At 40.0% G+C, this 57,671-nt stretch carries 56 protein-coding genes and 2 pseudogenes (2 of these 58 cut by a window edge); 13 read left to right on the top strand and 45 right to left on the bottom strand.

What is annotated here, in order from left to right:
* From KKC46_08565 to KKC46_08460, 22 genes are all read right to left on the bottom strand, one after another.
* Positions 1-94, bottom strand: the beginning of a protein-coding gene (locus KKC46_08565) for an AAA family ATPase (GenBank protein ID MBU1053868.1). 1,049 nt of this gene lie to the left of the window's left edge; the window shows 94 of its 1,143 coding nt (coding positions 1-94); it begins with the start codon at positions 92-94; its stop codon lies off the left edge, out of view.
* A 30-nt stretch (positions 95-124) separates the two neighbouring features.
* The gene (locus KKC46_08560) at positions 125-364 is read right to left on the bottom strand and encodes a 4Fe-4S binding protein (GenBank protein MBU1053867.1); all 240 of its coding nucleotides are present in this window, start codon (positions 362-364) and stop codon (positions 125-127) included.
* 14 nt (positions 365-378) lie between these two features.
* Positions 379-2,682, bottom strand: a complete 2,304-nt coding sequence (locus tag KKC46_08555; GenBank protein ID MBU1053866.1) for a molybdopterin-dependent oxidoreductase — start codon at positions 2,680-2,682, stop codon at positions 379-381.
* Between the two features lie 589 nt (positions 2,683-3,271).
* Positions 3,272-5,692, bottom strand: coding sequence for a hydrogenase iron-sulfur subunit (locus KKC46_08550; protein ID MBU1053865.1), 2,421 nt, complete (start codon positions 5,690-5,692; stop codon positions 3,272-3,274).
* A 48-nt stretch (positions 5,693-5,740) separates the two neighbouring features.
* Positions 5,741-6,061 (bottom strand): IscA/HesB family protein, encoded by a 321-nt coding sequence (locus KKC46_08545; GenBank protein ID MBU1053864.1) that lies wholly within the window; start codon positions 6,059-6,061, stop codon positions 5,741-5,743.
* A 10-nt stretch (positions 6,062-6,071) separates the two neighbouring features.
* Positions 6,072-6,530, bottom strand: coding sequence for a hydrogenase iron-sulfur subunit (locus KKC46_08540; GenBank protein ID MBU1053863.1), 459 nt, complete (start codon positions 6,528-6,530; stop codon positions 6,072-6,074).
* A gap of 69 nt (positions 6,531-6,599) precedes the next feature.
* A complete protein-coding gene (locus KKC46_08535; GenBank protein ID MBU1053862.1) occupies positions 6,600-6,989 on the bottom strand; it encodes an FAD-dependent oxidoreductase in 390 nt (129 codons plus the stop codon).
* Between the two features lie 17 nt (positions 6,990-7,006).
* Positions 7,007-7,933, bottom strand: coding sequence for a methylenetetrahydrofolate reductase (locus KKC46_08530; protein ID MBU1053861.1), 927 nt, complete (start codon positions 7,931-7,933; stop codon positions 7,007-7,009).
* Positions 7,930-8,598: a methylenetetrahydrofolate reductase C-terminal domain-containing protein gene (locus KKC46_08525; GenBank protein MBU1053860.1), complete on the bottom strand. Its 669-nt coding sequence runs from the start codon at positions 8,596-8,598 to the stop codon at positions 7,930-7,932. The genes KKC46_08530 and KKC46_08525 overlap by 4 nt, the downstream gene beginning before the upstream one ends.
* Positions 8,599-8,610: 12 nt before the next feature.
* The gene (locus KKC46_08520) at positions 8,611-9,036 is read right to left on the bottom strand and encodes a hydrogenase iron-sulfur subunit (protein ID MBU1053859.1); all 426 of its coding nucleotides are present in this window, start codon (positions 9,034-9,036) and stop codon (positions 8,611-8,613) included.
* 144 nt (positions 9,037-9,180) lie between these two features.
* Positions 9,181-12,225: a CoB--CoM heterodisulfide reductase iron-sulfur subunit A family protein gene (locus KKC46_08515; GenBank protein MBU1053858.1), complete on the bottom strand. Its 3,045-nt coding sequence runs from the start codon at positions 12,223-12,225 to the stop codon at positions 9,181-9,183.
* A gap of 82 nt (positions 12,226-12,307) precedes the next feature.
* A complete protein-coding gene (locus tag KKC46_08510) occupies positions 12,308-13,063 on the bottom strand; it encodes a hydrogenase iron-sulfur subunit (protein ID MBU1053857.1) in 756 nt (251 codons plus the stop codon).
* Positions 13,064-13,089: 26 nt separating this feature from the next.
* Entirely contained in the window at positions 13,090-17,541 is a 4,452-nt protein-coding gene (locus KKC46_08505; GenBank protein MBU1053856.1) for an FAD-dependent oxidoreductase, read from the bottom strand.
* 4 nt (positions 17,542-17,545) lie between these two features.
* On the bottom strand, positions 17,546-18,865 hold the full coding sequence (locus tag KKC46_08500; protein ID MBU1053855.1) for a 4Fe-4S dicluster domain-containing protein: 1,320 nt from the start codon (positions 18,863-18,865) through the stop codon (positions 17,546-17,548).
* A gap of 79 nt (positions 18,866-18,944) precedes the next feature.
* Positions 18,945-19,418, bottom strand: a complete 474-nt coding sequence (locus tag KKC46_08495; GenBank protein MBU1053854.1) for a hypothetical protein — start codon at positions 19,416-19,418, stop codon at positions 18,945-18,947.
* A 602-nt stretch (positions 19,419-20,020) separates the two neighbouring features.
* On the bottom strand, positions 20,021-20,800 hold the full coding sequence (locus KKC46_08490; protein MBU1053853.1) for an ABC transporter ATP-binding protein: 780 nt from the start codon (positions 20,798-20,800) through the stop codon (positions 20,021-20,023).
* Entirely contained in the window at positions 20,797-21,816 is a 1,020-nt protein-coding gene (locus tag KKC46_08485) for an iron ABC transporter permease (protein ID MBU1053852.1), read from the bottom strand. Before KKC46_08485 ends, KKC46_08490 begins: the two co-directional genes overlap by 4 nt.
* A 21-nt stretch (positions 21,817-21,837) precedes the next feature.
* Positions 21,838-22,995: an ABC transporter substrate-binding protein gene (locus KKC46_08480; protein MBU1053851.1), complete on the bottom strand. Its 1,158-nt coding sequence runs from the start codon at positions 22,993-22,995 to the stop codon at positions 21,838-21,840.
* Entirely contained in the window at positions 22,982-24,178 is a 1,197-nt protein-coding gene (locus tag KKC46_08475; GenBank protein ID MBU1053850.1) for an oxidoreductase, read from the bottom strand. Before KKC46_08475 ends, KKC46_08480 begins: the two co-directional genes overlap by 14 nt.
* Before the next feature lie 12 nt (positions 24,179-24,190).
* Positions 24,191-25,501 carry a nitrogenase component 1 gene (locus tag KKC46_08470; protein MBU1053849.1) on the bottom strand — a complete coding sequence of 437 codons (1,311 nt, stop codon included), beginning with the start codon at positions 25,499-25,501 and terminating at the stop codon, positions 24,191-24,193.
* On the bottom strand, positions 25,498-26,256 hold the full coding sequence (locus KKC46_08465; protein MBU1053848.1) for an AAA family ATPase: 759 nt from the start codon (positions 26,254-26,256) through the stop codon (positions 25,498-25,500). The genes KKC46_08470 and KKC46_08465 overlap by 4 nt, the downstream gene beginning before the upstream one ends.
* 94 nt (positions 26,257-26,350) lie before the next feature.
* Positions 26,351-28,486: a TonB-dependent receptor gene (locus tag KKC46_08460; GenBank protein ID MBU1053847.1), complete on the bottom strand. Its 2,136-nt coding sequence runs from the start codon at positions 28,484-28,486 to the stop codon at positions 26,351-26,353.
* A 796-nt stretch (positions 28,487-29,282) separates the two neighbouring features.
* Here KKC46_08460 and KKC46_08455 point away from each other — a divergent pair.
* The 5 genes and pseudogenes from KKC46_08455 (at position 29,283) to KKC46_08435 (ending at position 32,972) form a co-directional block, all read left to right on the top strand.
* Positions 29,283-29,471: a hypothetical protein gene (locus KKC46_08455; GenBank protein ID MBU1053846.1), complete on the top strand. Its 189-nt coding sequence runs from the start codon at positions 29,283-29,285 to the stop codon at positions 29,469-29,471.
* A gap of 49 nt (positions 29,472-29,520) precedes the next feature.
* Positions 29,521-30,036 (top strand): hypothetical protein, encoded by a 516-nt coding sequence (locus tag KKC46_08450; protein MBU1053845.1) that lies wholly within the window; start codon positions 29,521-29,523, stop codon positions 30,034-30,036.
* Positions 30,037-30,545: 509 nt separating this feature from the next.
* Complete coding sequence (locus KKC46_08445) at positions 30,546-31,508, top strand: hypothetical protein (GenBank protein ID MBU1053844.1); 963 nt, start codon at positions 30,546-30,548, stop codon at positions 31,506-31,508.
* Positions 31,509-31,565: 57 nt separating this feature from the next.
* Positions 31,566-32,381, top strand: a complete 816-nt coding sequence (locus tag KKC46_08440) for a hypothetical protein (protein MBU1053843.1) — start codon at positions 31,566-31,568, stop codon at positions 32,379-32,381.
* A gap of 441 nt (positions 32,382-32,822) precedes the next feature.
* Positions 32,823-32,972, top strand: a pseudogene (locus tag KKC46_08435) (IS110 family transposase).
* Positions 32,973-33,229: 257 nt separating this feature from the next.
* Here KKC46_08435 and KKC46_08430 read toward each other — a convergent pair.
* The 10 genes and pseudogenes from KKC46_08430 to purN form a co-directional block, all read right to left on the bottom strand.
* Positions 33,230-33,712, bottom strand: a complete 483-nt coding sequence (locus KKC46_08430) for a hypothetical protein (protein ID MBU1053842.1) — start codon at positions 33,710-33,712, stop codon at positions 33,230-33,232.
* Between the two features lie 17 nt (positions 33,713-33,729).
* A complete protein-coding gene (locus KKC46_08425; protein ID MBU1053841.1) occupies positions 33,730-33,819 on the bottom strand; it encodes a Fic family protein in 90 nt (29 codons plus the stop codon).
* Between the two features lie 365 nt (positions 33,820-34,184).
* A pseudogene (locus KKC46_08420) lies at positions 34,185-34,397 on the bottom strand (CHASE2 domain-containing protein).
* A 19-nt stretch (positions 34,398-34,416) separates the two neighbouring features.
* On the bottom strand, positions 34,417-34,761 hold the full coding sequence (locus KKC46_08415; GenBank protein ID MBU1053840.1) for a hypothetical protein: 345 nt from the start codon (positions 34,759-34,761) through the stop codon (positions 34,417-34,419).
* 47 nt (positions 34,762-34,808) lie between these two features.
* Positions 34,809-35,360, bottom strand: coding sequence for an NAD(P)H-dependent oxidoreductase (locus KKC46_08410; protein ID MBU1053839.1), 552 nt, complete (start codon positions 35,358-35,360; stop codon positions 34,809-34,811).
* Positions 35,361-35,620: 260 nt separating this feature from the next.
* On the bottom strand, positions 35,621-37,354 hold the full coding sequence (locus tag KKC46_08405; protein ID MBU1053838.1) for a glutaconyl-CoA decarboxylase subunit alpha: 1,734 nt from the start codon (positions 37,352-37,354) through the stop codon (positions 35,621-35,623).
* A gap of 135 nt (positions 37,355-37,489) precedes the next feature.
* Positions 37,490-37,882, bottom strand: coding sequence for a carboxymuconolactone decarboxylase family protein (locus tag KKC46_08400; protein MBU1053837.1), 393 nt, complete (start codon positions 37,880-37,882; stop codon positions 37,490-37,492).
* 21 nt (positions 37,883-37,903) lie between these two features.
* Positions 37,904-39,067 carry an acyl-CoA dehydrogenase family protein gene (locus KKC46_08395; GenBank protein MBU1053836.1) on the bottom strand — a complete coding sequence of 388 codons (1,164 nt, stop codon included), beginning with the start codon at positions 39,065-39,067 and terminating at the stop codon, positions 37,904-37,906.
* Between the two features lie 212 nt (positions 39,068-39,279).
* Complete coding sequence (locus tag KKC46_08390) at positions 39,280-39,681, bottom strand: pyridoxamine 5'-phosphate oxidase family protein (protein ID MBU1053835.1); 402 nt, start codon at positions 39,679-39,681, stop codon at positions 39,280-39,282.
* Between the two features lie 50 nt (positions 39,682-39,731).
* The gene (gene purN, locus KKC46_08385) at positions 39,732-40,529 is read right to left on the bottom strand and encodes a phosphoribosylglycinamide formyltransferase (GenBank protein ID MBU1053834.1); all 798 of its coding nucleotides are present in this window, start codon (positions 40,527-40,529) and stop codon (positions 39,732-39,734) included.
* A 141-nt stretch (positions 40,530-40,670) separates the two neighbouring features.
* On the opposite strand from purN, the gene trxA reads away from it, so the two are divergent.
* The 4 genes from trxA (at position 40,671) to rpmB (ending at position 42,895) form a co-directional block, all read left to right on the top strand.
* Positions 40,671-40,997 (top strand): thioredoxin, encoded by a 327-nt coding sequence (gene trxA / locus KKC46_08380; GenBank protein ID MBU1053833.1) that lies wholly within the window; start codon positions 40,671-40,673, stop codon positions 40,995-40,997.
* 15 nt (positions 40,998-41,012) lie between these two features.
* The gene (gene trxB, locus KKC46_08375) at positions 41,013-41,939 is read left to right on the top strand and encodes a thioredoxin-disulfide reductase (protein ID MBU1053832.1); all 927 of its coding nucleotides are present in this window, start codon (positions 41,013-41,015) and stop codon (positions 41,937-41,939) included.
* On the top strand, positions 41,939-42,598 hold the full coding sequence (locus KKC46_08370) for an outer membrane protein assembly factor BamD (GenBank protein MBU1053831.1): 660 nt from the start codon (positions 41,939-41,941) through the stop codon (positions 42,596-42,598). The genes trxB and KKC46_08370 overlap by 1 nt, the downstream gene beginning before the upstream one ends.
* Before the next feature lie 105 nt (positions 42,599-42,703).
* Positions 42,704-42,895, top strand: a complete 192-nt coding sequence (gene rpmB / locus KKC46_08365) for a 50S ribosomal protein L28 (GenBank protein MBU1053830.1) — start codon at positions 42,704-42,706, stop codon at positions 42,893-42,895.
* Positions 42,896-42,902: 7 nt separating this feature from the next.
* Here rpmB and KKC46_08360 read toward each other — a convergent pair whose 3' ends face one another.
* The 7 genes from KKC46_08360 to KKC46_08330 form a co-directional block, all read right to left on the bottom strand.
* Positions 42,903-45,044, bottom strand: a complete 2,142-nt coding sequence (locus KKC46_08360; protein MBU1053829.1) for a bifunctional (p)ppGpp synthetase/guanosine-3',5'-bis(diphosphate) 3'-pyrophosphohydrolase — start codon at positions 45,042-45,044, stop codon at positions 42,903-42,905.
* Positions 45,045-45,055: 11 nt separating this feature from the next.
* Positions 45,056-46,576: a proline--tRNA ligase gene (gene proS, locus KKC46_08355; protein ID MBU1053828.1), complete on the bottom strand. Its 1,521-nt coding sequence runs from the start codon at positions 46,574-46,576 to the stop codon at positions 45,056-45,058.
* A gap of 63 nt (positions 46,577-46,639) precedes the next feature.
* Positions 46,640-47,701, bottom strand: a complete 1,062-nt coding sequence (ispG, locus tag KKC46_08350) for a flavodoxin-dependent (E)-4-hydroxy-3-methylbut-2-enyl-diphosphate synthase (protein MBU1053827.1) — start codon at positions 47,699-47,701, stop codon at positions 46,640-46,642.
* Positions 47,702-47,749: 48 nt separating this feature from the next.
* Positions 47,750-48,385 carry a histidinol phosphate phosphatase domain-containing protein gene (locus KKC46_08345; protein ID MBU1053826.1) on the bottom strand — a complete coding sequence of 212 codons (636 nt, stop codon included), beginning with the start codon at positions 48,383-48,385 and terminating at the stop codon, positions 47,750-47,752.
* A gap of 57 nt (positions 48,386-48,442) precedes the next feature.
* Positions 48,443-48,940 (bottom strand): bifunctional nuclease family protein, encoded by a 498-nt coding sequence (locus KKC46_08340; protein MBU1053825.1) that lies wholly within the window; start codon positions 48,938-48,940, stop codon positions 48,443-48,445.
* The gene (miaB, locus tag KKC46_08335; GenBank protein ID MBU1053824.1) at positions 48,930-50,342 is read right to left on the bottom strand and encodes a tRNA (N6-isopentenyl adenosine(37)-C2)-methylthiotransferase MiaB; all 1,413 of its coding nucleotides are present in this window, start codon (positions 50,340-50,342) and stop codon (positions 48,930-48,932) included. Before miaB ends, KKC46_08340 begins: the two co-directional genes overlap by 11 nt.
* Before the next feature lie 12 nt (positions 50,343-50,354).
* Complete coding sequence (locus KKC46_08330) at positions 50,355-50,579, bottom strand: DUF4911 domain-containing protein (protein MBU1053823.1); 225 nt, start codon at positions 50,577-50,579, stop codon at positions 50,355-50,357.
* A 153-nt stretch (positions 50,580-50,732) separates the two neighbouring features.
* On the opposite strand from KKC46_08330, the gene recJ reads away from it, so the two are divergent.
* From recJ to KKC46_08315, 3 genes are all read left to right on the top strand, one after another.
* Positions 50,733-52,445: a single-stranded-DNA-specific exonuclease RecJ gene (gene recJ, locus KKC46_08325; GenBank protein MBU1053822.1), complete on the top strand. Its 1,713-nt coding sequence runs from the start codon at positions 50,733-50,735 to the stop codon at positions 52,443-52,445.
* Positions 52,446-52,593: 148 nt separating this feature from the next.
* Positions 52,594-53,016 (top strand): hypothetical protein, encoded by a 423-nt coding sequence (locus KKC46_08320; protein MBU1053821.1) that lies wholly within the window; start codon positions 52,594-52,596, stop codon positions 53,014-53,016.
* Positions 53,016-54,017, top strand: coding sequence for a ribonuclease Z (locus KKC46_08315; GenBank protein ID MBU1053820.1), 1,002 nt, complete (start codon positions 53,016-53,018; stop codon positions 54,015-54,017). Before KKC46_08320 ends, KKC46_08315 begins: the two co-directional genes overlap by 1 nt.
* 193 nt (positions 54,018-54,210) lie before the next feature.
* On the opposite strand, the gene rpsI is transcribed toward KKC46_08315, so the two are convergent.
* Together rpsI and rplM are read right to left on the bottom strand one after the other, a co-directional pair.
* The gene (gene rpsI, locus KKC46_08310; protein MBU1053819.1) at positions 54,211-54,606 is read right to left on the bottom strand and encodes a 30S ribosomal protein S9; all 396 of its coding nucleotides are present in this window, start codon (positions 54,604-54,606) and stop codon (positions 54,211-54,213) included.
* Positions 54,607-54,632: 26 nt separating this feature from the next.
* Positions 54,633-55,067, bottom strand: coding sequence for a 50S ribosomal protein L13 (gene rplM / locus KKC46_08305; GenBank protein ID MBU1053818.1), 435 nt, complete (start codon positions 55,065-55,067; stop codon positions 54,633-54,635).
* 310 nt (positions 55,068-55,377) lie between these two features.
* Between rplM and KKC46_08300 the strand changes: the two genes are divergently transcribed.
* A complete protein-coding gene (locus tag KKC46_08300; GenBank protein MBU1053817.1) occupies positions 55,378-56,160 on the top strand; it encodes a YkgJ family cysteine cluster protein in 783 nt (260 codons plus the stop codon).
* Positions 56,161-56,163: 3 nt separating this feature from the next.
* On the opposite strand, the gene KKC46_08295 is transcribed toward KKC46_08300, so the two are convergent.
* The 4 genes in view from KKC46_08295 to KKC46_08280 are tightly spaced (at most 39 nt apart) and all read right to left on the bottom strand, a layout consistent with a single transcriptional unit that may run on beyond the window.
* Entirely contained in the window at positions 56,164-56,496 is a 333-nt protein-coding gene (locus KKC46_08295) for a ferredoxin:thioredoxin reductase (protein ID MBU1053816.1), read from the bottom strand.
* Complete coding sequence (locus KKC46_08290) at positions 56,497-56,745, bottom strand: glutaredoxin family protein (GenBank protein MBU1053815.1); 249 nt, start codon at positions 56,743-56,745, stop codon at positions 56,497-56,499.
* Positions 56,746-56,784: 39 nt separating this feature from the next.
* Positions 56,785-57,591, bottom strand: a complete 807-nt coding sequence (locus KKC46_08285) for a universal stress protein (protein ID MBU1053814.1) — start codon at positions 57,589-57,591, stop codon at positions 56,785-56,787.
* A gap of 37 nt (positions 57,592-57,628) precedes the next feature.
* Positions 57,629-57,671: the end of a cytidylate kinase-like family protein gene (locus KKC46_08280; protein ID MBU1053813.1), read on the bottom strand. It continues 767 nt past the right edge of the window; only the last 43 of its 810 coding nucleotides appear in the window; its start codon lies beyond the right edge, outside the window; it ends in the stop codon at positions 57,629-57,631.

Raw genomic sequence — 57,671 nt, 5'->3', positions numbered from 1 at the left:
TAGAATTTAAGCCGGTCAGTACATTGAACTTCGCAAACTCAAGATCAATATTCTTAAGCGCCTTAAAGTTTTCCAAATGAATCTTCTTCAACATATGTAAATCCCCTTATTAACTTCATTAATACTATCGCATGGGTATATGCCAATTTCCATCTATTACAGGATCAATCACAATAGCTTTATAGGCGCATACTGCCCTACATTTTTTACATCCAACGCAGACGGAACCCCGCTTAAGTCTTGTTTTATTCAATTCCTCATCAAAGATAATATACTGCTTCGGACAAACCTCAATACACTTTCCGCAATTTTGACACTTATCAGATTTGATCTGTATTCTATAGGCTAAAAGTTTTTTTGCCAACGGTTCCCCCCAAATCACTTCGTCCAGGTGTTAAACGGAGGCTCACCGGCCCTGTAAACCTTAACCAGAGAGCCCTTGATATTGCAACCACCCTGATATGGGTCGTTGTGGTCGGGATGATTGCTCAAGGCAACATTCGGGTTGGACATGAACCAACCTACGGTCCAAGGCTCCTCGTGAGGAAGTTCAGGATAGTACCAGCCATGCTGGGCAAAGATTGTCTTGGGAAGAATATCCGAGCACAGCTTGGCGCGCTGCATGAAGCGACCTCTACGGCTTTCGATCCAGCACCAGTGGCCGTCGCCTATACCGAGTTCTGCCGCTGTTTCGTTATGAATCTGAAAATACGGATCGGGATAACGGTTACGAAAGCCTTTAACGCCGCGATGGTCGGAAAGATAATAAGGCATAAACCGAGCGCCGGCACACATGATCAGCGGATATTCCTCAAAGACATCGGGAGTCCTTACCGGTGATTCAAACGGCTCCTCGAAGAACGGCACAGCAGACTCGTCGTCAAAAAACTTTGCAACGGTGTTCGAGAAACACTCCACCTTGCCGCTTGGTGTGGCAAAACCTAAGACCTCGCCGGTTTCCGGATCGTTTTCTTCATGCCACATCGGAACCGGCGACGGGATATACGGCTTGTCCAGACATTCCTGGTATGTTTTGTAGCCGAGAGGACTCATAATGTGGACATAGGTATCCTCGGTAGTTTCCCACGGATAGTACTTCTCCCATTTTTCTTTCGGATGCAGTAGCTTTGCAAGTTCTCTCCAGAACGTGTAGCAATCGCGGCGTTCGTACTGAGGCTCTATAGCCTTTTCACCAAACCAGAACATGTCGTTGCAAAGACCCCACAGCGGGTAAGGCCATGCAAGAGCCTTCTCCAGAAAGTCGGCGGAAGGAAGCACGTAATCCGCCATACAAGCGCTGGCAGACCAGACATATTCGTGAATTACGATCAGCTCGCACTGGTGCAAAGCTTTATGAAGCGTCTTGGATTCGGGTTGGTTGGTGTAGGCGTGGCTTCCCTGTTCGAAGAAAGCTTTCACAGGATAAGGCTGTCCGGTCAGCATTGCAATATTTTGATAGGATGAGCTGTAGCTGCAGCAAGCGCCCTGAATATTGATATAATCCTTCTTGAAAATTCTTTTCTGAACGCGTGCAGCTTCATCGTAGCCGATGCGGCCGCCTAACTTGTAACGGTTCATGCCCAATGTTTTGTCTTTTTGTCTCTGCGATACGATCTCAGGGTGTGAAAGCTCTGCTGTGTTGTGAAACTTCGCATTGTGCGGAGGGGTCAGATATGTGCCGCCCGGGTTATTCAGACTCCCTACGATCGCGCGGATAAGTCCCTTAGCGCGGTTGGTCTGAAAACTGTTGTATCCGGAAGCATCGGTGGCAAGACCGAAGAGGAAGGCGGCCTCCGGCGCGCACTCTGCATAACAGCGCGCAGCAGCAGCGATCTTTTCCGCCGACACCCATGTAATCTCGGCGGCTTTTTCGGGCGTCATGTCTTTTACTGCTTCCTTGAGTTTATCGAAGTCGGCGACCCATTTGGCAACAAAGTCCTTATCGTAGAGCTCTTCAGTGATGATAACATTAAGCCACGCAAGCGCCATGGCACCGTCAGTTCCGTTTCGCAAAGGAAGCCAGTGATCGGCCCTGCGGGCGTAGTCAGTGCATCGCGGGTCAACGACGATCATCTTGGGATGTGTAATCGGCAAAAGATCGCAGAAACCCCAATGCTCCGGGAAATCTCCCGACTCAGCGCTGTCCTTGCCCCACCATACTATGCAGTTTGTCCTCGGCATAACCTGGGAAACAGCGAACTGGCCGTAGGTTATGGTATCGGCGCACAGCGAGGGCGAATAGCAAATCTGGGAGCCCCCGGAGCTTGAGTTAGGAGCATCAAGCATATTGAAAAACAGATCGCGCTCCCAAATATCGGTTCTGCCGGTGCCTGCGTTGTTGCATATGCACTCCGGTCCGTACTTGGCAATGAGTTCTTTCAACTTGCCGGCAATCTCCTGATTTGCCTGATCCCAGCTAATCCGCTCAAACTGACCGGAACCGCGCGGCCCCACCCGTTTCATCGGATAATTGACTCGATTCGGGCTATTGTGAAAATCAAGGGCGTATTTAGAGCGCTCGCAAAGCTTGCCCTGGTTTACTGGAGTGGCAGGATTACCCTCAATATGGGTAACAACTCCGTCTTCAACCGTTGCCAGCATACCACAGCGAGTGTGACTCATGTGGCAAAAGGGTTTTTTTATTTCTCTCTTTATTTCTTTTTTTACCATTTCTACCGGCATTTTTTAATCCTCCATAAATTAAATTTATTATGATGCGCGCAGGTAAAAAAGAAAGGGAAACATCAAAGAAAAATACATTATACAATTAAAAAGTTAGACATGATCTTTCGGTCTTACCTTGCGCCTACCAAACCCGGGTAGCAATTTATTGTACTTTCTCAGATAAATCGGAAAAATAGAAACACGATGTTACATCCGTTATAATTAAGTTATTACAGTATCAGCAGGATAAGTTAATATTATCTGTATTATTTAAAATTTATATCGATTCAAGTGTATACTACATACTGTTTTTGTAATAGTAATTGATATGCTTAAATCGTGCCAATATATAAAATAATCAATATTTCAATATGATATAATTATAAAGCTAAATAATAATCAAAAACACAGTACTATTATTCTGTATTTAGAATAATAGTATCAATATTTAGAATATCGGTTATTTATTTTCGTAATACCGAATTATATATAAAATAATTATTGCTCCTCGCTAAAATGCATGAGTAATTTAACAAGACATGATAGATTCGCTTAAATGCCAAAATAAATAATCGATTTTCCCTATTTGCTATTCATTACAGGTCTTCTACTGCAGGATTTCCTGTGTTTTGGCAATTTCTTCGGCGGTAACGGATCTTCGTATTTGTTCCATTTTTTCCATTGTGTTCCTAAAGCGAATTCCCTCGGTGGCACTGATCCACTCAAGCTGAAGCCGATCCCGGCTTATGCCCAGCTTATCCATTTTACGCCACATCCTGTTTATTCGCTTTTCTGTCCAGTGGTTGGCATTAATGTAGTGACAGTCGCCTAAGTGGCAACCTGATATAAGAACTGCCGGGGCGCCCTTTGCAAACGCCCGGAGAATGAAATTTTCGCCAACTCTTCCGGAACACATTGTCCGGATCAATCGTGTATTTGCAGGATATTGAAGTCTTGATACCCCGGCAAAGTCAGCGCCCGCATAGGAGCACCAGTTGCAGGCAAAAACCGGGATGATTTCCCCCGGATCTTTCTCAAGAAGAGCATCAATCTGCGCCTCTATCTGTTGATCGGTGAAATGATGCATCTGTATGGCGGCCTCGGGACATTCCGCCGCACATGTGCCGCAACCCGAACATGAGGCGGTTGTAACTTTAGCAGGAGTCTTTCGCCGTTCATCCATACTAATAGCGTTATATGGGCAGATCTTTTGGCATAATCCGCAGGAAGTGCATTTTCCCGGATCTATCTCTGCGGTTATCGCTTCGAGTTTCAGAGTGCCCGGATTCATCAGCCGGATGGCGCGCGCTGCAGCTGCCGATGCTTGTGTGACGCTGTCTTTAATATCTTTTGGACCTTCGGCACAACCGGCAAAGAAAACACCTCTTATTGCAGAATCAACAGGCATAAGCTTGGGATGCGCATCCAGATAAAAACCATCCGAATTTTTTTGCAGAGCAAGCATCTCCTGTATTTTGTGCATATCATCGGGAGGCTTTACACCCACGGCAAGTACTACCATATCCACACGATGTTTTTTTATATCAAAACTTTCGGAACCTTCCACCGATAGTATAAGATCACCATTTGTCGGATCTTCTTCTATCGCTCCCGGAAGTCTGCGGATATATTTTACTCCCATACGCCGTGTGCGGCGGTACAGTTCTTCAAAGCCGTTGCCGAAAGCACGGATATCGATATAAAATACTTTTACTTCAATATCTTCGAAATGTTCCTTGAGCATAAAAGCGCATTTGATGGTGTTCATACAGCAAACATTGGAACAATACGCTTCTCCTTTCTGAAGAGACCTGGACCCCACACACTGGATAAAGGCAACTGATTTAGGCCGCTTTCTGTCGGTAATTCGGAAAACCTCTCCCTTTGTGGGGCCACCGGCATTTATGATTCGTTCAAATTCCATGCTGGTCAAAACATTTTCAAACCGCGTGTAGCCGTATTCATCAAGCACGGTAGGGTCATAAACATCCATACCCGTTGCTACGATAATCGTACCTACCTCAAAATCGAGTTCCTCATCGCTCATGTGAAAATCGATACATTTTTTCTCGCATCGTTCAACGCACTTTCCGCAGACAACAGGATTATATCCGAGGCAATTTTCGATATCAATCAGATAGGCGGACGGTACTGCCTGTGGGAAAGGGGAATAAACAGCTCTTCTGTAACTCAGACCAACATCAAAAGCATCAGGAACAACTACAGGACATACATCGGCACAATCGCCGCAGGCAGTGCACATATCTTCCTTAACATACCTTGCATGCTTGAGCACACGGACGTGAAAATTGCCGACAAACCCTGTTACCGCCTTGACCTCGGAAAAAGTCAGCAGCGTAATATTGGGATGTCGTCCAACATCTGTCATCTTGGGGCCTAGAATACAGATGGAACAATCCATGGTAGGAAAAGTCTTGTCAAGGCTGGCCATAATGCCACCAATGCTCGGCTTTTTTTCAACCAGGATAACCCGGTAACCAGCATCGGCCAGATCCAGAGCAGCCTGAATGCCGGCAACCCCGCCGCCGATAATCAGCGTGGAAGGGTTGACGGGAATTTCAGCCTCCGTATGCGAAGTAAGATGCTTTGCACGGGCTACGGCAGCACGAACAAGATCACAGGCCTTTTTTGTGGCACCCTCCTTGTCATTTCCATGAACCCATGAACAATGTTCACGAATGTTAGCCATCTCCAAAAGATAAGGATTTAACCCGGCTTCTGAAATACATTGCCGGAACGTAGGTTCATGAAGTCGCGGCGAACAGGAAGCAACCACCAGTCTGTTTAGATTATGATCAACAATATCCTTTTTGATCTGTTTTTGCCCGGGTTCCGAACAGGTATAACCGTTATGGCGCGAAAGTACTACATGTGGAAGTTCTTTTGCATAAGTCGCAACCTTGTCACAATCCACCACACCTGCTATATTTAAACCGCAATGACAGATATAAACGCCGATTCGTATTTCTTCAGATTCTCTACTTTCTTGATGCAACACGGTTTCCAACAAAATATCCTTTTTCTACTTTTTTATGTTATCAATCTAAACCGCTCACTAACCGCAGGAACCACCACCGGAGCCACAACTTGAACATCCGCTTTCAAATTTAAGATCGGATGTAACAATAAACCCGTTTGAGCCATAATCTACGCTGATGGGCTGGGCCTTCTTCAGAAGATCTCTGTCGATCAGGTATTGGATTCCGTCAACTCTAAAGGTTGAATCATTATCTCTTTTTTCATCAAGAGCCAACGCCATCTGCGGGCCGCTGCATCCGCCCTGGTTGATAAAGATCCGAACAGGCTGTAGTTGCATCTCCTTAACCTTAAAAAAGGATTTGAGCTCCATTTGAGCTGCTTCTGTGACAGTAAACATGACTCCTCCTTTAAACAATATTCTGTGATATCCGGTTTTGTGACATATGAGCTCGTTGCTTGTTCATTTTTATAGAGGGCCCAAGGGCTTCCACACTTTTACATACATCCCATGCCACATCGGCAAATTTGGTTGCTTCGGCTGATGATATCCATGAAAAATGCAGTCTTCCAGGCTCGATGCCGGTGTGTTCCAGAAGGCTTTTCATCAGCGCAAACTTGCGTCGACCATAGTAATTTCCTTCTATAAAATGGCAGTCTCCTGGATGACATCCTGAGACCCATACGCCGTCGGCACCCTCTCTGAAAGCGGCAAGTATGAATTTGGGACTGATACGTCCACTGCACGGAACCCTTATAATCCGGATATAGGGCGGATATTCAAGACGGCTCACTCCCGCCATATCAGCTGCTCCGTATGTACACCAGTTGCACAAAAACGTTATTATATTTGGTTGCCAATTTGACATGATATTTCTCCTTATCATGATATTTGTTTAATCAATATTGATTTAAATCCTCTTTTAAATTCCCACGGATTATGCATCCGTGTCTACCATGCATGTCACAGGACAAGCATCAACACAGGCGCGGCAGCCAGTACAGCGTTCTGCGATTATACTGCGCGCTTTTTTCCTGACCCTGACTTTAAAATTTCCGGGCTTTCCGGAAACACTTTCGACTTCCGCATTTGTGACAAGCTCTATATTCGGATGCCTGCCGGCAGTTACCAGATAGGGTGCTAAAATACACATTGAGCAGTCAATCGTGGGAAATGTTTTATCAAGCTGAGCCATTGCTCCTCCCACAGCAGGAGTTTTTTCAACCAGATACACAAAATAACCGGAATCCGCCAGATCAAGAGCAGTCTGGATGCCTGCCACACCACCTCCGACTACAAGTATTGCGCCAACAGGATTTTCACTCATATATCTCTCCTCTCTTTTTAAGGTCTTGGCAGCATGCCTGCTTTTTCGGCAATCTCGGCAACTCTGTGTTCCCATTCGATAGCCATCAGATGAACGCCTGCAACACCTTCCATTTGCTTGAATTCTTCAATTTGTTCTATGGCGATCTTTATGCCTTCTTCGGCATATTTTCCTTTTCCGGCGCCTCTTAATCTCTCAATCAGCTCAGGCGGGACATCCATGCCAGGAACCTGCTTTGCCATATACTGGGCCATACCTACACTTTTCAAAGGAGTTACTCCTGCAAGAATATAGCATTTTTCACATAAACCCATATCCACAGCCATTTTCATAAACTTTCTGAATTTGTCCATATTGTAGATACACTGAGTCTGTACAAAATCGGCTCCTGCATTAATCTTCTTGGCCAGGCGGTAAACACGGAATTCAAAAGGATCTGCAAACGGATTACTGGCTGCACCAATAAACATTTTCGGAGAAACGTCTATTGGTTCTCCATTTAAAAACTTTCCTTCATCTCTCATGGTTTTAACCAGATTGATAAGCTGCATGGAATCTATGTCATAAACGTTTTTAGCTTCCGGATGATTCCCGAATATCTGATGATCTCCTGACAGACACAGCATGTTTCTGATGCCCATGGAATAAGCGCCGAGAACATCGCTCATCATAGATAGACGGTTTCTATCGCGGCAAACCATCTGAAAATTCGGCTCAACACCTTCTGAAACCGCAATAGCTGAAGCCGCCCAGCTGGACATTCTTACAACTGCCGTTTGATTATCGGTAATATTGACTGCATCGACATTACCTTTCAGGAAAGCAAGTTTTTCTTTAAGATGTTCTACATTAGCTCCTTTGGGAGGCCCGCATTCACCGGTAAAGGCAAAATTTCCCGATTTCAAGACTCTTTCAAGATTACTGCCGGATTTTATATCATTCATATGGCAAGCTCCTCCCTTACTGATTTTCGCGGGCCGCCATCTCTTGATGTCCGCCAGTTTTTGGCAGGAGTAAAACAAAGTAAATCATCAAGTCTTCCCTGCTCCATCTTCTTTTTTACGATCATATCCCAGACACATTGTACTTCCTTGCTGATTTCGCAATAACCGCTGGAACTGCCGCCGCAGGGTCCGTTCATAAGACTCTTGGAACATCTCGCTACAGGGCATAAACCATCGAAATTATGTATTACGCATGTCCCGCACCCCGCACAGCGTTCTTCCCAGACACCGTGTGACGTTGCGCCTCCGAAAAATTTGGTGTTTACAGCCGGAAAGAATTTTTGCTGCGGATAGGCTTCGGACAGAAATTGCGGGCCCACACCACAGGCCATTGAAATAACCGCATCATAATCATTTATCGTAGATTTTACCTGTTCTATATATTCGGGGTCACACTGTCTTTCTATGGTTATTTGATCAACTTCAAGGGGATGCCCTTCTTTTTTCCTGACAATATTCAGTGATGCCGCAAGTATCTGCACTTCTTTGGCCCCACCGACATTACAGACAGTTACACAGCCCTTGCATCCTATAATTAGTATTTTATTCCTGTCCGCGATCATATCCAGTATTTCAGACAGGGGTTTTCTATCAGCAACAATCATGTTTCACCTCTTCTATGCTACCTGCTTGATATTCAACGGGCTTGGACCAAGCTCGAATATTTTTTCCGCCATTTGGTTTGCGATTTCTGCAAAACGGGGGCCCATAGCCGATGAAAGATTAAACATCTCAACACGTTCCGGTTCGATTCCAAGTTCGGAAAGAGTTCTTTTTACATATTCTACTTTTTTTCTGGTTTTTATATTTCCGCAGACAAAATGGCAGTCTCCTTCCATGCATCCCGCTACGTATACACCGTCCGCACCGTCTTCGATTGCGCGAAGAAGATGAATGATATCCACCCGTCCGGTACACGGGACCTGGATGATCTTTATATTGGAAGGGTAGTTAAGCCTCATGGAACCCGCCAGATCAGCGGCAGCATAAGCACAATATTTACAGCAGAATGCTATGATCTGAGGTTCGAAATCTTTATCCATATATCTTACTCCTGTTTTCGTAACTACTCAGGTTGTGAAGTTCACAGTTCAAAGTTCACGGTTGGTTGCCTTGTACTTTAACCTTGAACCTTTAACCCTGAACCCTGAACTATGAACCATGGAACCCGTATAGTTACCTGTTATCTAACATGATGCCTCTATATAAAATAGTGCATCAGTCTTCGCATTTATCTGATCATCGGTAAAATGCTTCAGTGTGATCGCCTTTCCCGGACATTCGGATACACAGCAACCGCATCCATGGCAGTCGCTTGGTTCAATAACTGCATATCCTTCCTCTTTAACCGTTGGCACATTATAAGGGCAGGTTCTTACGCAAGTAAGACATGCTGCACAGCGATCCGGATTGACCGAAGCCACTACGCTGTCAACCGCGATCGTGTTCTTTGATACTATTTTCATTGCTCTTGATACTGCGGCTTTTGCCTGCGCAATGCTTTCATCAACACTTTTGGGATAATGGGCAATGCCGGCCAGAAAAAGTCCTTCAGATGCAAAATCGACAGGTCTTAATTTGGCGTGAGCTTCCACGAGAAAACCGTCGCTGTTTGTCGGAACCTTGAAATGTTCAAACAATTCCTTGTTTTCATTCGGAAGAATAGCTGCAGCAAGTACTACCAGATCAGGATTCATCTCAATCGGTCTTTGCAGAATATGATCCTTTACAGTCAGCTTAAGTTCTTGTCCGTTATCAGAATCAAGCACTGGCGGATTATCCTTATTATAGCGTATAAAACGGATACCCTGCTCCCTGGCCTCCTTGTATAAATCCTCACGGAATCCATATGTGCGGATATCCCTGTAAATGATAAATATCTGCATGTCAGGATTTATCTTCTTTAATATCAATGCACTTTTTATGCTGTGTGTGCAGCATACCCGGCTGCAATAAGGTCTTTCTTCGGTACGTGAACCTACACACTGAATAAATACTGCCATTTTGCTGTTTTTTAATTTTTCGTCATTATCTCTAACCGCTGCATCCAGATCCAGATGAGTCAATATCTGCGGATATTTTCCGTAAAGGTATTCTTCCGGTCTGTATTCCTTTCCGCCTGTGGCAAGTATTGCCGCACCATGATTTATAACTTTTATATCCAGCGGATTAATTTCTGATTTCAATGTGGTTGTAAAACTTCCTATCGTGCCGGTAACATGACCAACTTTAGTTTCAAGAAAAATCTTTATCCGCTTATTATTCTGCACATCTTCAATTAAGTTCTTAACATACGGAAGAACTTGTTCACCCTGCCATGTTGCATTTAGACCAAGCGCCATTCCTCCAAGCTGATTGCTTCTTTCCACAAGGAAAGCATCAAAGCCCTGCCTGGCAATGCCTAAAGCAGCTTCAAGGCCGGCAATTCCACCACCTACTACAAGAACAGCCTGTGTTACATCCAGGGTAACCTGTGGAAGGGATTCTAAAAGAGCTGCTTTGGCAACAGCCATTCGCACAAGATCTTTCGCCTTTTCCGTGGCTCTTTCAGGAGTTTTCATATGAACCCAGGTATTCTGATCCCGGATATTGGCCATTTCAAAAAGATAGGGGTTAAGTCCTATCTCACGAATGGTCTCCTGGAAAAGAGGCTCATGAGTACGAGGTGAACATGATGCAACAACCACACGGTTGATGCCTTTTTCCAGTATAACTTTTTTTATGTTTTCCTGAGTATCCTGGGAACAGGTAAAAAGATTATCTTCCGTATGTATGACATTCGGAAGCGTTTTGGCATATTCCCTTATGGCAGGAACATCCGCAACCCCGCCTATATTGATGCCGCAGTTGCATACAAATACTCCTATACGTGGCTCTTCTTTACTAAAGTCCTTTTCGGACGGTAATTCTTTCGTAAGCGTAAGACTCCATCTTTTTTCCGATAAATCCTGTGTAGCACTTGCCGCGGCAGCGGATGCCTCCATCACGGACTGCGGAATATCTTTCGGGCTTTGAAAAGTTCCGCATACATAAATACCGTCTTTGCTTGTACAAACAGGTGTAAGATCGCTTGTTTTTGCATAACTATGGTCATTTAAATCTATACCAAGTCTTTGAGCCAAAGCTTTTGCATCCTGTGAGGGTGAAAAGCCTGTGGCAAGCACAACCATATCAAATACTTCTTCCTGTACTTCACCGGATTCGGGAATATATTTGAGTTTCAGTCCGCCATCATCAAGTGGTTCAACAGTATGAACTCTGGAACGTATAAATCTGACTCCGCTTCCTTGTTCAGCTCTTTCCCTGTATCTCTCAAATTCCTTCCCGTGTGTACGCATATCCATGTAAAAGATGGCTGCATCAAGCGGATTATCGGCATGTTCTTTAGCAATTATGGTCTGTTTTATGCTGTACATGCAGCAAACCGAAGAACAGTAACTGTGATCCGCATGATTAATGTCGCGTGATCCGATGCACTGGAGCCAGGCGATTTTTTGGGGGATTTCCCTGTCGTATGGCCGCATGAGATGCCCCTTATAAGGCCCTGAAGCGCTCAATATACGTTCGAATTCCAGGCTTGTAACTACATTAGGATGACGGGAATATGCGTAAGTATCTATCAAAGATGGATCAAAAAGCTCATTTCCCATGGCAAGTACTACAGCCCCAACCTCAATCTCGGAAAATTTCGGCTGATCCGAGTAAGATATTGCGCCTGCAAGACAGGCTTTTTCACACATGCCGCATCCTATACAGATATTTCTATCTATAGTATATGAAAGAGGCACTGCCTGGGGAAACTTGATAAATGTCGCTTTTCTAAGATCCAGCCTGCAATCAAACTCATTTACTGCCGTTACCGGGCATACCTGGCGGCACTGACCGCAGGCGGTACATTTTACCGAATCAATATAACGCGGATTATTTTTAAGTTTTGCCAGAAATGCTCCGGCCTCACCTTCCAGGGATTCCAGTTCACTGTTTGGAATTATGTTTATGTTAAGATGCCTTCCCACTTCTACAAGAAAGGGCGATATTACGCACATGGCGCAGTCATTGGTTGGAAAGGTTTTGTCCAGCTGTGCCATGAGTCCGCCCACACTGGACGTACTGTCCACCAGATGGACATAATATCCGGCATTGGCCATATCTAAAGAGGCCTGTATGCCTGCGACACCGGCGCCTACCACCATTACGCTGCCGACTTTATTGTTTGTACCTTTGGTTGACATTATATTATTATTTCACCTCTTATTTATACTGTAGCAAAACCGGCGGGGTGTAAAACCCCGCCCTACGTCTCAACACTATCATTTATACCGGGCTTGCAAATCTGGGAGTATTTCCTTCACAGCCTTTAAGGTCGGCCAAGCCGCTCAATTCCAGTTCATTGAGCCTTCTTGAAACAGTGTAAATTCCAATACCGGTTTTATCCGCCATTTCCTTCACTGTGGCAGGACCTTTGTCCAGTACTTCCTGAAGCAGGGCTTTTTGGAATTCAGCAATTATTGCATCATTTTTCACCTTTTCAAAAAGTATCGGATCAGTCTTTTCGTGATATACATTTTCATTTTCCGTCAGATGACGATCAATTCCCACAAGCCAGCGCAACCGTGTGGTAGTTAATGCTCTTGTTAATGCGTTTAAAGCCATTTCATGATCTTTTGCATTAAACGGGCCTGCATCCCTGATAATATTGGTAACTTCAACAACATTATCTGCAAAGGGCTGAGCTTCTGCGGCACTTGCCCAGCGCAGGTGTGCCCGCTTTCTGCCTATGCCTGAAAGGTCAAGTAATTGTGCGAGCATCTCCATACGTTTAACCGCATACTTGTTGCCGTCCAGATAATGGCAGTCGCCTATGTGGCAACCGCTTACCATTACACCATCAAAGCCTTCTTTTAAGGCATCAACTATAAACAAGGGATCGATACGCCCCGAACACATGACTCTTACAATTCGAATAAATGGTGGATATTGAATTCTTGATACTCCTGCCAGATCGGCGCCCGCATAAGAACACCAGTTGCACAGGAATGCCAGGATTTTGGGTTTAAATGAATCGTTCATTATTTTTCTCCGTATACAAAATGCAATCAAGCATTGGTACCGCCGGCACAAACGGCCGCCAGTATCTGGCTGTCGCGAAAATGTTTCATATCAATGGCTTTTTGCGGACAACCCGCAGCACAAACTCCGCAACCTTTGCAAAGCGCTGAATAATTTTCAGCTCGATACCCCTTGCCAAGCACCTGTTTCAGCCTTATGGCGCCAAAGGCGCAGGACTGTTCGCATAAACCGCAGCCTATGCATTTATCCTCATCCACCACGGAAACAATAGGTTCTATTTGTATAGTGGATTTGTTCAGAATAATAGCTGCGCGTCCGGCGGCCGCCTGGGCCTGGGCAATGGATTCTTCAATAGGTTTGGGATAATGAGCAAGCCCTGCCACAAAGACGCCATCTGTTGAAAAATCAACCGGTCTTAGTTTTATGTGGGCTTCCATATAAAAGCCTTCTTCGGTTAGCGGTACTTTCAACATCTGAGCCAAAGATTTCCGGTCATCCGGAGGTACAATGGCAGTTGCAAGATTAACGTAATCGACAGAAATTTTAAGAGGTGTATTAAGGATATGGTCTTTTATGGTAATAATCAGCCCTTCATCCCCATCTCTTTTAACAACAGGCTTTTCATCCACATTGTAGCGGATAAATATAACACCCATTTCCCTTGCCTTCTTATACAGCTCTTCCCGCAAACCAAAGGTGCGCATATCCCGATAGATGATGTAAATATTCATATCCGGCTTTTTTCCCTTGATTGCTATAGCGCTTCGTACTGATGCGGTGCAGCAGATCTTTGAGCAGTAAGGTCTGGCCGGCTCACGGGAACCTACACACTGGATGAATGCTATCGAGCGGGTTTCTTTAAAAATTTCAGGATGGCTTTCAAACATTGAATCAAGTTCATGCCATTTCATCACACGGTCACTTTGGCCATAAAGGTATTCATCGGTTTCAAGGGGGGCTGCTCCTGTTGCAAGAATAACCACACCATGATTAATTTCGCGTTCTTTTTGAGCCGAGTTAACACTTGTTGTGAAATTACCTACAAATCCGTCAATGCTTTGTATGTCTGATTCCAGCAAAACCTCTATGTTTTTATGGTTTGTAACCTGGTCATTTATTTTGGATAAAAAGGCGGGCACATTATCTCCCTGCCAGGTGTTTACGGCATGAACAAGCGCCTGTCCGCCCAGCTCCGAAGATTTTTCTATCAGATAGGTTTTAAAACCCTGATCGGCCAGGTTCAGAGCTGCGCTCATTCCTGCTATACCTCCGCCGATAACAAGAGCATCGTGATTGACTTCGATCTGAATGGGGGTAATAGGCTCTAATAACGCCGACCTCGCTACTGCCATGCGTACAAGATCTTTTGCTTTTTGAGTGGCGCTTTCCGGATCTTTCTGATGTACCCAGGCATTCTGATCCCTGATGTTGGCAAATTCAAAAAGATAGGGATTTAGCCCTGCTTCCTGAATAGTCTGCTGGAAAAGCGCTTCATGGGTTCTGGGTGTACATGCTGCTACTATCACCCGGTTCAGATTTTGTTCGGAAACAGCCTTTCTTATGTTCTCCTGAGAATCCTGAGAGCAGGTAAAAAGCGTGTCCGATGAAAAGACCACGCCCGGCAACTGTTGGGCGTATTTTACAACTTCTGGTACGTTTACAACACTGCCGATATTAATGCCGCAGTGGCAGACAAATACTCCGATACGGGGAGCCTTATCAGCCACATTGATTTCAGGCGTAACCTGTTTGACCTTTGTAAGAGTATCTCTTGCAGAACTTAAATCTTTTCCGGCCATTGCCGCAGCAGCGCTGGCATCGATAACCGACTGCGGAATATCTTTTGGACCCTGAAAAGCACCGCACACATAAACACCTTCTTTTGAAGAACTTACCGGTTCAAGCGCACTGGTCTTGCAGAAATTGCCTTCGGTTGTTTCAACACCCAGCCGTTTCGCCAGATCCATTGTTTCTTTTGAAATTTCAAGACCAACTGACAACACAATTTGGTCAAATGTTTCTATTATTGTCTCGCCGCATCCTGTAACGTAGCGAATGCTTAAATCTCCGATTTCGGGAACCGATTCAATGGAATGCATCCTGCTGTTTATAAAACGTACTCCGTGTTTGTCTTTGGCATTGTTGTAGAAACGCTCAAATTCCTTGCCGTTTGTTCGCATATCCATATAAAAAATGGCACAATCAAGATTACCGCCGGAATGTTCCTTGGCGACTACAGCTTCCTTGACCGCATACATGCAGCATACGGAAGAGCAATACCCGTTTCCGCAGTGGTTGTTATCTCTCGACCCGACACATTGCAGCCAGGCTATTTTTTTTGGTTCTTTATGATCCGACATTCTTACAAGATGACCCATTGTAGGACCTGATGCGCTTAAGATTCTCTCAAATTCAAGACTGGTAAGCACATCCGGATTGGTATTATAATGATAGAATTCATCAAGAGTCGAAGGATCAAAAGTATCGGTTCCTGCACAAAGTATAACGGAACCAATATTAATTTGTTTTTCTTCAGCTTTCTGACTGTGATCAACAGCATTTGCAAGACAGGCGTCTACGCACTGATTACACTCGCAGCAATAACCGCAGTTAAGACATCTACCGGCTTCAGCGGCTCCATCCTCTTCACAGTAACCAAGCTCAACTTCCTTGAAATTACCCGCCCGTTTTTCAGCAGCAAGCTCAGGCATTTCAATTCTTGATTTTTTGGGCTCGCCTTTTGGTATGGGCCTGTAAACAGGATTTTCATTTATTATAGCTTCACGGCCTTCGGCCATGTCTATTCCATCCAGATACCTTACAATGGATTCGGCTGCTTCTCTTCCGGCTGCAATTGCTCCTATGGCAACCCATGGGCCTGTCTGAACATCGCCGCCTGCAAAAACACCTTTGCGGCCGGTGACATATGTTACAGAATCTGTTTCAACTGTTCCCCATTTCGAAAAATCTATTCCGGGAATATTCTCAAGCACAGATGAATCCGGTTTCTGGCCTATCGCCGGAATGAGCTGGTCTATTTCAATGTCATACTCACTTCCGACAACCGGAACAGGTCTTCTTCTTCCTGATGAATCCGGTTCTCCGAGTTCCATGCGGATACAGCGCAACCCGACAACCTTGCCGTCTGAAGTCAATATTTCCTGAGGGGCTGCAAGATATGTTATTTCGGCTCCTTCGGTCTCAGCAGCATGAATTTCTTCTTCCCATGCAGGCATTTCAGCACGGGTTCTTCTGTAGATTATATTAACCTTTTCGGCCCCAAGTCTTACAGCGCATCGGGCAACATCTATCGCCACATTACCGCCGCCTATGATAGCAATATTTTTAGCGACCTGTGTTTTTCCGGTAAGATTTACTTCTTTTAAGAAATCAACACCCTGACGGACACCTTCGGCTTTTTCTCCGGGAACGCCAAGATCAAACCCCTTGTGCGCTCCTATTGCTATATAAACGGATTTATAGCCCTGTGTAAAAAGATCATCTATGGTTAGATCGGAACCAAGAGGAGTATTGGTTTTAATTTCAACACCAAGGTTTGTTATTAGTTCTATTTCATTGTCTAAAATATATCTTGGAAGTCTGTGTTCCGGTATACCGACTCTTAGCATACCTCCTGCTTTGGGCAGAGCTTCGTAAATTGTGGAAAGCACACCTTTTTTCGCAAGATGATATGCAGCAGAAAGCCCAGCCGGACCTGACCCTATGATAGCAACCTTTTCTTCTCTTTTGGGAAGAGTTTTGATCTCGATTTGTCTTGGATCGAATTTATCAGCAGCAAGACGTTTGAGACTTCGTATCGCAACAGGATTATCGACATCGCACCTGCGGCAGGCGTCTTCACATCCGTGAGGACATATTCTTCCCAAAACACCGGGCAAAGGCAGATCTTCCATAATGATCTGAAGGGCCTCTTTATATTTGCCCTGGCCAACCATCTGGACATAACCCTGGACATTAAGCCCTGCCGGACATGCAAGCCTGCACGGGGCCTTATCGGTTTTCTGTATGGCGTATGCTCCGGGGATGGCCTGTGCGTATTGCTTATAAGCAGCTTTTCTTTCGGAAAGATTTTGTTCATATCCATTGGGTAATATTACCGGACATACTTTGGCGCATTCTCCGCAGCTCGTACATTTTAAAAGGTCTATATAACGCGGATTAGTTCTTACCAATGCAGAAAAGTTTCCTTTTTCTCCTGTAAGCTCAAGAAGTTCCGAATTAGTTAATAATTCAATATTCGGATGTCTGCCGGCCGTTACAAGATAGGGCGCTAAAATACACATGGAACAGTCGTTGGTAGGAAAGGTTTTGTCCAGTGCGCTCATAGCACCGCCGATTGCCTGGCTTTTTTCAACCAGATGGACTAAATAACCTGAGTTGGCCAAATCCAGTGATGCCTGAATCCCGGCAATACCGCCGCCTACAACAAGAACAGCGCCGATTACATCGCTTGACATGGTCTTATTCTCCTGTATCGTTTGTAGGAAGATTTACATCAACCAGATCATCACCTAAATAGGTACGCTCATTTTCAGCAAGAATGCCCAGCGAGAGAGCAATGATAGTCCAAAGGTGCAAAGTCCTGTACTTCCCTTTTCCAAAGTGCTTTCCCAGCTCGTCAATCTGCGCATGGCAATTATGACATGGAGTAACTACATATGGAGCGCCGGTGCGCATAATCTGTTCGTGCTTGAGAAGACCGTAAGTAAGTCTTGATTCTCTGTATCCCGACTGAAGAGATCCGCCTCCGCCTCCGCAGCAGTAATTGTTGGATTTGTTGGGATAGGTATCGATGAAATTTTCTTCTCCGACACAAGAAGTTAAGACAAAACGCAGATCATCGGCAAGTTCATCTCCAAAACTTTTTCTAACCTGATTGCAAGGATCCTGTACCGTAAATTTGACCTTAAGATCTTTATTCCAATCAGAATTGACTTTAAGCTTTCCTTCGCGAATCCATTTGGCGTAGTATCTTACCATTGGTTCGATTTCCAGCTCAGTTTCTATTTTATGTCTTTGCTGTCCTTTCCAGACAGAAAATGTGGAATGCCCGCATTCGGTGTTGAGATAAACTTTGCATCCAAGCTTCATGGCTGTTTGCAGTGTCAGGTTGGTGATTTTTTTCCACCCTTCATCGTCTGCAAGAAACATGCAATAATTTTCTCCGCCCCATCCTGTGCAACTATAGGTCCAGTCAGCTCCAACTATATTAAGAATTTTCCACAGGGGAACCATTTCATCCGGTTCCGTTACCGGTTCGCGTGAATTCTGGCTCAAAAAGAAATGAGATCCCTCTTTATCAATAGGTGCCGTAAGATTTTCCCATCCGGGCTGTGTTTCCCGAACTTCTTCCAGTACGTCTTCTACAACAAAGCGGAAATCCTCTTCCGGAGTTCCCATTGCACTGCAACTGTCGTTACGAAGAGCCATATCGCATGATCCTAATATTCCTTTGGGTCTTTTTTCACGCGGCCAAAGCTTTCTGGCTTCAAATATCATGGCGGCAATATCTATTTTCATGGGACATGCATATGTACAGCGATAGCACATGGTGCACATCCACACCCAGGGATGTTCCGTAATTTCTTCATCTAAGCCCAGAGTTACCATGCGAAGGAATTTTCTGGGGTCCATGTTTTCAAGACCTGTTGCAGGACATCCTGAAGCGCATGCCCCGCAGGTTAAACAAAGACTTAAGTTGGCGGTTGGAATGAGATGTTGTACTTTGTCTAAAAAATTGGTTTGTTTTTCTTTTCCGATTTTTATTGCTGCTTCGCCCATAATTATTCCTTTTAAATATATTTTAGTTGTTTTCCGGTTCATTGAATCGGAATGTGTTTAAATTAAACGCTTTGGTTTACTACCGGTTTGCCAATCCGCTAAAAATCAAACGCAGATATTTCTCATCTATGTCAGTCAAATAAGTCTCTTCGCATTCTTCCAAAACATTCATATTTTCTTTTGAACTGTCTTCTGATTCGGATTTGCTCCCGGCAATTTCCTGACTTAGACTTTTTGTTAACAACATCGGTGGGTTTTTATTATTTTCAAGCCACCGCTTGCACATATCGTATTTACCGATAAACGATATTATAAGATGTTCACCATCTATTATAGTCATCAGATTATAGCCTCTGCCCAGATCATACTTGACGCAGTTTCGTATTTTTATTTTTCCGTATTTAACTGCAATTTCCTCTTCAGAAACCTCGCCATGACTTTCCATTAATTTTTCTATAATCGTATCAGCTCTTTTAGCTGCTTTTTTATCTGCTTTACGAAGCGACTCCAGTTGCTTTTCAAACTGAGGGCTACGATTAACAAAACGAATCATTTTATCTTCCTTTCTCAGCGTATCAAAAAAAGATCTTCTCCGGTTTTATAGGTAAGTAATAAATACCTATAAAATAAAAGGAGAAAAGTATACTTCCGGACAAAGGTTTCAGTTAAAGTCAAATCTGACAGAAAAAGCTATTTTATTGTATAAAATCTTTAACTTATAAAGATTGCTATGCCGATATAGTGCGCAGAGGTAAAAATGGAATGAAAAACGTCATAGATAATTATATAAGATAATTAATAAAGCAGACATGATCTTTCGGCTTTACCTTGCGCATACCAACCCGGGCAGCGTTTTCTTATACTCTCTCAAGTAAAGCCAAAAAATTTATACATGATATTGTTTCCGTTAAACTAAATTACATAAAACTGTTTAAAGAAGTTAAAATAAGACTTATATCTTTTTACGTCATCAAATAATTATATATTACACATTAAGATGGGCTATATCAAATTAATATTATCTGTCAAGATTTTTTATACGTACAACAAGTTTTGTTTGATGGAATTCATTCTGTGAAAATTTCAAGTAGCCTTTATTTCCTATTGATTAATAATTGCAGATAATAAAATATGAAATATAATCGGTATAACCTATCACAGTGGAACAACAGTTTTGAGATTATTATTTTCTACTTCAAAAGAGATGATTCTCACATCTATTTCAAACAAATCCTTCAGATTATTTTCTGTAATCACATCTTGAGCATTGCCCACAACACCGTATTTTCCATTGCCCATCAGAAGTGCTTTGTCGGAAATTGACAGGGCATGGTCAGGAAAATGGGTAGTCATTACAACTGTGATATTCTTATCCTTGGATAGTTTGTTTAATACATTTAAAATTACCTTTTGATTTTTAAAATCCAAATGAGAAGTCGGCTCATCAAGTAAAAGCGCAACCGGTTCTGATGTCAAAGCTCTTGCTATCATAACAAGCTGTGCTTCCCCACCGCTGATGTTTGGATAGAGCCTGTTTGCCAAATAAGATATGCCCAAATTATCAATTGCTTCCTCTGCTATCTTAATATCTTTGGATGAAGGCGAATAAAACACATTAATATGCGGGGCTCTTCCCATGAGAACCATTTCCATTACCGTATAAGGAAAAGTCCAGTCTTGTTTCTGAGGCACATAGCCTATTTTCTTGCCGATTTCGTTTCTTTTTAGCGAGTTAATATTCTTTCCCTCAATATTTATTTCTCCTCTTTTGATTTGAAATAAGCCGTTTAAGCATTTAAGCAGCGTCGTTTTCCCGCAACCGTTTGGCCCAAGGATACTCAATATTTCACCTTTTTCTACTGAAAAGTATTTATCCTCAAATACATTCTTTTTTGCATCATAGCCAAATGCCACGTTTTTTACTTCAATTATCATACCCATCTACCTCCTGTCTTCTTCAGAAAAAAGGCAAAAAACGGCGCTCCGATAATAGCTGTAAGTATGCTTAAAGGAATTTCTACAGCCGTTGCTGATCTGGCTATGTCATCAATAATAAGAAGAGAAAGAGCCCCTATAGAAACACAGGCCGGCAATAAATTCTTGTGGTTGGGACCTACCAGCATTCTCGCTATATGCGGAATGACCAGTCCGATCCATCCGACTATTCCGCATAAAGATACCGAAGTGGCAGTTATAACCGTAGCTGACAAAATGACAACACGTTTCAACCACTTTGTATTAATACCCAATGCCTGGGCTTCTTCTTCACCCAATGACAATATATTTATTCTCCACCTCAGCAAAAGAAGCGTCAAGGTGCCAATTACAATTGGCGGAGCTGCAAGTAAAAGATCATCGTAGGAGGCCCCTGCCATGCTTCCCATGAGCCAGTAAACAATGGTAGGCAATTGGTCCTCCGGGTCCGCAACATATTTTACAAGTCCTATCAGGGCCGAAAAAAATGAGCTGATTATCACACCGATCAGTACAAGCATTAATAGCGAACTACCTGTTTTACTTTTGCTGATCAGATATGCTCCTGTCACTGCAACTATTCCAAAGCCAAAAGCAAACGATTGAACAACCAGTATTTTCCCTGATATCAGAATTCCCAGACAAGCACCAAATCCGGCTCCGGCTGAAACACCGAGTATATCAGGACTCACCAACGGATTACGGAAAAGCCCCTGGAATGAAGCTCCGGCAACAGACAAACCCGATCCCACAAGCATCGCCAATAACACGCGAGGGAGTCTTATATTAAGAATCACTGATTCCTCAATCAGGCTCCAGGTTGGTTTGATGGATAAAATCCGCGAGAGAAGAATGTTAAATCCGGTCTCAGGTGATATTGCATATCTTCCCATGCAAATAGAAATAAGCAGGGTTGTAATTGCCAGTGCTATCATAACAAATGGTGTTATCTTTATTTGGTTTCCTGTGATTCTCATAAATTTACTCTTTAGTAACAGTTATGTCCATGGGCCTCTTTCAGTCGAATGAACAGGGTGAAGAATTTTTACAATCTGTTTTTGAGATAAACTATAGTTATAGAATCTCAAGTAGTGATGCTTGATTTCTTCTTCTATTGTATAGTCATTAAATAGTTTCGGATAATGTTTCTGGGCCAGCCACTTTAACATGAGCGATGCATCTGCACTTGGAGGTACCCATCGGTATATTCCTGAAGGGATTTTATAAACTCTTTTTTCCTTTACTGCCCTAACTTTGCTCCAGTCCTGTCCTTTAACTGTATTATTCAGGATATCCTCCGGTAATGTATTGGAAAAGTTACTTATGTATATTATATCGGGATTCCATTTGTATATTTGCTCCATATTAAGAGCGGATATACCAGGTATGCTTTCTGCTACGTTTATGGCTCCTGTTGATTCCAGCCAAAACTGACTATAGTTGCCCTTGCCGGAACATATTTGTTTGTCACTATGATAGAATAAAAGAAGGGCTCTTGGTTTTTTATCCAGAGCTATATCTCTGATTCTGGAAGATATCATCTTCATGGTCTCGCGGTTATAATCAACCAGTTGCAACGTCCTTTCTTTTTCATCGAAAGTCTCTCCCAAAATATTTATCCATAAATGGAGAGTTTCCAAAGCATTTCCGCCTTTGACAGTGTGAACCGCTACCGCAGGTATATCAATTGATTCAAATTGTTCAGCCTGCTTAGGAAATAATCCCCAAAAGAAAATAATATCAGGCCTTAATTTTAGAAGCTCTTCTATGTTAAGATCTTTCCCTTTAACAAATCCTGTAGCTACATTCATCAACTCAGGGGCAAACACACCCAGCATTGAGACCTTCGCATTGCTTTTAGACTCGGGATGGATACCTGCAATTTTCCTGCATGAGCCGGTAACAACATAGTATAACGCCGGAAGCGGAAGGGGAACCATAATCACTCTATTGATATCTTTGGGTATTATTATCTCTTTTCCGTTTTGATCAATTATTGTATCAACTTTCGCATTTGAATTTGCTTTTAGCGCTGAAGATGATGTTGCGTGTTCTTGAGTTTTCTCCTTGTCGACACATCCAACGGCCAATGCCAGCGTCAGAAGCATAAGCAATACTATATTGATTGACACTTTTTGTACTTTATTGATTTTCATCTTTTATTTCTTTTAATTTTCTACTAAAATAGTTCGACCCATCATCGCCTATATAATCCAAGCTGCTGTCCCAGTGAAGACGACTGGAAACCGCAAGATGAGGAAACGTAATAAAGTAGCTTTTTTTTGCCGACACCGACAAATCATAGTATAACGGGTCGGCCACAATAACATCGAAATGATTCTCTATAGTCAGGTCAGTGAGGTCGTCTTCGCATTCAAAATGCAAGTCGCCCTTTTCCATAAGCGCCTGGTCCATACCAAAAAACGAACCCACAGTTACCTTTGCAATCTTCAAATCTATTCGCAGACAATCGCGAATGGCATTGCACATCACCTGTTCTCCTATTACTAGAACATTGCGAATACCTGCTACCGGATCATTACTAACCTGCTGCGTATCCGATTCAAACGCAAGACCAAGCATAGAATGGATAGTACTGATAAACTTAAGGGTTGATTTACGTCCTATGGGAATGCCTGCAAAATAAGGCACCCCATATTCGCGCTCCATATAACGAGCTGCTTCAAGACCGGAACGGGACACCACAATATTCAGACGAGCTTGGGCTGAGCACGCAATCTCATCGAGATTGGAGCCCATTGACCAGCAAGAAATTACCTTAAACCCGGAATCAGCCAATAGTGAAGTAAGCTTTTTCACTTGTCGGCCATTTCCCATATCAAGCGGAGTTGCCCCTATAATATTGATTCCAGCCTCAACAATAGTTGGGCCTGATTTTACAAAACGTCGGGCTATTTCCAAAAAAGCTAAAGATGCCCCATAATCATAATAATTCATTCCGGTTGTGTCGAACATGAGTGCCGGTATGCCTGTCCTTTGCGTAAGAATATGAGAAAGCGCTGCATAGTCGGTACCGATAACCATTGTGGTCGGGGTGCCGACAATGGCAACAAACTGTCGTTCAAGGCTGCAAACAGCATCTTCAAGCTTTTTTAGTACCTTCTCATCATCTCCTATAACAGTATCAATTTCTCTAAGTCCTGAACTGAACACAGCACTTGTACTGCCATACCAACGCGGTTCATCAAATCCGGTAAAGTTTCCGGTACAACCACCTGCATCATGGATTACTACTATTCCACCCAGTTCAAACAGCACTGAACAGACTCCTGAATAGTCAGGTGCAAATGGAGGTAATACTTTATATAGACCTTTCATTTAACTCTCCCTTTATATTACCATACCGGAAGCATACATCTGTTCTTTGTGATTCCGAGGGTTTTCAAGCGCCTTTACCATCTCTCGGAAAAGATATATTATTCCTTGGTACCCATATGGCTGTTTCTCAAGACCAAGTGGCACTGTTTTAGCCCCTGAGCAGAAGTAACCGGCGTCAAACCCTACTGTAAGATCCACTGTCAATTTATCCTTGATCAGGTTCGCCATGGTTGGATGGTTATTTGTAAATATTTTGACGTTCGGGTTATAAATCTTTAACCAATCTATATGTTCATCGTCGGAAACAAGAAGCAGGTCGGCAAAAATGTAAGGCACATGAAAACCATATTCAGTCAAAGCACGGGCAAGTTCAAATGGACTGGCATTCGCTGTTGAGCCCACCGCAACAGTTAGAGCCCCTAAAGTTTTTTTATAGGATTTGACAGTATCCCATGCTTCTTCACAATACCAATCAGTACTGAGCTTGACACCAAGAAACTTCTCCAGAGCGCTATATGTTTGCGCAATCGAATTAAAACTGTATGTAACCGGTGTAATACAATATGGGATTTGAAGTTTTTCCTTCATTAGTTCTGCCGCAAGGTAACCTCCGGGCTTAATGAGCAGGTTATGCGTTGACTTGCTCATTGAGCGAAACTCCTCCATCGTTTTGCAGGCCGCGACATGCCTGACTTTGGTAAAACCGGCGTCTGCCATTACCTTATAGAATTCACTCTCCGCATCTATGGGCGCAAAGCTTCCTATGATATTTAGCGCTCGCTCTTTAAAGTTTGAGCGTTCAAGAAAATCATAGACAGTCTGCTGCACAGTGAAGGTCGGCGGTTTTTTGGTATCCATAACGGGAGGGTTCATATGACAAATGCGCACCGGTATCCCATATCTGCTTTCCAATTGCTGAGTTAATCCGTCATAGTCCGAACCCAGCAAATCGTCAATGCAGGTAGCACAGATCAGCATTGCATTAGGACTGGGCCTGACAGTGGCCATGATTTCATCTACTGCACGGGGAATCATTTCCATGTGCTTGCCTGTTATGATGTCCATCTCACTTACATGCAATAAAAAGAGAGGCTTCTTAAAACCAAGCTGGATGCCGGCTATAGCCCCATGTCGTCCGCAGCCGGCGGGCGAAACAAACAGCATAACTGATTCGGGAACAAGCAGTCCCACACGGATGATACCCCAACCACCGGCGCTGGCAGGACAGTAGTGGAGATGATTGGGCGGCACCAACCTGTGTTGCCACTGTGTTTTGGTATTTTTAATTTCATCAATTGAAAGGTGGAATACATTACTGTTCATAATTCCTCCCTGTTCAAGGCTATGTGGTGGGCTATATCTAATATAATCCTTGAAACAGGCAAATCAGGATTACCCTGAACGACTGTCTTATTCTGCTGTTCGTAAAACGGTATCTGGTTATCGCGGGGAATATCACCAATAATATCAGCATTAATCTCTTTGGCGAACTTCCTGACAATTTCTTCTTCATCATCAATGTTACGACGGTTCAGAATTAAACCGCGCAATTTGGCGTAATTTCTATCAGCAAAGTTATCGATCGCCTTTTTAATGTTATCTGCAGCAAAGAGGGCCATTTTCTCGCCGGATGTGATAATAATAACCTCTTCAGCATATCCATTGCGTATGGGCATGGCGAACCCGCCGCAAACAACATCGCCAAGCACATCAAAAAGAACAAAATCGGGATTATATACATCAAAAGCATTCAATTCCTCAAGAAGGTTGAAGGTGGTTATGATCCCCCGTCCGGCACAGCCAAGTCCCGGTGTGGGGCCACCTGCCTCAACGCACAGGATGCCATTAACCCCTTCGGCTACAATATCTTTAAGCGAAGAACAACTTCCATGTTCTTTCAGGTATGTCATGACAGGAGTGACAGTGCGGCCGTCAGTAAGATTGATGGTGGAATCGGCTTTTGGATCACAGCCAATCTGCATTACCTTGTATCCGAGCATGGAGATAGCAACGGATAGGGAACTGGTAACAGTTGATTTGCCGATTCCCCCTTTTCCATAGAAAGCAATTTTTCGCATTTTGATTTACTCTTTATCTCTAAATGTTAATAATTTTATTACTAGTATTTTAAAATTAAACTGGCTCATTTATGCAGCTTTTTTAGAAACATACCTAAAACTCGGATTTCAGAGAGACAGATACGCAACGACCGGGTTCAAGCAACGGGTTTGTAATACTCCTCTCATATGTTATATCCTCAGGCGTTACGGGGCTGCTATATTTTTTATCCAGAATGTTTTCTAAAGCTATGCGCATTTGCATATCAGGCAAAGTGGATGATATCTCCCTGATACTAAATCCGCCGTATAGGTTTAATACGCTGTAAGAAGCAGTCTCACGCTCCTGTGTACTATCAATGCGATCTTTTCTAATTGACCACCTGTCAGTTACTTCAATATAATAAACTTTACTGTCAGGCGTGTAACGCACACCCACCAAACCGTTTAGAGGCGCAATATAAGATAAGGGTTTATTAGTTTTTGTATTTGTACCTCGCAGGTAAGCGGCATTCATAAATGCTTTCCAGCTACTGTCCAGTACTAATGTGGCATCAAGTTCAATACCTTTGATAGTTGCTTCGCCGATGTTCTGCGGTTGTAAGGCGTTTGTGCCGGGATAGATTGTGGATGCTACCTGCGTTCTGTTAATAAGATCCTCATACTCACTATAAAAGGCAGTTAAATTGGCTCTGATTTTTTGCAAACGCAAACGAGTGCCGATCTCATAAGTAATGCCTTTTTCCGGCTTAAGATCTGGATTTGGCTCGTAGCCTAAAAGCGTTCCGAATTTTTCAAAGGGAATTGGAACACGGTAGCTTGTATTTGCGTTTGCTGTAAAATGCATGATATTAAATGGCCGGTAAACCAAGCCCAAGCCACCAGTTATAGGACGGTCGGTAGTTGTATCTGAACCTGTAAAACCTGCGACCGTATCCGCAGTAGTGCGAAAGTAATCCGCGCGCCCGGATGCCGATACAGTCAACTTTTCGGAAGGATCCCAGTCATTGTGGACAAACAGACCGATATTGGTTTGGGTTTCAGCCGGGCTGGCTTCTCTCTTTAATGTAATTGAAGTTATATTCCCCAAGGAGTCATATTTTATAATGTCCTGCTTTAAGGTATCCCGGTCATCACGAAACCAATCAGTGCCTATAGTCAAAGTATTACTTTTTCCCCATGACCGCACACAAAAAAATTTTCCTCCTATTGATAGAGGGCCATCAACATAATTTACTGATTTCGTCAAACTTGATGATGGATTAACTTTTGGTCGTACCTCTCCATAATTATTAGTATCCAGATATCTTGCAAATATACTGGCCTCTATATGTTTCAAATCTAAGGCTTTATTGAGTCCTTCATAATGTAATTTAATCATCTTTTCGCGCAGAGGGTCCTGCCGACGAGTTTTGTATGGATAACCCGGCGCAGCTGAAAGGCCTCCTGCATAACCTTGTTCTATTTCTGCGAATTTTGCTGATAATTCAATCCGGTGACCTTGAGCCGGAGTATAGCCAAGTCTTAAATCTCCTGACCATGCTTCCATATCACTTTTAGGGATATCTCCTTCCGCACTTCTATAATCTTCCGCTTTTTTACCGGATACTCCCAGAAGCATATCAAAACCATTGCCCATGCCTTCAAGTTCAACAGAACCGCCTCTGAGATTGTTTACACTTGAATAATCCAATGATCTTAATCGCGGCTTTAAGGCAAACGGTTTGTTTATGTCACCTTCAGTTTTTCTGGTAATTATATTTATCAATCCGGCCATGGCATCTGTGCCATACATTGCAGAGGCAGGACCGCGGATAACTTCAATACGTTCAATACGGTTGGGGTCAATCAACATATATTCGAGGGTATTGCGCCCATGGAAACGATCCCCGTCAATAAAGAGAGGAGACTTTAAGTTGTTAGAGTTAAAACCCCGGACACTTAATTGTCCTCCTATTGGACCCGATTTTGATATAGATATGCCTGGAACTTCTCTATCCAATAATTCCATGACGCTTATGCTATTAGAGGTATCAATTGTTTCTTTATCTATAAGAGTTACCGGCTTTGATGTCATATCCACAGCTCTTTCCGTCCTGGTGGCAGTCACCACCACGTCTTCAAGAACTACCGGTTTTTCCATCATCTCTTTACTTTCCTCTTGTTCTGCAGCAATTGAAGTAGTTTGTGTGAAAATAATCACGCTAAAAATAATTAACCCGAATAGTTTTATCTTTAAATATTTAAGCATACGATCTTATTCTTCCTCCTCATTAGTTGGTAACAATGACAAAATCTGTCCTGACCCACACATATTGGAAAAAACTATCAGCTACTCCCGAGAGCATGGTATCAGTATCTGAAGAATCTTTCCGCTATACCGGCAAAGGCCGGAAATATGGATTCAATATCTTCTGTATATAGACTTTTGATAGCATAATGATTAAACGTTCGTTTTTTTATAGGCAAAAAAAATACTGCACCCAATACTCTATAAGATATATTTCTTCGAAGAAAAACATATCCTCTTTATAGTCGTCTCCTCTCCCACAGATATAAATCCCAGGATTTTATTCTATTGCATATTTCATTACTGCTTTTCCTGTTTTTTTTATTTCAGTAATTTATTACAGGAATTCGTGCCGGTAAATTCTACAGGCTCACCAAGTGTTTTTATTCAGAAAGGAGAGTATAATTTATATAAATCAACTTCAATGGGTGCACACATATTATGAAAGAACGATAAAAAGAAGAAGATAAGTAGAAATAATACCCATATTTTTTTGTAGATACCTTAAAAATATTCTTAAGTTGTTACTGGAATATAGTTAACTATCTATTGGATCATGCATATGTATATTTGATCATATCTATATATGCATACCTGAATATATCGCTATTATACTCATGTCCAATAGATAATAATTATATACTATATATTTACTATTTATTGTTTCTATGCTTTGTTTACTATTTTAATGGAATACATTGATAATATGCTAAGGGGTCAGCTTTGAATAAAAATTCCATGTGCATGGTGCGAAGTTATGAGGTGCGGCAGTAGATTTGAAAAGATATCTACAGACTATATGGATCGTGAAATGAGCAATCATGGGGATTTGGAGTTCGACCCGCATGAATGTGATCTTTCAGATCTGGCATTAGCTGCCATAACCCTTTCAGGATTTCCTTTAACTCTGGAAAAGGCAATTCCTGACGCCTATTTTGCACCTTAGGATGTTTCTGGCTGAAAGAGCACAAGAGGCAGGAGACCGAGAAACTTATTTGAAGTATTATTTTTCTCAGCAAACAGACCGTCTTACTTTAACTTCTTATAAAGAATTTGAAAAAGAATGCCGAAGTGAAGAATGGGAAAAATACGAGGCCAAAATACTTGACTTGTTGAAAAAAGATTTTAATATCCAGGCTGTAAAAATTTATTTGTATCGAAAAGAATATGGAAAAGCACTTCAGTTTTTCAAAACACATTCCGGATATAGTTATTATTACAATGTTAATTCCGAGGTGTTTTCTGTAGCAAAAGGACTTGAAGTTCGATATCCAACGCAAATACTTTTATTTTATAAGTTATCAGTTGGTAATCTTAACGTATCGACATCAAGAAAAGTCTATTCTGAAAATGCTGTAGCTGTCGCACGGGTGCGACGGGTTCTTGTTGATGTTATGAAAAGACCCGATGAATGGAAAAAATACGCATTGCCGATAAAATTAAACAATATAAAAAGACCAGCATTTCAGGAGGAATTCTCAAGAATTATTCCTGACTGGAAAAACTTATAGTATGTTTGATAGCATAGTCTTTTCATTTATCGTAGGTATAATAGAAAATTAAACCGCAACAGTGAGCGCATTCCCCGCAATTTTCGGCTGGGAATGCAAGCAAATCAGAAATCGAGCAAAAGTTATTACGATCGCTGTGAACACAGAGAAGTGTTTCAATTCGGTTATACGTATAGCTTCCTGTAACAAAGCAACCAGCAATTTTGGCAGGTGTACTTCCTTTCAAAGGATAATCCTTATTGACTGAAATTAGCAACACGACAGATGTCTAAGATCCACAAGGTTCCATTCAGTAATCAACGCAAACGAAATCAATTGGACAAAATCCTGTGTTATACGTAGTACGTGTTAACAGAACATAAATAGCAATTATAGAATAGCTCAGTAAAAATTTGACAAAAACTCTAAATTACTTTATAAATTAGCGAATTTTCATACAGTTTTTGTTTCCAACATCAAGTAAAGACATATTACGTATATTAATTGATATGCATTGAGAAATAATCATTATGCCAATAACACCAAAACTTACAGAGAATCAAAAGAAACGTTTATCAATCCTTGAGCCTAAGCTTAGAAATACCGTAAAGATTGGTAATTACAACTTAGCGAAAACCATTACTATAGATATTCAAGGAGTTCTTAGGCAAAGTGGGCATGAGACACGTTTAATGCAAGCAAAAAATTGGCTATTTGAAGCCGCCATGGAGGCAGGGCATCTCAAAATTGCTATCTCTGGGTTCCAAGGGATTAGAAAAAAGTGCAGTCCTCAAACTCGTGTATATCTTGAAGCTACGGCGTTGCAGGCCATTTGTTATATTAGGGAGGGACAATTAGATAAAGCGGAAAGAATGATTTCGGAAGTTCTTAATAAAAGCAAATATATTAGATCTGATAGGCGTCGAAGGCAATTTAAAAGACGAATTATTTTGAGATTCGAAGAAGAAGTAACTCTTTCAGCATTAAAAAACACGGGCGATGATCAATTAGATATTGATGAAATTGAAAATCAAGCTGGCTTAACGGTCCAAACTAAAAATGAAGATGAAATTTTAAGTGATCTTGGTCGTAACCTCCCAAGAAAAGTCATAAACGACCTATTAAGGATACATAATTTTTCAGGCAAAGAGCTGCCATACGATGAACGAAAACTATTGCCTGCTCCAGAAGAAATCATTGAAGAAAAAGCACTAGGTCGAACAGTTTTTTCGGCATTTAAAAGGGTTCTATGGCGGTCACTTTGTGATCCTGATAGTGATATTTACAAAGTTTGGTTCCATAATGGACTGTCATTCGTTTTAAACAAGAAATATTTAGGTATGGCAATTTCAGCAGCAATGGGGGGCTTGCATATCGGTATTAAAGCTTTAGCTATTTCTGCAACGGCCTTAATAATAAAAATGGGCATTGAAACCTATTGTACATTATACCAACCTAAAGGTGTAATGATAGAAATATCAGAAAAAGATTAAAACTGATGCATATCAAATTGCTGCATTAGACAGCCAGGGCGGGGCGCTCGTGGTAAAATGAAATATGGTGTTGCCCTGTCTGCTAATGAGCATAGTGTTATAAGAGAAAAAGTGAGAAAAATGAAAGGAATAAGATCATTCTTATTGGCTATTTTAATTCTTTATGGCTGTACTGCGGAGTCGGATACCCAAACACCAAATACAATCTCCGGTGTTCCTGCTGAAAACGAAATAGTAATGACCGAGGGTATGCAGATTACTGCCACAACACTCGGGGGGATGATTAAAGCTAATATAGGAGGAACGCTAAAAGATTTACATGCCTGGGAAGGGGGAACAATAACAATTACCGCTGGAAAAGGGCTAAAAAGATCATACACATGGGAAGGAGCAACACGCTCAGTTGTTATGCGGCCAAGGGGCGAACGTTGGTATGGTAGTATGGGTATTTATTATCCTGGACCAGGAAAACATTGGAAAGAGCACAACGAAATATCACGTGGTGTTTTTCAAGAAGGTCAACAGCATTTTGATACAACACAAGAAGCATTAGAATGGCTAAAAATGCCCAATCAGCATAATTGCGTATATAACAATGATGGTCTTGTTGTGTGTTATTCGAAAACTCTACAACGTCGCCAACTAAATGTAGATGTCTGGCAAATATTCGTTGGCGGTAAGATTATTTCGAAATATCAGGAAATTGATCGAGTCAAAGAAAATGAGCGAAGACATTATGAGCGTTTCCCAGGTACTCGTCTTGATGCTCCAGGAAATACACGACTAAAGAAAATTTGCCATGTTGGTGGTGAAAAACCAAAATCACTGCCGGGCAGTCAAGATTACAAAATTAAGGTAGAATTTCCACATTAAAAATCGCATAAATAGGCGCTGAAGCCAATAGCGGCTGGGCCGCTCCGGCTTAGCTTTTCGTTACTCTCTTTCTATCAGTAATAAACATTTTTCAAAGAATCCGATAGTATTTGTTTGTAGCATTTTAACCCGAAGTTACGTATCTGGTTATAACGGGTTATTAATGGAAGAAACTTGTTCTTTCTATATGGTGCAGATAAAATAGTTTCGAGTGTGCTCTGGCAGCTAAGACCGACGCACCACTGGTGTTATGAGCCCGTTTTGTAGCATGGTTCCGAGCGTTATGATTATTTTATTGGTGACAGTGTCCATGCCTGTTTGGCATGACCGATCCCGTTTAGGAGACTAAAGAAGTCAATCGACCCGGGCCAGAGCATTACCCAAAACCACCAGATGAGGAGCGATTTTATGCGCAGGATGAATGCAAAGCCAGGAAAAAAGTTGTCCAAGGGAAAGGCGTCTAATAGATTGCCGAAGCTTAATGTAGATGCCGCAGGTATTGATGTTGGTTCAGAGGAGCACTGGGTAGCTGTGCCAGAAGATCGCGCTGAACATCCTGTGCGGAGCTTCAAGTGTTTTACGGCGGATTTGCAGGATATGGAAAAAAGCCAGGGGTCAAGTCCGCTTTTGGCTCTTATTTTCCATATTAATAAGTTCATTTATACATTTTTTGAAATTTATGCACTGGCGTTATTCAAAATGGAACTAAATTTATTATCAAACCTTTTGAATTTTGTAATTCATTATCATGATTTGCGTTAGAAATCTACTATTTCAATGAAAATATTAGATCTATTTCTTTCAGGAAGCTTCAATAAAAAAACAGCATGAACATTTTTCAAGATCGCCTAACCTTCAGGATAAAGTCGAGGGAAATAATACTCCACCATGGATGCCGGAAAACCGAGCATTACAGGCCCTTTTTCCGAATCGGAAACTAAATATCCGTTTACCATTAAACTACTGACGACCCTACGTGCTGAACGTTCAGGCATTCCGATGATATTCGGTATTTCTCCGCGAGGGATTTCCCCGCGTAAAAATACATCTCTTAGTAAATGCCCTGATTCAGGTTTCAGTGCACCAAAAGAAACTTGGCGATCAACCACTGCTTGTATTCGTTTCTGCATTCCATCCAATTCCAAAAGGCCCGACATAAAGTCGATTTGGTCAATAGCAATTTTAAGAAAGAATTTACAAAACCCCAACAGTCCGGCTTGTGTCAAATTTCCTCGGCCATCCAGGTCTCCTCTGCGGGGTTGGTCTGCTCCTGCTAATGAAGCAAGGTAATCTTCCAGATTTCTTGCAAAACCCCGGGATACAGTCCACAAGCCGTGGCCATCTTTTTTTACCTTTTTAGGTAGGCATGAGTCATAAGTCGTGTAACTCTCCCATTGCCATCCAGAAAAGGATGAATCCATGTTGATCCTCCAAACATATACCAGTATATTGGCCGATCTAATAAACTAAAATAACAAGTTAAAACAAATCAAAAACAACCAAGCCCCCTATTCCCATCAAAGCGATTCCGATTATAATAAGACATCCACGTATTTTAAGAGATTTACTATTATTTTTCGTCAAAAGCATTTAACCTGTTAAAAATAGTGAATACTTGAATTATTCGGCAAACTTGATGGCGATATCTCTTAACTGTTCGTGGATTTCCAGAAAGGCATCCACAATATCGGGATCAAAGTGAGTCCCTTTGGCTTTTCTGATAATATGAACAGACATGGTATGTGGATATGGTGGCTTGTAAACCCTTTTGCTGATCAGGGCGTCATAGACATTTGACCTGCTTGGTATGGAAATGAAATCACCGGCCAACAGATTGCCTGCAAAAGTAGCTTGCACTTCCACTCCGGGAAATATCGGATCAAAAGGCGTTGTTCTCAATTCTTCCAGACCTACCACCTTTGCTCCGACAAATACTATTTTTTCACGGATTTTATCCGGTGAGATGATTTGATCAATGATATCGGCTGCCGATATATAATAGCTTACTTCCTTTATGGTTTATCTTTAACTGCTTTCAACACGTTAGATGAAAGCAGGCTGCTACAAATTCGGATTCTTTTTTCAGCTTATTGAATGTGACAACGGCATGCTCTGTTGGCAAAACTACAACACGGATGTTTTTTGCCTTAAGATCGGCAGTAAAACCGCGTACAGGCTTCATCATTCCCGGATCACCTGTTCCAACAACAAGAATGCCTGGAGTTGATTTGATAATCTCTTCTATATCAGAAACTGCAAGTACATGGCTGGCCTTTCGCCACCAGGGACTGATAATTTTACCATCGGACATGATAATTATATCCCTGGTATATGGATGACCGTTGATTATTATTTTACCAAATGAATAGGATTCAATCATAGTGTATGCCACTATCAATTATTAATATGAAGACAATGCAACCAGGTTCAGCCTGCATGCTTTTTAACCCATTCGACATACTTGTCTATCCAGTTTTGAAAAAACGGTTTGCTGTCTGCACTTATATCACCTGTATTGTCAAACAAACCATCTTGTACATGAATGAATGCTTCGGGTTGGCCAAGAACAAATACATCCAGACATGCAAGAACATTACGCAAATGTTGTTGCGCCAGTGCTGTACCGATAACTCCGATTGAAGCACCTATTACGCCGGCAGGCTTTTTTGCCCATGCGCTTTGTCCATAAGGACGTGAAGCATGGTCGATTGCATTCTTAAGCACACCGGGTATTGAACGGTTATATTCCGGCGTAACGAACAAAAGACCATCGGAACCTTTAATTTCGTTTTTCAGACGTTTGACGGATTCGGCTTGATTAGCGTCATCATCCTGGTTGTAGAGCGGAAGATCGCCTATTTGAATTTGTTTGAATGAAAACTCTGACGGAGCCAACTTTACTATAGCATTTGCTAATTTACGATTGAATGAATCTTGACGAAGGCTTCCTATGAAAACGGCAATATTGTATTTGCTCATAATTATACTCCTTTATGTGATTTTATCAAATTAACAGGATTCAATCATAGTACAATGCAACAAGCAGTTATAAATATATACAGAATTTAAGTCTTAGGTTTGATATTTGATATAGATTAAATGGCCCGATAAAAATAATAAGCCTGATTATTATGAAATTAAATATAATCTATTGAAAGATATTTTGCAATAAAAAGCAAGATTTTGAAATGATTTATTATTGTGCGGCCCTTTTATTAAAGGCCGCACATGTTTTTATATTACCCTTTTATGCTTCTTGGCAAAATCATATGATTTTGCGGGCAGATTGATTTTGGATTCTGATATGCTGAACCTGCAAAGGCTATAAGATATTTTCTTAATTCATTTAACTGAACAATTTCATCAAGAAGTCCGGTTTTTGCACAAAAATCAGGTCTTGAATAATCATAATATTTTTTTGCCAGCTCATTCATTTTATCTATAATCGGCTCAAGAGGTTTTCCGGCAGCTTTGTCTTTTACCAGTCTTCGCGAATATGTGGCTGCTGCTGCTGTTTCTCCATGCATAACATAAATCTCACTTGTAGCTGTTCCAAGCGTGAAGGCATTATGATCGTTTCCGGTCGGGCCCCCCATAAGATAGTGAGCTGCGGCCGAACCCTTTCTTAAGACAACAAGAATTTGCGGAACATCAGTTTGCTGTATGGAATAAATAAGAGACTGACCAAGGCCAAGAAGTTCCGCTTTTTCTGCAAGATCGCCCACGTCGATTCCGGTTGTATCCTGAAACCATAAGATAGGAAGCCTGTCACGGCCGCAAAGCGTTACAAACTCGTTCATCTTTATAAGCCCCTGCCTGTAGAGCTTTCCGCCTATACCCGGATAAGGGGCATATTCAGGATAATGTTCCCTTAAAAAACCCTGGTTATTTCCTATACAGCCAACAGGAAAACCATCAACTTTGCAAATACCTGTATATACTTCCGGGCCATATTCCGGACGATATTCCATATGCTCACTGCCATCAACAAGACGGGATAAGATATCTTTAAAATCATATGTTCTTTTTTGATTGAAAGGAAGTAAAGAGTAGAGATCATCAGTAGAATATTTAGGAGATTTAGGTTCCGCCACCCTGAAAAATTTTGGATTGTATGCGGGCATGTCTCTCATATAATCTTTAAGACCATCCAGTACTCCTGTTTCTTCTTCAAAAACATAACGGAAGAAGCCAGTTTCATTATAATGAATATCAACAGATCCGGGCGGTTTTTCCTTAAACTGCTTTGCAGCCGCTATCAAAGCTTCAGCACCTTCTAAATCAAAATTACCCTTGGGTGACATTCCGCTTAATATGCCTCCTCCTCCGACCGCAATATTACAATTTTTATGAGCAAATAAAACAGTAGGGCTTATTCCCTGGTAGCCGCCTCCAGCCGGATTAGTGCCATATATACCGGCTAAAACAGGTATTCCCATTGTTTCAAGCTCAGCATGTCTGTAAAATGGTGTTCCGGAGCCACGACGGCCTCCATAAAATTTTTCCTGTTCGGGCAATTGGACACCGCTACAGTTTACTAGCCAGACAAGAGGGATATTAAGTCTTTTTGACAGATCAGTCACACGAAGTATATTTTCAGATTGTCCCGGCAGCCATGCCCCTGCCATCACTTTATTGTCAAACCCTATGATTACCGCCCATTTGCCGGATATTTTTCCTATACCATCAATGACATTGGTTGTTCCCTCAGGGATATTCATAGGATTATATATGGTGTGCAGAGGGCACCATGTTCCAGGATCAACCAGATATGCAAGTCTTTGCCAGACTGTCATCTCGCCTCTCTGATTAATTTTTTCGGTTGGGAAGCCCGCGTTTTTTACCTTTTCAACCTCATCCCTGATTTGTTTTTCAACTTCTTTTATCTGTTCAACATTTTCCTTGCTGCTTTTTTTATGCCCTTCGGTAAGTTCTCTGCCTAAATCGGGCATTTTTTCAAAATAAGGTCTCATGTTCTAACTCCCGTTAAAAACTTTCACATTTATACAATAAGTGCAATCACTGCACGATTTATTAATATCGTCTGCATATAACAAAGATATTATTTAAAGATTCCCCAATACAAAAATCGGGGAATCTTTGACCATTCATTTAATAGGCCACATTCCTTTTTCTTCCAGAACAGCTCTTAATACTTTCAAAGCCGAATTCATTGCCGGAACACCTCCGTAAGTACTGGTCTGAAATATTACCTCAGCAATTTCTTCCGGAGCGCATCCGACATTAAGCGCAGCCTGTATATGAAGTTTTAATTCATCAAGGTGCGATAAAACAGTAAGCACTGCAACTGTAACAAGCTGTCTTGTGGTATGGGGAATCTTTTCCCTTGCGTACATCCGCCCTGTAATAAAAAGAGAAAGTTCATTTGCAAGCTTTTTATCAAAAGACTTCCAAAGCTCGTAAGGCCTTTCTCCTTCTACATCTTTAAAATAAAGAGCGGCGGTTTTTTTCGTTTTTTCAAAAACATCGTCTTCCAAGATCAAATTCCCCTTTTAAAAATACTATCTGTTTGCCTTTCTGATTCCAAGCTGATCCTGGGCTATTATCCACTTGCAGATATTTGCCGATCCTTCGACCATTGTATATGTCGGAGCATCTCTGTAGTAACGGGCAACTGGATATTCGGTTGAATAACCGTAAGCACCTAAAATACGCATAGCATAGTTTGCACATTTAACTGCAGTTTCACCGGCAAAATACTTGGCCTGAGCCACTTCAAGCCCGTTATTCAAATTGCCTTCATCTTTTGTGCAAGCCGCTCTATAAACCAGAAAGCGGGCAGCCTCTATCTCTGCATTCATCTGGCCTACCATATCCTGATTCATCTGGAATTTACCGATTTCCTGGCCGAACTGTTTTCTTTCCATGGCATATTTTGTCACAACATCAAGACATGCCTGAGCAAGACCGACGGCTCCAGCTGCGGCAGAAAGACGCGTCTGATTAAGCGATCCGAAAACGATCTTTGTTCCGTCGCCGGGTTTTCCAATAATGTTTTCTTTGGGTACTTTTGTGTCTACAAGATAAATTTCTCCGGTGGGTGAAGATCTTGAACCCATCTTATCCAGATCTGTTGTACTAATACCGTTAAAATTCTTTAACTCAACAACAAACGCCGAAAGGCCCTTAGCCCCGGCGGCTTTATCGGTATAGGCATAAAAGATTACCGCATCTCCGACATTGGCATTTGATATCCATGTTTTGGAGCCGTTTAGCAACCAATGGTCGCCTTTATCTTCCGCTATGGATTTAATGGCCATTACATCCGAACCGGCATCAGGTTCCGTTATTGCAAATCCGCCCACATACTCGGCACTGACAAGTTTGGATATATATTTCTTTTTTAGTTCTTCAGAACCATACTTATAGATTGTGTAAGCACATCCAAGGGTTTGCATATTGACCTGAACCCGCAGCGAGCTTGATCCCCTTGCTATTTCCTCTGTTACAATCATTGCAGCCAGCCAGCCCATTTCCGAACCGCCGTATTCTTCCGGAATGACCGTACCAAAAAAGCCAAGTTCTCCCATTGGCTTTACAACTTCATTATATGGGAAATAATGATTCATATCCCATTCATCAGCAAACGGGGCGATTTTTTCATCTGCAAAATCACGCACCGTGTCTTTAAGCATTTGAAGTTCTTCTGATAATTTAAAATCCATTTTCTCCTCCTGACAATATTTATTTTACATATTTTAAATTAAGTCTTCCATTAATTATAAATATTTATCATATGACAGAAAAAAGCATGTCCTGTCAATGTACTTTTTAAAGCCTGGCATTTCATGCGGATCAAGGATGATAGGCAGGAAACTTTATTGGAAATGATGTATTTAATAATAACCGTCCTTGTTTTCATTCAAGAACAGTTTTATTATGCAATCTTTTTTCCGGGCAGTGGCGCTCCTACCGTGTAGACCTCATCAACTTTTATGGTTCCAACCGCTTTTACATTCATCTTCTTTTGCATTGCATTTTCAGAAAATTTATCAAAAAGTTTTCCGCTGGTCAAAAATCCCTGAAATGTTCCCTTGACCTGAAAGCCTACTCCAGGCTCCGCTCCAAGAGCAAGAGCTGCTACTTTATTATTTATTTCCAGGTTTTTATTGGTTTTACCGCCAAATATATCGGCAAAGGCTATAGTTTCTTCATCTATTGCTCTTAAACTACCCTTTGGCACTACATTTATTTCCGAAAGTGTACCGGCTGTGGCCAGAACTTTAGTGCTTTTAAGGTCATTAAATACATCCATAACTTCTTTGGGCATTTTAGCCATAACATTTGTCTCCTTTTTTTTTGTTATCAACAATCACCATTGTATTTATTTTATTTATCAAGAATTTTTACAATTCTCCTATTTATTTTATTCTTGTTTTTCATATTTTCATCCGCACTGATTATTTTGAGACGATTTTGTGCAAATTGCTGAATACATGCTGGATATAGTTCCCATTCAAGAGTAAGCCCCTTTTTCTTAATTGAATCTAAAGTATCATCTTCATTTATATCAAAAGCTCTTTGGCCAATGATAGGTCCTGAATCTTCACCATAATCTATAAAATGAACTGTGCATCCACCTACTTTTGCTCCATATCGGAATGTATCACCATAACCGTCAACACCCGGAAAAGAAGGAAGTAATGCAGGATGTATGTTCATAATACGCGGACTTTTCGGATCTATGTTGATCCTGTCGATAAAATATGGAGTCAGATTTCGCATAAAACCGGCAAGCACCAAAAGGTCAAAAGGATAAGCTTTCATTTTTTCAAGAAGTTTTGCTTCGGCAATTACCCTTGTATAAATAAATTTCTTTATCTTCTGCAAATCCATATTTTCGGAAAAGATGGATAGTTTGGAGATAACATCCTTTTCTTCAAAATCATCTGGCAATTTCATACTATCCGGGTTTTTCTTGAAATTCTTGATAATGGAATCGTAATCAACCTCAAATGTCGGGATATTATGCTTTGAGGCCCTTTCAAGACCCTTTGCTAAAGGATTGTCAGAGCCAACAAACACCATTTCACCTTCAATCATGCCCTGCTCACAGGAATCAATTATAGCTTGCAAATTTGTTCCGCTTCCTGATATTAAAGCGCCTATACGGATTAAATTTCCCATGCAAAAGCCTCCAATGCAAATACGACAACCGGTTAGTTATTAATTAGAATTTTATTTTAAAATGACACTGTTGACAAGATCAAAACATAGAAGTATAAATTAATAAAACAATTTTTTATTTTTATAGAAAGGAAAAATGCCATGTCAGAAGAAATTCTTGAAATAAGCGATGAAAGTTTTGAGTCGGAAGTCATGCAATCAGAAAAACCTGTACTGGTCGATTTTTGGGCTCCATGGTGCGGTCCATGTAAAGCTATAGGTCCCATAGTAGAAGAACTTGCCACAGATTTTGCTGATAAAGTCAAATTCGTAAAATGCAATATCGACAACAATCCTCTTTCTCCTGCAAAATTTGGAATAAAAGCAATTCCTACTCTTATTGTCTTCAAACAGGGAAAAATTGTTGATCAAATTACCGGCATGACAGCAAAGTCCAAGCTGGAAAAAACAATAAACAGCATTTTATAACAGATTAATACAACTATGGAAAAAGCTGACTATGACCTTGTTATAATAGGTGGGGGTCCTGCCGGACTTACGGCCGGAATTTATGCCGCTCGTGCAAAACTCAATGTAGTTCTTTTTGAAAAACTTGTACCGGGTGGGCAGATAATAATTACCGATTGGATAGAAAATTATCCGGGCTTTCCTGATGGAATAAGCGGAACAGATCTTATTGATAAAATGGTAGAACAGGCTAAAAGGCTTGGTCTTAAGATAGAAAGCAATGAAGTACTTTCACTGGATCTTTCTCAAAAAGTTAAAAAAATAATTTTAGATGATAAAGAAGTGAAATCTCATGCTGTGATAATAGCCACCGGCGCTCATCCCAGAAACCTTGATGTGCCGGGAGAAGCTCTTTTTCATGGAAGAGGAATCTCTTTTTGTGCCACCTGCGACGGTCCGTTTTACAGAGACAAAATAGTAGCAGCTGTTGGTGGCGGGGATACTGCCGTACAGGAAAGTATATTTCTTACAAAATTTGCTAAAAAAGTATATCTTATTCACAGACGAGACAGCTTAAGAGCAACAAAGATTTTGCAGGAGCGGGCTTTTGCCAATGAAAAAATAGAATTCATTTGGGATTCTGTTGTAACCGGCATTAAGGGTAAAAACGGTCTTGATAAAATAGTTGTAGAAAATGTTAAAACAAAAGAAGCTAACGAGCTTGCTGTTGACGGATGTTTTGTATGGATTGGGATTTTACCCAATACCGATTTTATTAAAAATGCATTGGAACTTGATGATTACGGGTTCATAATAGCAAATGATAAAATGGAAACTTCGGTTCCAGGTGTTTTCGCTGCGGGCGATGGGCGAAAAACTCCTTTGCGTCAGGTTGCAACCGCTGTTGGAGATGCTGCAATAGCCGCATTTTCTGCAGAACAATATATTGAAAGCATTAAATAGTGAATGATAAAATCAAATACGTAATTTTGTTATTTTTGGTTATAGCTATTGCCTGCCAGGGATGTGCATCTATTGATACCAAGAAAGATAAACCTGCTAAAGAATACGCAGATGAAGGTATGGAATCTTATAATGATAAAGACTACAAATATGCTATAGAGTCTTTTCAAAAAATAAAAGACTGGTATCCTTTCAGTAAATATTCAGTTCTTGCAGATCTTAAAATAGCAGATTCACATTACAAATTAAAACAATATAATGAAGCAGTTGCAGCATATGAAGAGTTTGAAAAACTTCATCCGGCTAATGAATCAGTACCATATGTGATCTTTCAGACGGGCTTGTGTTATTTTGAACAGGTCAACACTCCTGACAGGCAACAGGCAACAGCAAGAAAAACCATTGAAACATTTAATCGTTTGAATAAACTGTTTCCAAAAAATGAATACTCATTAAAAACAAGTACATATATAAATAAATGCTATAAAAGTATCGCGAAATCTGAATTAGGGATCGGCCTTTTCTATTATAAATCAAAACACTACAAGGCTGCTTTGCATCGTTTTAAGAATGTAATCACAAGATATCCCGATACAGGAGCCCACCATGAGGCTATTACATACATAGCCAAGTGTGAAACCGCCATAATAAAAAAATAGCAAAAAAATGCTTTACACTCAATTGGTTTTGGTGTATCAGCGCATATCCTGTTTTAAAATGGGATATAAGGTATAATAACATATAAGTTTCAAGGAGAAATATCAATGTCTAAAATGTGTGAAATATGCGGCAAAAAACCTATGGCCGGCCATAATGTCAGTCATGCTCATAATGTAACAAACCGCAGGTTTAATCCTAATCTTCAGAACGTAAGGGCAATCCATAACGGTCAGGTTAAAAAAATGGTTGTCTGTACAAGTTGTATAAAATCAGGCCTTGTGGTTAAAGCTCCATAGCTTTTTTTTATTCATTGATTCGCTTTGCATCTATAATGAGTTTTATTTTCTTCATTTCCGATAATAATTTTTTCAAATGATCGGTATCTTTAATTGTAAGTGTAAAAAAGGAATCAACGATTTTGTTTTCCTTTGTAACACTATTTGCACTCAATATATTTGCGGCATTTTTGCTTATATTTGATGCAATATCTGCAAGAAGGCCAACCCTGTCATAAGCAGCAATATGAATTTTAACCGGATAAAATTCGGATGAATCTATATTCCACTCAACATCTATCTGTCTTTCAGGATTCATTGTCAGGGCATTAGCGCAAATAGTTCTGTGAACGGTAACCCCATAACCCTGAGTAATATATCCTGTTATCGGATCACCAGGTACAGGCTGACAGCATTTTCCGAATTTTATTAAAATATCATCAAATCCTTTAACAACAACACCTGATACCTGCTTTTTCTTTTTTACCTTTCCTATTAATTTATCTAATATTGATTCATCATTTTCCTCCTCCGGTCTTGATATAAATTTTCTTACAATCTGGAGCGGAGTGGTTTTTCCATAACCTACACTTTCAACCAAATCATCTACGGTTTTAAACCCTAATTGATCAACAACCTTGCCCATCTCTTCTGTTTTTATAAGAGCCGAAAAATTCAAACGCTCTTTTCTAAAAGCTTTTTCGCATATTTCACGTCCAAGTGTTATGCTGCGATCTTTTTCCTGAGTTTTAATCCATTGCCTTATTCTTGCCCTTGCTTTGACCGTTTTTACAAACTTAAGCCAGTCCTTGCTTGGATGATGACCCTTGGATGTTATTATCTCAATAATATTTCCTGTTTGAAGTTCATAACTTAACGGAACCATACGCCCGTTTACTTTTGCCCCTGAACACTGATTGCCGACCTCGGTATGTATCTGAAAAGCAAAATCAACAGGTGTAGCCCCTTTAGGAAGTGATTTGATAGCTCCTTTAGGAGTAAACACATAAACCTCATCCGGATAAAGGTCTATGCGGACATTTTCAAGAAATTCAACCGGGTCATTGGTTTCTTTCTGATTATCTACAAGATTTTGTATCCATGAGAATTTATTACTCACATTTTCGTCAATTTGCTTTCCCTCTTTGTAGCCCCAATGCGCTGCAATTCCGGACCTGGCAATTTTGTCCATTTCCCATGTTCTGATCTGTATTTCGATACGCTCGCCTATCGGGCCAACAACAGTAGTATGCAACGACTGATACATATTCGGTTTTGGGAAACCGATATAATCTTTAAACTTATGAGCTATGGGTTTCCATAAAGCATGCACAAGCCCTAAAGCCTCATAACATTTTGGAATCGTATCTAAAATTATTCTGAATGCAATGATATCATAAATCTGTTCAAAAGTGAGGTTCTGATTATTCATCTTCTGGAATATGCTATAGTAATTTTTATACCTGCCCGACACTTCGCATTTTATGTTGTTTTCATCCATTTTTTTCCGGATGAAATCCTTAACAGTTTCAACATATTTTTCGCGGTCCTCTTTATCTTTACTTACCTGATTTTTTATTATTAAAAACTCATCCGGATAAATGTTCATAAATGCGATATTTTCAAGATCCTGCTTTATCCAGTATATTCCAAGACGGGCCGCTATCGGAGTATATATATCAAGGGTTTCCTGAGCTATTTTTATTCTTTTTTCTTTGGTTTGGTATTGAAGGGTTCTCATATTATGGAGGCGATCGGCAAGTTTTATTAATACTACTCTTATATCGTCAGCCATAGCAAGCAACATTTTTCTTATGCTCTCAGCTTCGCGAACATGTGAATCGCTAAAAGGGATTTTGCTTAGTTTTGTTACACCTGAAACAATGTGTAAGACTTCTTCTCCGAAAATCTCTTTTATTTCTTCAACGGTAGCATGTGTATCCTCAATAACATCATGCAATAAACCTGCAGCGATACTTATAACATCCAGCCTCATATCAGCAAGAATCCCGGCTACCTCAAGAGGATGTGAAAGATATGGCTCTCCCGATAAACGTACCTGGCCATCATGAACCCTTGCTGAATATACATAGGCGCGGTCAAGTATATCAAGATCGGCATCAGGATTATAAGCGTTAACCTTATCAATTATATCTGTAATTCTGATCATTAGCCTTCTTTCTAATAGGCTTTGGCAAATATTACTCTACATCTGCTTGGCCTGCCGCAACATACACATTTGCCTTTTTCTTCTTCCTGATTAAGAGGAATACATCTTATTGTTACACTCAAATCTTCTTTTATTTTCGCCTCACATTCATTTGTACCGCACCAGTGAGATAAAGCAAAACCACCGTGAATTTCAGGTTTATCTTTGTTTAAAGGAGTAAAAAATTCATAAAAATCTGTGCCGCCATCTATTGATACAGTATTTTTTTCCTTAAAATCATAAGCTTTATCATAAAGATTTTTTTGAATTTCATCGAGAATATTTACAATTTCATTTATAAATTGATTCTTTTGCATAGAGATTTTTTCCCTGTGCGGTTTATCTCTTCTTCCAAAGTAAACAGAATCTTTGGCAATATCTCTAGGACCTATTTCAACTCTTAAAGGTATGCCCTTTTTAATCCAATCCCAGCCTCTTGCTCCTCCAATATCTCTGTCATCAATTTCTACTCGAATTTTGCGGTGGTGGTAGAAAATGTTTCTTAGTTCTAGTGCAAGCTTATCAGTATATTCCATTACATTTGATTTATCATCAGGTGATCTGTATATTGGAATCAGCACAATATGGGACGATGCCACTCTGGGAGGAAGAATTACTCCGTCATCATCCCCGTGTGTCATTATTATTCCACCTATAAGGCGTGTTGAAACACCCCATGAAGTAGTCCATGCGTATTCTTCTTTTTCTTCAAATGACTGGAATTTTATCTCTGATGCTTTTGCAAAATTCTGCCCGAGAAAATGAGACGTTCCGGCCTGAAGTCCTTTTTTATCCTGCATCATTCCTTCTATGCTAAATGTCTCAACAGCTCCGGGAAATTTCTCGGCTTCGGTCTTTCTACCCTTTGTTACGGGCATGGCAAGATATTCTTCGGCAAGCTTAGTATATACATCAAGCATCATTTTTGTTCTTTCCAAAGCTTCTTTTTCCGTTGCATGGGCAGTATGGCCTTCCTGCCATAAGAATTCGCTGGTCCTTAAAAAAATACGTGTTCTCATCTCCCACCTGACAACATTGGCCCACTGGTTTATAAGAAGCGGAAGATCTCTATAGCTGTTTATCCAGTTTGAAAAAGCATCGCCTATAATAGTTTCAGATGTAGGTCTGACAACTAATGGTTCGGTTAAAGGTCCGGCAGGAGAAAGACCTCCTTCTTCGTTCTTTTCAAGCCTGTGGTGAGTAACTACAGCGCATTCTTTTGCAAAACCCTCAACATGGGCGGCTTCTTTTTCCAGAAAACCAAGAGGTATAAAAAGAGGGAAATAAGCGTTTTTTACACCCGTCTCTTTAAGCATGTCATCAAGTTCACGAACTATGTTCTCCCACAAGCTATAACCCCAAGGCTTTATGACCATACATCCTCTTACGGGAGATTTTTCTGCCATATCCGATACTTTCACCGCTTGTTGATACCACTCTGAATAATCTTCTTCTCTTGTAGGAGTTATTGCATTTTTTTCCTCTTTTCCCATATTACCCTTCCCTAAGTTTTGTCTTCAATGTCAAAAATATTATAATTTTTCTAAAAGTTTTTGCTATAGTTTTGCAATTTCTTCAAGAAGAATATCTACAAGCATTTCCTGCGGAAATTTTTTTACTACCCTGCCCTTTTTAAAAAGAATGCCTGTTCCGTCACCTCCGGCAACCCCGATATCAGCCTCTTTAGCCTCTCCAGGGCCATTAACAACACACCCCATGACAGCAAGTTTTATATTAGCAGAACTTGTTAAAAGCTCTTTTTCAATGCGTTCCACAATCTCAAAAAGATTTATATTACACCGTCCGCAGGTCGGGCATGAAATAATCTCAGGCCCCCGCTTTCTGATATCAAGTGCTTTTAAAATTTCATATCCCGCCCTTATTTCCTCTACCGGGTCTCTTGTTAAAGAAACCCTGATAGTGTCACCAATACCTTCAGCAAGCAGCATCCCGATACCAAGAGTTGATTTAACAAGACCCGGAAAAAGAGATCCGGCTTCAGTTACACCAACGTGTAAAGGAAAATCGGTTTTTTCAGAAAGTAGCCTGTATGCTTCTACAGTGCGGAATACATCCGATGCCTTGATTGATATTTTTAGTTCATGAAAATCCAGCGATCTTAAAATATCAATATTACGCATTGCACTTTCAACCATTGCCGCAGGAGTTGCGCCATTATATTTTTTCAGCAGATCCTTTTCAAGCGAGCCGGCATTTACTCCAATTCTAATCGGTATGTTATATTGTTTTGAACAGTCAACAATCTTTTGTATCTTTTTTATTCCTCCGATATTGCCGGGGTTTAATCTTAAACCGTCGGCTCCCGCCTTTGCAGAAGCGATAGCAAGTTGATAATCAAAATGTATATCGGCTATTAGAGGAATTGAGATCTGCTTTTTAATCGAAGCTATTGCAGCAGCTGACTCTTTGTCAGGAACAGCAACCCTTACAATCTCACATCCGGCCTGTTCAAGATTTTTAATCTGTGCAACAGTTGCTTGTATATCAGATGTAAATGTATTGGTCATGGATTGCACCGTAACCGGAGACATTCCACCTACCTTAACACCACCGACAGATATCTGGCGAGTTTCTTTTCGTTGAATTGGAAATGGCATAAAATATCACAATTTTAGATTGTTTGCGAAGGTATCAATGGTTGATAATTATAGAAATACCGATGCGTTTTGCTGCATTATCTTGAAATCATTCTCAGTCAGGCCTGCGCCACAAACAACTTTTACTGCCTGATTGCTGCCGATAAAATCTGAAGGATCATGAGAATCAGTATTTATTATAAGCTTTGCCCCTGCCTTTACTGCAAGCCTGGCAACATGACCATTTGTAAGGCTGTGTCCCTTGCGGGCAGAAATCTCAAGAAGTATTCCTTTCTCTTTTGCAATCAAAACTTCTTCTTCCGATATAAGCCCGGGATGAGCTAAAATATTTATATCCGCATCAAGAGCAGCCCTGTTTGTACCCGGAGCAACCGGCTCAACAATTGTTTCCCCATGTACTATTATTATTCTTGCTCCAAGACTGCGCGCTCTTCTTGCACATTCCGATATCAAAGGCGGAGGTACATGGGTAAGCTCAATTCCGGGTATAACCTTAATACTCATGAATCTGTTCAAGTCTATTGCAACAGAAACAATCCTTGGGATTATATAATCTATGTTTGAAGAATCTCCGTGATCGGTAATTCCTATTCCTTTAAGGCCTGCATATTCAGCCCTTCTTGCAAGTTCGGACGGAATCAAAGCACCATCGCTGAATAACGAATGTGTATGAAGATCTATCACTTTGTATCTCCTTTTACGCCTTACATCTTTATATAAAAATCAATTTCTGCAATTCAGTTATACTTTGAATTTACCAAAATCTTCGGGTGAAAGATTTTCAAGATAATCTGCCCACATCTTGCCTTCCTCACTTGTATCCACCATTTCCGGTTTATCTTCAATCCCCTTTGATTTTTCAATAACCTTTTCAGCCAGATAGATAGGAGCATCAAAACGAATTGCTATTGCAATCGCATCGCTTGGCCTGGAATCGATATCAAAATGTCCCGAATCGGAAACGAAATGGATCTTTGCATAATATGTATTGCCTATCAAATCATATACTTCTATTCTGGATACTTTAATGTTCATAAGCTCGACAAAATTTTTAAAAAGATCGTGTGTCATTGGACGCTCGAACTTAATTTTCTGAAGCGCTGAGGCTATTGATGTTGCTTCAAGCAGCCCGATCCAGATGGGAACAGCATGTTCTCCATCTTCAGATTTTAATATTATTATCGGTGTATTTGACGCCGGATCCATAGCCAGTCCTGCAATACTTACTTTAAGCAGCATAAGTTTCCTCCTTTTTTGAATCAAATGGCTTTGGTTTAAAATCAACCGGTTTTCCGAAAAGAGAATGCAAAAATGCTTTTTCAATCTTAACGCCAAGTTTCTTGCCTATAAAAACATCATTAAAGGATTTTTCGCAGGCAAAATTTACAATTTTGTTTGTTGAAGTTCTTCCTGACCAGCAAATACTTTCAAATTCATTCCGTTGATTTGAAATTTCTTGTTTTTTGCTTAATCCGTCAACAAGTATAAGCTCATTTGATCCAATAAGAGCCCGATTCTTTTTTGTAGTATAATACTCCTGAACTTCCAACAGTTCCCTGAGCCTGCTTTTTTTTATGTTATCAGAAATTTGATTTGTAAATTTTGTTGCGGGTGCTTTTATTCTGTTAGAATACTCGAATGTAAACAGGCTGTCAAATTCCACTTCCTTAACAAGATCAAGAGTATCTTTATAATCTTCTTTTGTTTCTCCTGGAAAACCTACAATCACATCAGATGTTATAGCAATGCCGGGAGATATTTTTTTAAGCTTATAGATTTTTTCAAGATATTCTTCTCTTGTATATTTCCTGTTCATTTTTTTCAATATTTTATTTGAACCGGACTGAACCGGAAGATGTATATGATTGCATAGTTTTCCAAGATCTTTGAAGGCATACATAAGCTCATCCGAAAGGTCCTTAGGATGAGAAGTAGTAAATCTGATTCTAAAAAGTCCGTCTATTTCACTTACAAGTTTGAGAAGTTCAGTAAACGAGCAAAGACCTTCTTTCATACCGTAACTGTTAACATTTTGGCCTAAAAGCGTGATCTCCTGCACTCCGGTATTAACAAGTCTACGAATCTCTTCAACAATACTTTCAGGTTTTCTGCTTATTTCAGGACCTCTCACATGGGGAACCACACAATAAGTACAGTAATTATCACATCCGCGCATAATAGTCACAAACCTTGTAACTCCGTTATCAGCAATCGGAAAAACATCAGATGAAATCTCTATAATCTCATTATTCATTTCAATATCAGATATTCTGCGCTTTTTTATTGAAATATTTTTAATATGTTCCGGCAACCTGTTTATGGCATGTGTACCAAAAACAATGTCAATATATGTAAAGCGTTTAAGTATGTTCAAACCTTCCTGCTGGGCTACGCAACCTCCCACACAAATAATAAGGCCTGGCTTTTTTCTTTTCAGATTTGCAAGACGTCCAAAAAAACTGAAAGCTTTCTGCTCTGCTTTTTCTCTAATTGCACATGTATTTATAATTATTAGATCAGCCTCATCAAAAGAATCGGATAATTCATAGCCCAAAGGAGTTAATTGACCTATTATCTGCTCTGAATCATAAACATTCATCTGACAGCCGAAAGTATTTATGTACAGGTATTTTGTATTCATTATTTTATTATCTTAATTGACGTCCGTAATATATTCTTCAACCCAAATATTTTTTTTAAGATCCTGCAAAACCTCCTCGACATCATTTTCACATCCTGGAGGTATGCGAAACATTATAATTCCATTAAACCGGTCAATAGTAGTAATTATGGCAATTCCATCATATGCCTCAAAAATAAATTTTAGAAAAGCAATGTTTTTTCTGTCTATACGGTAATATTTCTCTGTAATTTTCAATATTATTCTCTTGAAAAAACCTAATGTCTGATAATAAAAAATATTCAATATTTAACTTAAATATTATAGTATCATTATGTTTTGCGCATTATCAATAAAAAATACTTTTTTTCTTATTGTTAGATTTTACAATATAGCGTATGTATTTTGCCGATGAAAAAAAAATTGCACATTCTTCAGCCCGATAAAAACCTTGTCGATAAAATCTCGAAAGCTGTAAAATGCACCCCCTTTATTGCATTATTACTGGTTAACCGGAGAATTATTACTGCCAAAGAGGCTCATGCTTTTTTAAATATTTCCATTGATAATCTAAGGCCACCTTTTTTCATAAAAGACATGGAAATAGCCGTAAATCGTATTTATAAAGCAATTATGAGCCGTGAAAAAATACTTGTCTTCGGTGATTATGATGTTGACGGTGTTACTTCAACCGCACTTCTTGTAGAATTTCTGCTGCACACCGGAGCTGATGTTTCATATTATATTCCGGACAGGCTAAAAGAAGGATACGGCCTACGCGAAAAGCATATACCCGAAATCGCCAGAGCAAATAACATTAACCTGATTATCACGGTTGATTGCGGTTCAAGCAGCCATGAAGCTGCAACAGCCGCTAATGATGCCGGCATAGATATAATTATAACTGATCATCATAAAGTTTCTGAAAAACTTCCTGAAGCGTTAGCTATTATAAGCCCAAAACGTCCCGATTGCAGTTCGGGCCTTTACGATCTTGCAGGTGTAGGCGTTGCTTTTTATCTTGTTATTTGTCTCAGGAAACATTTGCGCGACATGCATTTCTGGGATACGCATCCGGAACCAAACCTTAAGAACCTTTGTGATCTTATTGCTCTTGGCACCGTTGCAGATATGGTACCACTGCTGGAAGAAAACAGAATTCTCACAAAAACCGGGCTTGATCTTATCAATTCCGGCAAAAGGCCGGGAATAAATGCTTTAGTTAAGGCAAGTAATTGCAAAAACAGTATTGATTCAGAAGATATTGCCTTCAGGCTTGCCCCCCGCATAAATGCAATGGGAAGAGTTGATAATGCAAAAGACGCAGTCAAACTTCTTTTGACAAATAATCCTAATACTGCGGATAATATCGCCCGGCAAATGAATTCGATGAATATAAAAAGACAAAATATAGAAAAAAAGATCTTTAATGAAATTTTAGAATATATACAAAATAATCCCAACATACTTTTAAAAAAATCCATTGTTCTTTCACACCATAGCTGGCACGAAGGAGTACTTGGCATAATTGCTTCAAAGCTTGTCGAAAGATATAACCGCCCAACCATACTTTTTGCACAAAAAGATGACATAGCAAAAGGTTCCGGAAGAAGTACTTCTTATTTTGATTTATACGAAGGTCTTGCGGCTTGTTCTAATCTTTTAGAAGCTTTTGGCGGTCATTCCATGGCGGCAGGGGTAACAATAAAGATACAAAACTTAAGCTTGTTTGAGCGTGAATTTGAAAATACTGTTTTACAAATATCTCATTCCGAAGATCTGTTGACAGATATATGTATAGACTATGAGCTTGCTTTTGATGAGATATGCGCGGATTTCATTGATGAAATCGAGTCTTTAAAGCCTTTTGGGACGGGAAACCCGGAGCCGGTTTTTCTTGCACGAAACATTAGTGTAATTTCTTCAGATATAGTCGGAGAAAATCACAGACGTATGGTTTTAAGTGATAAAACAGGAAATATAAATCTTGTTTACAATGCTATACATTTTAATATCGATAAAGATATGCCTGAAATAGATTTTTTTGAGCAAATTGCATTTAGGCTTCGATGGAACCGGTGGAACGGAAATAAATCTATCCAGCTTGTTATAGAAAATATATAATTTCCCTTGCATTTCTGTCTATGTGCAATTATTATACAACAACTTTTTAGCTTGTAATAAAAGGCAATACCAAAACAAAATATGCAGTTTTAAGTAAAGTTATTTTTATTAAGCTGCCAATCTTAATCAATAATATAGGGGAATGCAAATGGCCAAGGTATTCCGGGCAAGTAACAGAGAATCAAGTATTTTATCAAAAATTGAATCTTCAAAAGAATATGCTCGCAGACAAGCAATTAACACTGTTAAAGAGTGTTATGAGCCACTTTCCAATGCTATTACTACAAAGCTTATAGAAGATAACCTCATAGAAACTACCAACAAAAACAGTTCTGAAGAACAAATTCGGATGTGTCTTGAAAAATTAACCCGGTCTGAAGATTTCGACATAGATTTCGTTATTGCTCCCTATAGAAATCTGCTTTCTCAACCCAATGTAGTTTCGCTTTATGTAACATCTTTTGTAATTGAACAACTCATAAAACATAAAGATATTATTGAAATTTTTGGTTCTGATGAAGATCTGTATAATTGCATTAACAAACAGGTTATGAAATTTCTATCAGCATAATGCGTCCCATTTTTCATCCAAGGACAGTAAACGGTCCTTTCGATGATCCCGGATTATTTATTTCTTTTCTCTTTGATAAACGGGCTGTGTTATTTGATCTTGGAGATATTTATTCTCTTTCATCAAAAGATATACTTAAAATCAGTCATGTTTTTGTATCACATACCCACATGGATCATTTCTCAGGTTTTGACAGGCTGCTGCGCCTTTCTCTGGGACGAAACAAAGATATTCATCTTTATGGACCGGAAGGTTTTTTAAATAATATCGAAGGCAAACTCGCAGGGTATTCATGGAATCTTGTTCAAAATTACACTAATTCCTTAATTCTGCATGCAACAGAAATCAAGCCGAATCAACAACTAACAAAAACATACCGCTGTATCAACAAATTTTATCCTGATTCCAAAGTAATAATAACCGGGTTTAACAAAATCCTTTTTGAAGAACCGGCTTTTAGTATCTCTACTTTAATCCTGGACCATGAAATACCATGTCTTGGCTTTTCAATAAAAGAACGCTTTCATATAAACATAATTAAAGAAAATGTTGAAGCTTTAGGACTTGAAATCGGTCCATGGCTTAAAAATTTAAAAGATGCACTGTTTAAGCAACAAGATCCTGATTCTGAATTTGAGGTTTTTGTAAATGAAAACAAAAAAAAATTTATACTTGGTGAGCTTTCCAAAAAGATAGTATTAATGACTGAGGGCCAGAAAATAACCTATATTGGAGATGTAGCATTCAATAAATACAACATAGATAAAATAATTGAATTTGCAAAAAATTCTGACCATCTTTATATAGAGGCGAGTTTTCTGCACAAGGATTGTGCACTTGCGGAAAAGAAATTCCATCTCACTGCAAGACAGGCCGGCTATCTGGCAGCTATGGCAAAAACAAAACAATTTACCATTTTTCATTTTTCTCCCCGATATTTCGGGTATGAAAAAGATTTATATAATGAGGCAAAAGAGGAATATGGAAAATATATAAAGTAAGTTAATGCAGGTTCAAGGTTAAGGGCAAGATAAAATCAGAAGTTAATAGGTTGGTAAATAAAATCACAGCGAATAGCAGTAAGTAAATCAGGATATATGCTATTCGCTGTTTGTTTTTTGAATTGGATTAAGATTTATATAGTTTAAGATGGCATCTTATGCAAAGGCATATAAATAATACAAGCCTGATATTCTAACGTTTCGAGAACTGAAATCTTGCTCTTGCGCCTTTTTGACCATATTTCTTTCTTTCTTTTATTCTTGGATCTCTTTTTACAAAACCTGCTTTTTTCAAAACCGACCTTAAATCAGGGTTTGATTGGATAAGAGCTCTTGTTATACCCAATCTGACTGCGCCTGACTGTCCGGTAATCCCACCACCCAAAACGCGGACTTTAACATCAAATGTTCCAAGCGTATTGGTAATTACAAAAGGCCTGATTAAATTAATTCTTGCTGATTCAATCTTAAAATAATCTTCGATAGGTTTATCGTTAATTATAACCTGTCCCGTTCCCGGTTTCATCCAAGTTTTAGCGATAGCGCTTTTTCGTCTTCCGGTGGCATAAAATATGTTTTGTTTCTCCATTTAATTCCCCAATAAAAAAAGTATTATCAAAGTGTAATTATCTCAGGCGTCTGGGCTTCATGAGGGTGCTTATCTCCGGCATAAACTTTGAGTTTTTTATAAAGCTTAGCTCCCAGCTTGTTTTTGGGTAACATACCTTTTACTGCAAACCGGATAATATCTTCGGGCTTTTTTTCAAGAAGTTTTTTTGCATTAATTTCTTTAAGACCACCTACATATCCGCTATGTCTATAATAGCGTTTCTGTTCCAGTTTTCTTCCGGTAAGAGCAATTTTATCAGCATTAATTACAATAACGCTTTCGCCCATATCTACATGAGGGGTAAACAAGGGATTATTTTTACCTCTTAGACGTGAAGCTACATTCGTTGCAAGCCTTCCAAGTATAGCTCCGTTTGCATCAATGATTACCCATTTATCTTGATTATCTGTATTCTTTGCACTGTATGTATATTTTTTCACAACGAAAACTCCTGTATTTTTAGAATCTGATACTTTTAAATAAATTAACTGAATGTGTCAAGAAAAAAGTATTTATTTTGAATAATTAAATTGTATCAAGCCGATTTTTTTCTTTGTCAAAAAATGAATGCCGTATATCAACATTTAATATAATAGTCGTATAGTAACATCAAGGTCTTGACGAAAGATCTCCGTATGTGGTTTACTTCAATTTCACTTTGCAACGGCAAGGTAAAATTTTAAACAGATTAATAACATGCATTGTTTTTGGCAATAAAAATTTGCAAATAGTATGTGATCGTAGCGAAATATGAAATATATAGAATTAGATAATATTGATAGCCTGTCAGAAGGCATGCTCAAAGATGATGAGGTTTTTTCTTTTCAATGCCACAGCGAACTTACCTGTTTTAATAAATGCTGCCGTAATATCAATCTGTTTTTATATCCATATGATGTTTTAAGGCTTAAAAATAAGCTTGGAATTTCTTCAGATGAATTTCTTGAAAAATATATCGATATAGTTATGCGTCCTTCAGGGTTTTTCCCTGATGTACTTTTGCGAATGTCTGAATCTTATGAGAAAACATGCCCTTTTTTAACTGAAAAAGGTTGTTCCGTTTATATTGACAGACCCGATACCTGCCGGACTTTTCCAGTTGAGCAGGGTATCTTTTATGATGCTAAGAGAAAAGAAAATATGCCAATCTATTTTTTTAAACCGCCCGATTTTTGTCTGGGACAACATGAAAACAAAAAGTGGACAGCATCTTCATGGGCAAAAGATCAGGATGCATCTATACATAATCAAATGACTGCCCAGTGGGGTGAGCTTGCAAGCCTTTTTAAAAACAACCCTTGGGGAAGCGAAGGCCCTGAAGGATCAAAAGCAAAAATGGCTTTTATGGCTACTTATAATATTGACAGTTTCAAAGACTTTGTATTCAAAAGCAGCTTTTTAAAGCGCTACAAAATCAAATACGATCTTTTATCAAAAATAAAAACCAATGATACGGCATTATTAAAATTAGGCTTTGCCTGGATAAAATATTTTTTATGGGGGATAAAAAATAAAAATATCCAGCAAAGATAATTTTTAAAATATCATTCTTGATCCCGGCCTTCTTTCAGGAACATATTCATGTTCATCGGTATCTTCGTTCCATTCTTTTGAGACATAAAGACCGCAATAGCAACTCCCGTATTGTTTCACATCTTTAACCCTATATACGCAAGGACATATTATATCTTCATCATTTTTTCTGTCTCCGGATGCGAGCCTGCATGGACATGCCATATATCCATAGCGTTCTTTATTGAAACAAAGGGACTCAAGCAGATCTATTACTACTGCTTTGTCTTTATTAAAATAATACCCCTTGGGTTCCTGAACTTTTTTTAACATTTCATATAGTATTTCAGGTTCCATTTATATTCCTAACGCCTCCTTGATTTCTTCTTCTTTAAAGCCGGCAACTACCTTATCGCCTATTATTATTGTAGGAAAAGAACAATCGGGATTAATTTTTTTTATCTCTTCAAGGATTTCATTTCTTTCTTTTCCCTTTAAAAGATCTACATCAACAAAATCATAATTTATTGTGCATTCATCAAAATATTTTTTGGCGTCTTTACAATGTCTGCAAGTACTAAGCGAATACATTTTTACCGGAGGCATATTATTTTCCTTTCATATTAGTTTATTATAAATTTTTATTTAACTGACAAGGCTCTCGGATACAACCAGCACAGGGCAGGTTGAAGATAAAACTACTTTTTCAATGGTATTTTTGAAAATTAAATTCCTGATACTTTTTTTGAATAAAGAGCTCATGATAATTAAATCAGTATTATTTTCAAAAGCAGTATCTAAGATTGCTTTCGGTCCATTTCCATTTTTTATAATTGTTTTAAACACAATTTTGGAAGAAAGTTTATTTATTCCATTAATAACTTCTTTTTTATTTATATTATCATCTATAATAAGCAATTCCCCACCATATGCTTTTGTAATTTCCATTGCTTTTTTAACTGCCATTCCATCATGTTGGGATTTATTTTTTGAAACAAGGATTTTATCCCAGCCGATTGAAGTGTTTTGCGGTATTATAAGAATATCTTTTGAACCATAACGGATTATTTTTTCCGCAACCCCTTTAATTAGCGTCCTGTATAAGGTATTTTTCTTTTCAACCCCGGCAACTATAAGATCAAAACCCTCTTTTTCAGCATATTCCATTATTTTCTCAAAAGGTTCACCTTCCAAGCACAAAGCCTGAATGGAGGCATCAATTTGTTCAACAGTTTCTTTTATTTTAGCAAGAGTGATTTTACAGGGTTCGCTTAACAATGCATCCAGATTCTTAACACCCGTTAAACTCAAATCACCTTCATACGAAGGCGCAACATAAATCGCACAAACACTTCCCCTTACCCAGTAAGAAAGTTTTATAGATTCAGATAGTGCATGAAGACTTGCATCGGAACCATCAACTGCAACTAATATTTTGTCATATAATCCCATAATCTACGCTAAAAACACTTTATAAATACAGCCTGATCTAATCGGTATATACGGTAATTGGCAAAACTTTCATTTTGATA

The organism is Pseudomonadota bacterium, assembly GCA_018817425.1.
In the GTDB taxonomy this organism is placed as follows: domain Bacteria; phylum Desulfobacterota; class Desulfobacteria; order Desulfobacterales; family RPRI01; genus RPRI01.
Note: the sequence above shows the minus strand (reverse complement) of the source record. Positions and strands in the feature narration are given on the sequence as shown.

What these genes read in the sequence shown, in the direction of transcription:
- KKC46_08555 (MBU1053866.1), bottom strand. Translation starts at nt 2,682, where the DNA reads ATGCCGGTAGAAATGGTAAAAAAAGAAATAAAGAGAGAAATAAAAAAA.
- KKC46_08545 (MBU1053864.1), bottom strand. Translation starts at nt 6,061, where the DNA reads ATGTTTACTGTCACAGAAGCAGCTCAAATGGAGCTCAAATCCTTTTTT.
- KKC46_08540 (MBU1053863.1), bottom strand. Translation starts at nt 6,530, where the DNA reads ATGTCAAATTGGCAACCAAATATAATAACGTTTTTGTGCAACTGGTGT.
- KKC46_08535 (MBU1053862.1), bottom strand. Translation starts at nt 6,989, where the DNA reads ATGAGTGAAAATCCTGTTGGCGCAATACTTGTAGTCGGAGGTGGTGTG.
- KKC46_08530 (MBU1053861.1), bottom strand. Translation starts at nt 7,933, where the DNA reads ATGAATGATATAAAATCCGGCAGTAATCTTGAAAGAGTCTTGAAATCG.
- KKC46_08525 (MBU1053860.1), bottom strand. Translation starts at nt 8,598, where the DNA reads ATGATTGTTGCTGATAGAAAACCCCTGTCTGAAATACTGGATATGATC.
- KKC46_08520 (MBU1053859.1), bottom strand. Translation starts at nt 9,036, where the DNA reads ATGGATAAAGATTTCGAACCTCAGATCATAGCATTCTGCTGTAAATAT.
- KKC46_08515 (MBU1053858.1), bottom strand. Translation starts at nt 12,225, where the DNA reads ATGTCAACCAAAGGTACAAACAATAAAGTCGGCAGCGTAATGGTGGTA.
- KKC46_08510 (MBU1053857.1), bottom strand. Translation starts at nt 13,063, where the DNA reads ATGAACGATTCATTTAAACCCAAAATCCTGGCATTCCTGTGCAACTGG.
- KKC46_08505 (MBU1053856.1), bottom strand. Translation starts at nt 17,541, where the DNA reads ATGTCAAGCGATGTAATCGGCGCTGTTCTTGTTGTAGGCGGCGGTATT.
- KKC46_08500 (MBU1053855.1), bottom strand. Translation starts at nt 18,865, where the DNA reads ATGGGCGAAGCAGCAATAAAAATCGGAAAAGAAAAACAAACCAATTTT.
- KKC46_08495 (MBU1053854.1), bottom strand. Translation starts at nt 19,418, where the DNA reads ATGATTCGTTTTGTTAATCGTAGCCCTCAGTTTGAAAAGCAACTGGAG.
- KKC46_08490 (MBU1053853.1), bottom strand. Translation starts at nt 20,800, where the DNA reads ATGATAATTGAAGTAAAAAACGTGGCATTTGGCTATGATGCAAAAAAG.
- KKC46_08485 (MBU1053852.1), bottom strand. Translation starts at nt 21,816, where the DNA reads ATGAGAATCACAGGAAACCAAATAAAGATAACACCATTTGTTATGATA.
- KKC46_08480 (MBU1053851.1), bottom strand. Translation starts at nt 22,995, where the DNA reads ATGAAAATCAATAAAGTACAAAAAGTGTCAATCAATATAGTATTGCTT.
- KKC46_08475 (MBU1053850.1), bottom strand. Translation starts at nt 24,178, where the DNA reads ATGAAAGGTCTATATAAAGTATTACCTCCATTTGCACCTGACTATTCA.
- KKC46_08470 (MBU1053849.1), bottom strand. Translation starts at nt 25,501, where the DNA reads ATGAACAGTAATGTATTCCACCTTTCAATTGATGAAATTAAAAATACC.
- KKC46_08465 (MBU1053848.1), bottom strand. Translation starts at nt 26,256, where the DNA reads ATGCGAAAAATTGCTTTCTATGGAAAAGGGGGAATCGGCAAATCAACT.
- KKC46_08460 (MBU1053847.1), bottom strand. Translation starts at nt 28,486, where the DNA reads ATGCTTAAATATTTAAAGATAAAACTATTCGGGTTAATTATTTTTAGC.
- KKC46_08455 (MBU1053846.1), top strand. Translation starts at nt 29,283, where the DNA reads ATGAGGTGCGGCAGTAGATTTGAAAAGATATCTACAGACTATATGGAT.
- KKC46_08445 (MBU1053844.1), top strand. Translation starts at nt 30,546, where the DNA reads ATGCCAATAACACCAAAACTTACAGAGAATCAAAAGAAACGTTTATCA.
- KKC46_08440 (MBU1053843.1), top strand. Translation starts at nt 31,566, where the DNA reads ATGAAATATGGTGTTGCCCTGTCTGCTAATGAGCATAGTGTTATAAGA.
- KKC46_08425 (MBU1053841.1), bottom strand. Translation starts at nt 33,819, where the DNA reads ATGTTTGGAGGATCAACATGGATTCATCCTTTTCTGGATGGCAATGGG.
- KKC46_08415 (MBU1053840.1), bottom strand. Translation starts at nt 34,761, where the DNA reads ATGATTGAATCCTATTCATTTGGTAAAATAATAATCAACGGTCATCCA.
- KKC46_08410 (MBU1053839.1), bottom strand. Translation starts at nt 35,360, where the DNA reads ATGAGCAAATACAATATTGCCGTTTTCATAGGAAGCCTTCGTCAAGAT.
- KKC46_08405 (MBU1053838.1), bottom strand. Translation starts at nt 37,354, where the DNA reads ATGAGACCTTATTTTGAAAAAATGCCCGATTTAGGCAGAGAACTTACC.
- KKC46_08395 (MBU1053836.1), bottom strand. Translation starts at nt 39,067, where the DNA reads ATGGATTTTAAATTATCAGAAGAACTTCAAATGCTTAAAGACACGGTG.
- KKC46_08390 (MBU1053835.1), bottom strand. Translation starts at nt 39,681, where the DNA reads ATGGCTAAAATGCCCAAAGAAGTTATGGATGTATTTAATGACCTTAAA.
- purN (MBU1053834.1), bottom strand. Translation starts at nt 40,529, where the DNA reads ATGGGAAATTTAATCCGTATAGGCGCTTTAATATCAGGAAGCGGAACA.
- trxA (MBU1053833.1), top strand. Translation starts at nt 40,671, where the DNA reads ATGTCAGAAGAAATTCTTGAAATAAGCGATGAAAGTTTTGAGTCGGAA.
- trxB (MBU1053832.1), top strand. Translation starts at nt 41,013, where the DNA reads ATGGAAAAAGCTGACTATGACCTTGTTATAATAGGTGGGGGTCCTGCC.
- rpmB (MBU1053830.1), top strand. Translation starts at nt 42,704, where the DNA reads ATGTCTAAAATGTGTGAAATATGCGGCAAAAAACCTATGGCCGGCCAT.
- KKC46_08360 (MBU1053829.1), bottom strand. Translation starts at nt 45,044, where the DNA reads ATGATCAGAATTACAGATATAATTGATAAGGTTAACGCTTATAATCCT.
- proS (MBU1053828.1), bottom strand. Translation starts at nt 46,576, where the DNA reads ATGGGAAAAGAGGAAAAAAATGCAATAACTCCTACAAGAGAAGAAGAT.
- ispG (MBU1053827.1), bottom strand. Translation starts at nt 47,701, where the DNA reads ATGCCATTTCCAATTCAACGAAAAGAAACTCGCCAGATATCTGTCGGT.
- KKC46_08340 (MBU1053825.1), bottom strand. Translation starts at nt 48,940, where the DNA reads ATGCTGCTTAAAGTAAGTATTGCAGGACTGGCTATGGATCCGGCGTCA.
- miaB (MBU1053824.1), bottom strand. Translation starts at nt 50,342, where the DNA reads ATGAATACAAAATACCTGTACATAAATACTTTCGGCTGTCAGATGAAT.
- recJ (MBU1053822.1), top strand. Translation starts at nt 50,733, where the DNA reads ATGAAAAAAAAATTGCACATTCTTCAGCCCGATAAAAACCTTGTCGAT.
- KKC46_08320 (MBU1053821.1), top strand. Translation starts at nt 52,594, where the DNA reads ATGGCCAAGGTATTCCGGGCAAGTAACAGAGAATCAAGTATTTTATCA.
- KKC46_08315 (MBU1053820.1), top strand. Translation starts at nt 53,016, where the DNA reads ATGCGTCCCATTTTTCATCCAAGGACAGTAAACGGTCCTTTCGATGAT.
- rpsI (MBU1053819.1), bottom strand. Translation starts at nt 54,606, where the DNA reads ATGGAGAAACAAAACATATTTTATGCCACCGGAAGACGAAAAAGCGCT.
- KKC46_08300 (MBU1053817.1), top strand. Translation starts at nt 55,378, where the DNA reads ATGAAATATATAGAATTAGATAATATTGATAGCCTGTCAGAAGGCATG.
- KKC46_08295 (MBU1053816.1), bottom strand. Translation starts at nt 56,496, where the DNA reads ATGGAACCTGAAATACTATATGAAATGTTAAAAAAAGTTCAGGAACCC.
- KKC46_08290 (MBU1053815.1), bottom strand. Translation starts at nt 56,745, where the DNA reads ATGCCTCCGGTAAAAATGTATTCGCTTAGTACTTGCAGACATTGTAAA.
- KKC46_08285 (MBU1053814.1), bottom strand. Translation starts at nt 57,591, where the DNA reads ATGGGATTATATGACAAAATATTAGTTGCAGTTGATGGTTCCGATGCA.